This window comes from Paramagnetospirillum caucaseum, assembly GCF_000342045.1.
GTDB classification, from domain to species: domain Bacteria; phylum Pseudomonadota; class Alphaproteobacteria; order Rhodospirillales; family Magnetospirillaceae; genus Phaeospirillum; species Phaeospirillum caucaseum.
This window is the reverse complement of record NZ_AONQ01000011.1, coordinates 1-56,971: the sequence shown is the minus strand read 5'-3', so window position 1 is coordinate 56,971 and position 56,971 is coordinate 1. Positions and strand designations below refer to the sequence as shown.

The window sequence follows — 56,971 nt, the reverse complement described above, 5'->3', positions numbered from 1 at the left end:
GCCACCTCGTCGGCCAGCCGGATGCCACCGGCCTCGGCGCGGGTGGTGACCAGACGCAGGCAGGAATCCGCCATGTCGTGCGGGCAGACCTGCTCGATGCACAGGGTGAAGGCGCCGATCTCGATGCGCGAGATGTCGAGGATGTCGTTGATCATGGCCAGCAGGTGCTGCCCGGCCGAGTGGATGTCCTGGCCGTAGACGCGGTAGCGCTCGCCCACCGGCCCGAACATCTCGCGCGAGATGATTTCCGAGAAGCCCAGGATGGCGTTGAGCGGGGTGCGCAACTCGTGGCTCATGGCGGCCAGGAAGTCGGTCTTGGTCCGGTTGGCCGCCTGGGCCAGGGCGGTGGCCTCGCGCAGCCGCTGTTCCGCGTGGTGGCGATGGGTGACGTCGTGGGCGATGACCATCACCCGGGGAATGCCCTCCTGGTCGACGGGATAGGGGGTCATGGTGGTCTCGAACCAGCGGCCGTCGCGCTCGTCCTCGAAATAGACGGCGTGGCCCTCGAACACCGCCTGCTGGGCGTGGGCGAAACGGCGTTCGGCCACCTGGGGCGGCATGGTGGAGAAGATGTTGGAGCCGATCATCTGGTCCTTGCAGGCCCCCAGGCCGCGCGCCGCCTCCTCGTTGAGGTCGACGATGGTGCCGTCCAGGCTGATCAGCAGCACCAGCAACCCCGGGGCGTCCAGCATGGCCCGCGCCATGGTCGCCGCCTCGCGCAGCGATTCCTCGGCCTTGGCCCGCGCCGTGATGTCGGTGAAGGTGCTGATGAAGCCGCGCCCGGGGATAGGGTTGCCGCGCACCTCGATCACCGTGCCGTCAGGCCGGGTGCGGTCGAAGGCGTGCGACTCCATCTTGCGGGCCATCTCGACCCGCTGCCGGGCCAGTTCGGCGGGGTCGCCGGGACCGTATTCGCCGCGCTGGGCGTTGTAGAGCATGAATTCGTGGAAGTTGATGCCCTTGATGTTGAAGCTGCCGGGAATCTGGGTCAGCTCGAAGAAGATCCGGTTGGCCACCACCAGGTCGAGGTTGTTGTCGAACAGGCAGACGCCTTGGGGCATGTGCTGGACGGTGGCTTCGAGGAATTCGCCGTAGGCGCGGTGGCGCTCCTCGCTTTCGCGCAGGGCCTGGGTGCGGCGTTCGACCATCTGGTCGAGACGGTCGTTGGAATCACGCAGGTTCTCGGCCACCTGGCGGTTGACGGTGACGTCGCTGTAGGTGGCGACGAAGCCGCCGCCGGGCAGCGGATTGCCGATGATTTCCAGGACGGTGCCGTTGGGGCGGGTGCGCTCCAGGCGATGGGACCTGAATTCCAGCGCCGAGGCCACCCGGCGGTCGACCGTGGCTTCGACGTCGCACGCGCCGTACTCGCCGCGCCGGGCGTTGAAGCGGATGATGTCGGCAAAGCCCAGGCCGTGGTGGAGAAAGTCTTCCGGAAAATCGTGCAGGTCGGTGAATTGCCGGTTCCACAGCAGCAGACGCAGGTCGGCGGAAAACACCGAGATGCCCTGATCGAGGTGATCGAGCACACCCTGCATCATCGTCATGTCGATGGCATGACCGGACGGAGCGCCCTTTCGGCCCTCACCCATCATTCAATCGCCTCCCGGGGGGATTATCTTTTTTGGGGAAATGATAATCGATTTCCGCCCCCGAACCAGCCTTTCCGTACTTTCCCGGGAATGTTCAGCCGCCGTTCCAGGCGGTGACCCGGTTGCGGCCGGCCCGCTTGCCGTCGTAAAGGGCGGTATCGGCGCGGTCGAGGGATTCCTCCACCGACAGGTCGGCGGACAATTCCGCCAGGCCGAAGGTGGCGGTGACCGGAACCGGCTGGCCGCCGGCGGTGGCAAGGTCGAGGGCCGCGATGGCGGCCCGCATGCGCTCCAGCACCTGGAGGCCCGCCTCCTGGCTGGCGGCGGGCAGACAGACCAGGAATTCCTCGCCGCCATAGCGGTAGAGCACGTCGTAGGGCCGCACGGTGTGGCGCAGGCATTCCGCCACCGCCCGCAGCACCCGGTCGCCCACCGAATGGCCGAAGGTGTCGTTGACCCGCTTGAACAGGTCGATGTCCACCAGGCCGATGCAGCAGGGCTGGCCCAGCCGGATGGAGCGGTCGCGTTCACCGATCAGGTGGCTCATCATGGTCTGGCGGTTGCCCAGGCCGGTCAGGGCGTCCACCGTGGCCAGGGTACGCCAGGCATCGCGCTCCAGCCCCTGGGCGGTGGTGCTGAAGGCGAGGACCAGGGCCATCATCGCCTCGTAATCCGAGGTGGTGACGGTGTGCCCCCCGGCCGCCCGCCCGGTGATCTGTTCGGCCTTGAAGTGGATGTCGCGGTGAAGCTGGCCCAGTTCGGCGAAGCTGGGATAGGTGGCCATCACCGACTGGCCGGCGCCGTCGAACCAGTCGGTGAAGCGGCAATGATCCGCCGCCGGGCCGGGGCGGGCCTGGTCGTCCCAGTTGAGGACCGAACTGTACCAGGCCTGCAGCCAGTCCACATGGCTGGACAGCGCATGCTGGTAGGCGGCCAGGCTGGCGAAGACCCGCTCGGTCTGGACGTGGGGATGGGCGGAATCGTCGGGTTCAAGACTCATGACGGGCGCCCTTTCAGACCTTTTTCAGGACGTCGTCCACCGCCCGGGGGGCGGCGAAGCGGGTTCCCTGTCCCAGGGTGAAGCCCAGTTCCAGCAGGATGCCGGTGGTTTGCCTGCTCTCGATGCCCTCGACGATGACCTCGATGCCCAGCCGGCCGCACAATTCCCGCAGCCCCTCCAGCACGCCGCGCTGGCGGGGCGAGGATTCGACGCCCTCCACCAGGCTGCCGTCGATCTTCAGGATGTCGATGGGCAGGCGGTAGAGGAAGGCCAGCGGCGAGAAGCCGGTGCCGAAATCGTCGAGCGCGATGCGGATGCCGCAATCGCGCAACTCGGCCAGCATGGAATCGGCGTCCGAGGTCTCGTCGATCAGCATGGTCTCGGTGATCTCGACGCAGACCCGGCGCGGCGGCAGGCGGTGCTGGGCCAGCATGCGCTTCAGGGTGTCGACCAGGGTGCGGTCGCGCAGGTGCCAGGCCGAGACGTTGATGGCTACGAAGGGGGCGTCCTCGTCCTGCCCGAATCCGGCGCAGATGTTCAGCGCCCGGTCGGCCATGGTCAGGTCGATGCGGCGGATCAGGCCGGTGCGCCGGGCCAGCGGCAGGAAGTCGCAGGGCGTCATCAGCCCGAATTTCGCCGAGCGCCAGCGCGCCAGGGATTCGTAGCCCCGCACGGCGCCGGTCCTCAGATCGACGATGGGCTGAAGGAACGGTTCGATCTCGCCCCGGATGATGCCTTCGGCGATGTCGCGCTCGCGCAGCACCTCCTCGAAGCCGGGTCCGAAATCCGAGCTTTGCAGGGCGGCCATCACCTCGGAATCACCCATGGCCCGCGTCTGCCGCAGCCGGCCGACCAGCTTGCGCATCAGTTCGGCGAAGAAGGGGTCGGAGCGGGCAATGGATTGCTGGATCTTCTCGGCCCGCACCATCACCAGCCGCGCCGGCGTTTCGGCGGTGGCGGTGGCCGAGCGCGGCTCGCCGTCGATGACGCCCATTTCGCCGAACACCTCGCCCGGTCCCAGCAGGGCCAGGCGGCGGGACTCGCCTTCGAGCGCGTGCCGGATGCCGATGGTGCCGGCCTCGATCAGATACGCCACGTCGGCGGCATCCCCCTGGCGAAAGATCACTTCGCCCGCCGCAACATCCCTGGTCAGCATGCCCTCGTCCGCTCCGCGAAACGTCAGATATATGAATAGAGAGTGAACCACGCCCGATGGCCGGGGAGCAAGGATAAGGTGAATTACGGATCAGGCCGGGGGCGGGGGCAGGGCGATGCGCACCGGAAGTCCTTCCTGCCCTTCCTGCAGCGCCGCCCGCGACAGCAGGGTGCTGACGGCGTCCATGGCGGTGTCCACCGACCAGCGGATCTGGACTTCGCCCGTCTGGTTGCCGTGGGCCACCGCTTCGGGAAGGATACTCTTCTGCAGGAAGGCGGCGAAGCCGGCCAAGGCCCGGGCGGTCAGTTCCAGGCGATTCCCCGCCACCTCGAACTCCGCCCCTTGCTCCACCGTGCCGGCGATGCGGCGCAGCACCGCCATCATCTCCGCCGTCCGCGCGTCCTGGGCGGCGGCCTCGGTCTTGGCGGCGACGAAGCGGAGCATGGCGGAAAAGAAGGCATATGAAGACATGGCTATGACTTTCGGTGCATTATTATAGGTCGATAGGGTGTGCTTGACTTTGAACTGTCATTGTTCGGCAGCAAAGCGTCACAGACTGGTGTTTGTTCGTTCCTGAACTTCGCGGGACTATGGTCCGGTACCTCCGTGGGGGCGAACATGGTTGCGAGCTACAGTATCGGACATCCGGATCTGGACGGCGACCATGATCGCATGGTCGCCGCGTGGCGTGAACTGGAAGCCAGCCGCACGTTGGAGGCGGCCAAGGCGGCGGCGTCCCGCCTGATGGCCGAGGCCAGCGGGCACTTCGCCCGCGAGGAGCAGTTCATGGCCCAGTGCGGCTATCCCGATCTGGCCCGGCACAAGGCGTTGCATATGGAAATGGCCGCAGCGCTCCGTCATGTACTGTTGTTGCCGCTGTTGGGCAAGGGCGGGCATGAGGACTTCGTCCTGGCCATGCGCAGCCTGATGATCAAATGGGTGATGGCCCATATCCTGGGCGAGGATTCCAAGCTGGCGCCCTATGTTCGGGCCCAGGCGGGTTCGACCCGCCGCGCCGCGACCGGCCGGCGCTGAGGCCGGCATTTTCTCAGACTTGATCTGCGTCAATGCCCGCTGCCGCCGGGCATGCGTTCCTGGAGGCGACCCCGAGGAGGACCGCCTTGCGCTTCGTCCACGCCGCCCTGTCCAACCTTCGCATCGGCAGCCGCCCCATGGCCCGGCTGCTGGCGGTGGCGTTGGTGGCGGCCGGCTTCGTCTTCCAGGGTCTGATTCCCGGTCTTGATCTGGCGTTCAGGGGGGAAACCCTGCTGGTGACGCTGGCCGCGCGGACCGGCATCTGCCACGCATCGCCTGCGGGCGGAACCGAGCGTACGGCGGTTCCCTCCCCCATGGGCGAGCCGGGGCAGTCGGAAAGCCACGGATGCTGCCTGGTGTGCCAGGCCGCGTCGCCGGCGAAAGGGGCATTGCCGTCCCCAACCTTCAAAGTACCCACCGCAGGTACGGCAGGGCTTCGCATCGCCGCGACCGCTTCGTCACACATGGACGGGCAGGCATCCCACCACCACTTCGCCCGTGGGCCCCCCGTCGCGGCGGCTTGACGTCGCCCTTCGCCTCCCTCGATATATCCGACCTTCACCTTCCGCCGTCCCCGGAGCTGGGGATGGTAACGCCCGATTACTGCCCGGAGTTTCCCTGATGAAGTCTTTCGCCGTTGCCGCCGCCCTGTTGCTGGGCCTGTCCGCCGCCGGCGGTGCCGCCGCCGCCGATATCGAGGTGGCCAATCCCTTCATGCGCGCCGCCCCCATGGCCGGCGGAACCGGCGCCGCCTTCATGACCATCAACAACCACGGCGGCGCCGACCGCCTGCTGTCGGCCGAGGCCGGCATTTCCAAGAGCGTCGAACTGCACACCCATGTGAAGGACGGCGACATCTACCGCATGCGCAAGGTGGAATCCCTGGCGGTGCCCGAGCACGGCTCGGTGGCCCTGAAGCCGGGCGGCGACCACATCATGTTCATCGGTCTCAACGCCCCGGTGAAGGAAGGCGCCACCGTGCCGGTAACCCTGGTCTTCGAGAAGGCTGGCAAGGTGCAGGTGCAGGTGCCGGTCCAGGCGCCCGGCGCCATGGCTCCCGGTGGCATGGCTCCCGGCGGCGCCATGCCCGGCGGCATGATGCACCACGGCGCCAAGCCCTGAACTCCGCTTAGGGCGCCGTTCCCATCCTGACCGGGGGCGGCGCCATGTCCGGCGTCGGGCGGGTTCCCGCCGCCAGGGTGTCCAGCAGGCGGGCGGCGGGGACGCCGTCCCACTCGGCCGCGCCGATGAAGCGGGCGACTTCGCGGCCCTGCGCGTCGATCAGCAGGGTGACCGGCAGGGCGGGGGCGTCCAGCTTTTCCGCCGCCACGCGGTTCTCGTCGGTGCGGATGTCCAGATTCTTGATGCCCAGGCGGGCGAAGGTGTTGGCCACCGCCACCTTGCCGCTGCGGTCCAGCGACAGGGCGACCAGGGCGACGCCCTGGGCGTCGAGGGCGGGCTTCAGCCGGTCCAGCGCCGGCAGTTCGGCGACGCAGGGCATGCACCAACTGGCCCACAGATTGAGCAGAACCGGCTTGCCCTTCAGGGTGTCCAGCCCGGCGGGCCTGGATTCGGCGTCGCGGATATCGATGGCGGCCACCGGCCGGGGCTGGTCGTGAATGACCAGGCCGCGCTGCCCCCTGGGGGCGGCCAGGGCGGGGCGGGCGGCCAGGGCGCCCCCAAGGGACAGCGAGGCCAGGATGAAGGCGCGGCGCTTCATGCCTATTCTCCCGCCTTGACCGGAGCGAGGTAGGAACGCACCCGGTCGGCCACCCGGTCGGGGGCGGACATGTGCGGCATCTTGGCCAGGAAATTGCCCTCGCGGTCCATGATGTAGATGGAGGCGGAGTGGTCCACGGCATAGGCCCTGGAATCGTCGCCCTCGGGCTTCTGGCGCTCGTAGCGGACCTTGAAGTTGCGGGCGGCGGCGGCCACCTGCTCGGGCGTTCCCGACAGGCCGGTGATGTCGGGGAAGGCGTTGAGGTATTCCTTCAGGTGGGCCGGAGTGTCGCGCTCGGGATCCACCGAGATGAACAGCGTCGCCACCTTGGTCCGGTCGGCGCCCAGATGGTCCAGCACCACCGACAGGGTGTTGAGCACGGTGGGGCAGATGTCGGGACAGAAGGTGTAGCCGAAGGTGACCAGGCGGATTCTGCCCCGGTACATCTCGTCGGTGACGGTCCGCCCGTTCATGTCGGTGAGCAGGAAACGGCCGGAAACCCGGGCTTCCTCGCTGGCCTTGGCGGCCGGTACCACCGCCATGCAGATGAGAAGAGTGAGCAACAGCCGCCGCATGTCCGTCGATTCCTTATCCTTGTGACGCTCCTTGATGCCGCTCATCACGGCATTTGGGAAGCGCGATCATAGCCCGGCGGCCATGCCGGGTGCGCGCGGAATTTACACGGGGTTTCTTGACGAAAGTTAAGGCTTTTGCGCCCCCCCGGTCCCATCGTCTTCGGCGAAGGTTGGGTAACATTCGTTTAGTTTCAACAATTCAAAAGGTGGGGAAGATGACGAGAAGCCGCAAATTGGCGACTCTGCTCGCTACTGTCAGCTTTGGCGCCCTTGTGGCCAGTGCCGCCACCGCGGCCGAGTCGCTGCAGGACGTGATGAAGCGCCGTGGCCTGACGGAAAATGACATGCTTGCCGCCGCGAAGACCTATCATCCGACCGGCAAGCTCGATGAATTCATGGTGTTCAGCTCGGGCGGCCAGAGCGGTCAGGTGATCGTCTACGGCGTGCCTTCGATGCGCATCCTGAAGTACATCGGCGTGTTCACCCCCGAGCCCTGGCAGGGCTATGGCTACGACGACGAATCCAAGGCCGTGCTGAAGCAGGGCTCCGAGGTCCAGGGCCGCACCGTGCTGTGGGGCGACACCCACCACCCGGCGCTGTCCGAGACCAACGGCGAGAGCGACGGCCAGTGGCTGTTCATCAACGACAAGAACACGCCGCGCATCGCGGTCATCGACCTGCGTGACTTCGAGACCAAGCAGATCGTCCAGAACCCGATCGTGCAGTCCGAGCACGGCGGCGCCTTCGTCAGCCCGAACACCGACTACGTGATCGAGCCGGCCCAGTACGGCGCCCCGCTGGGCGGTGAATTCGCTCCGCTGGAGCAGTTCAACGAGAAGTATCGCGGCGCGACCACCTTCTGGAAGTTCAACCGCGAGCATGGCCGCATCGAGCCCGAGAACTCGTTCTCCCTCGAACTGCCGCCCTACAGCCAGGATCTCTCCGACTTCGGCAAGGGCCCGTCGGACGGCTGGGCTTTCGTGAACTCCTTCTGCACCGAGCGCTATGTCGGCGGTATCGAGCGCGGCCGTCCGCCCTTCGAAGCGGGCTGCTCGGCCAAGGACCACGACTACCTGCACGTGATCAACTGGAAGAAGGCCGCCGAGCTGGTCAAGGCCGGCAAGGCCAAGAAGATCAACGGCCACAACGTGCTGTCCATCGACACCGCCGTCAAGGAAGGCATCCTGGTGCTCGTTCCCGAGCCCAAGAGCCCCCACGGCGCCGACGTCACCCCGGACGGCAAGTACGTGACCGTCTCGGGCAAGCTGGACAGCCACACCACCGTCTACGACATCGCCAAGATCGAAGCGGCTATTGCCGCCAAGACTTTCGCGGGCAAGGACGAGTACGGCATTCCGATCATCGCCCTGGAAACCGTCGCCCACAAGCAGGTGGCACTGGGCCTCGGCCCGCTGCACACCCAGTACGATTCCAAGCCCTGCGTCGCGTACACCTCGCTGTACGTGGATTCCATGGTTGCCAAGTGGGACTATTGTGAAGGCAAGGTGCTGGACAAGATTTCCGTCCACTACAACATCGGCCACCTGATGGCCATGGAAGGCGATACCGCCAAGCCGAAGGGCAAGTACCTGATCGCCCTGAACAAGCTGGCTATCGACCGCTTCGCCCAGGTCGGCCCGCTGCATCCGCAGAACCATCAGCTGATCGATATCTCGGGCGACAAGATGCAGCTGCTGTACGATATGCCGCTGCCGCTGGGCGAGCCCCACTACGCGGTGGCCATCGCCACCGAAAAGCTGAAGACCAACGTCCGCTATCCGTTCGGCACCGATTCCCGCACCGAGAAGAAGTCGCCGTTCGCGGTTCGCCCCGGCCAGGAGCGCATCGAGAAGAAGCCGGGCAAGGTCGAAGTGTTCGGCACCGTGATCCGCTCGCACATCACGCCGGAAATCATCGAGGCGAACGAGGGTGACGAAATCACCGTCCACCTGACCAACCTCGAGCGTGCCCAGGACGAGACCCATGGTTTCGCCATCTCCAAGCACAACGGCAACCTGTCCATCGAGCCGGGCAAGACCGCCTCGCTGACCGTCAAGGCCAACAAGGCCGGCGTGTACCCGTACTACTGCACCGAGTTCTGCTCGGCGCTGCACCTTGAGATGGAAGGCTACCTGCTGGTTCAGCCCGCCAACTACAAGGCGACGGGTGCCAAGGCCAAGGAAGGCCAGGTCTACGGCCAGAAGGACTACGACACCCGCGTGAAGGCCAACAACGACACCCAGGCCGTCATCAACAGTGTCGTCGGCTACATCACCAGCGTGAACTTCAAGGACTTCCCGCAGGTCGTGGCCATGGTCGAGGACGCCACCGAGCAGCTGGGCTATGCCGAGCAGAACAAGAAGAAGTCTGAAGAGTTCGCCGCCAAGGGCGACTTCAACAGCGCCTTCCTGTGGGCCGAGCAGTGGTTCCAGTATCAGGTGAAGGCCGCCGACATCGGTCTGCGTGCCAAGACCTTCCTGGAGCAGAACGGCGCCAAGAAGGTGGAAGCCGCCAAGTAAGCGGTTCCGTTACGGCCGGGGCGGGTCCGCCCGCCCCGGATGCCGCATGAAGATCAGGCGGGGTGGGCTTGCCCGCTCCGCCTGTTTTTATTGAAATGAGGGGCCGGCGTGACCGACGTCACTCAGGCGTCTCGAAAAATCCGATGCTTAACCAAAGTCATGGGGATGATCGCGTCCCACGCGTAGTTTTCGCGCAAATTCGAGGGCAGGCATGGCCCCGTCCTCGGTCGTACCGAGCCTGGAGAGGATCCGACATGTTCAAGACCATCAAGCGGCAGCTTCCCGTCATGGCCCTGGCCGCCGCCTTCGGCGCCGTTTCCTTAGGGTCCGCGCTGGCCGCCGATGGCAAGGCGCTCTATGCCGACAAGGGCTGCGCCGCCTGCCACGGCGAGGATGCCAAGACCCCGCTGCAGGAAGGCTTCCCCAAGCTGGCCGGCCAGAACTCCGACTACATGCTGAACCAGATGAAGGACATCAAGTCCGGCGCCCGCACCAACGGCCAGAGCGTCGATTCCATGAAGCCCATCGTGGAAGACCTGGCCGAGGCCGACATGAAGGCCATCTCCGACTATCTGGCCAGCCTGAAGGAGGCTCCGGCCGCCGTCGCCGCCCCGGCCGCGCCCCATCCGGGCAAGACCCTGTTCCTGACCAAGACCTGCGTCGCCTGCCACGGCAAGGAAGGCAAGAAGCCGCTGCCCGGCTATCCCGCCATCGCCGGCCAGGACAAGGCCTATATCCTGGCCCAGACCAAGGACATCAAGACCGGCGCCCGCACCAACGGCAAGGCCAACGCCATGCAGCCTGTGATGCACTTGGTCAATGACGACGAAATCGCCCAGATTGCGGATTACTTGTCCACAGTCAAGTGAGGCCGGGCCGGGCCGCGCTAGTGTGCGGCCCAGTTCGCTAGACCCTGGAGATAGAACTATGTTGAAGCTTAAGCACAGCCTGGCCGCCATGGCCGCTGTTTCCGCCCTTCTCATCGGTGGCGCGGCTATCGCTGCCGGCGGTGCTGTTCCGACCAAGGGCAAGTCCCTGGGCGAGGAAGGCTATCAGTGGCATGCCGGCGGCGGCGAGGAGGACGAGGCCCTCAAGCTGAAGCCCGACCTGAAGAACGGCCGCGAGGTCTATGAAGTGTGCTCCGCCTGCCATCAGATGGAGGGCTGGGGCCTGACCGACGGCACCTTCCCGCAGCTGGCCGGCCAGCACCCCAAGGTCACCATCAAGCAGCTGGCCGACATCCGCGCGCTGAACCGTGACAACCCCACCATGTACCCCTTCGCCCTGCCGTCGCAGATCGGTGGCCCGCAGGCCATCGCCGACGTGGCCGCCTACATGGCCGCCCTGCCCATGAACCCCGAGCCCGGCGTCGGTGACGGCAAGGATCTGGCGCACGGCAAGAAGCTGTACGAAGAGAACTGCACCCGCTGCCACGGCGCCGACGGCGCCGGCGAGAACGACAAGTTCTATCCCCGCATCCACGGCCAGCACTACTCCTACCTGCTGCGCCAGTACCAGTGGATCAAGGAAGGCAAGCGCCGCAACGCCAACCCGGACATGATGAAGCAGATCCAGACCTTCTCCGACCGCGACACCAAGGCGGTGCTGGACTACACCTCGCGCCTGAAGCCCCCGGCCAAGATGATTGCGCCCAAGGGCTGGAAAAATCCTGACTTCCAGTAGATTTTTCTGATATAAGGTGGACACTGGGCGGCGTCCGGATTTCGGTCCGGGGCGCCGCCCTCCCTCCGATCCACCTGACCAGCCAACGGGGTTGAATTCCATGGCCAACAACAACAGCAAGAGCAAGCCGGCGCTCGTGCGAATCCTGACCGTGATCGGCATGCTTCTGATCGGCGGTGCGTATTTCTCGCCCATCTGGTGGGTGGCGCTGAAGGCCCCCAACTATCCGGCCGAGACCTTCCCCGACGGCATCCGCATCCACTTCCACATGAACGGCGTGTTCAACGGCTGCACCAGCCAGGACAAGCCCAAGGATTCCAAGGCAGCCAAGAGCGCTGCCTGGGGCGACGAGGAAGGTGGCCTCGACTGCGTCGAGGAAATGAACGTCATCAACCACTTCATCGGCATGGAGCCCATCGAGGTGGGCGCCAAGTACGAGATCAAGGCGGCTCCCTACCTGTTCTCCCTGGTCGGCGTGATGCTGCTGGCCTTCCTGTTCTATGCCGGACCGTTCTGGTGGGTGCTGCCGCTCTCGGGCATCGTCATTCCGGTGGCCTTCGTCATCGATTATTCCGCCTGGCTGTGGTGGTTCGGCCACAATCTGCGGTCCTGGGCGGCCTTCTCGGTCAAGCCCTTCATGCCCACCGTGTTCGGCGAGGGCAAGGTGGCGCAGTTCGGCACCTTCTCCTATCCCCATTACGGCTTCGGCCTGCTGGTGGCGGCGTCGTTGTGCCTGATGGTGGCGCTGCTGCTGCAGCGCAAGGCGCTCAAGTCGGAATAGTCCCGTTCGCAACCCGACAAGGAGCGGAGACGAGGTCCATGGTCGCGTGGTTCAAGACCTATTCCAAGTCTAGACTGACGTCCCTGGCCGTCGTCTTCGCCGCCGGGCTGTCCACCGCCTCGGCGGCGCCCCAGGGGCGGAACGAGGAGCCGCTGCTGGACTCCTCCCTGATCCAGGCGCTGATCGATATCGCCCAGCCCGGCCAGGTGATCACCCCGCCGCCCGGGCGCTACAAGTCCCATCTGGTGGTCAGCAAGCCGGTCATCTTCGACGGCAAGAACCAGGTGACCCTGGACGGCGAGGGCACCGGTTCCGTGCTGTGGATCAAGACCAGCGGCGCCACGGTGCGCAATTTCCACATCACCAATTCGGGTCCCAGCCACGCCCAGCAGGATGCCGGCATTCAGGTGCGCGGCGACGACAACGTGGTCGAGGACATCCGGATGGACAACGTGCTGTTCGGGTTCAGCCTCGAACAGTCCCAGCGCAATACCGTCCGCAACAACAAGGTCCAGGGCAAGAAGATCAGCCTGGGCCGGCGCGGCGACGGCATCAAGCTGTGGTACTCGCACCATAACCTGGTCGAGAACAACGAGTTTACCAGCGGGCGCGACATCGTCTTCTGGTATTCCAACCACAACCGCTATGTGGGCAACCGCCAGAGCGGCGGGCGGTACGGCCTGCACCTCATGCAGGCCCAGTACAACATCGCGGAAAGCAACTACTTCTTCGACAATTCCACCGGCATCTCCATGATGTACGACACCGGCGACGAATTGCGGAACAACGTCATCGCCAAGGCGGTGGGGGCCCAGGGCGTCTGCGTCTCGCTGAAGGAAAGCAGCGACGTGGTGATCGAGAACAACGATATTCTCTATTGCTCCCAGGGCATCTCCATCGACGTCGCCCCCTACGAGCCCGATACCCGGAACCATATCCGCGGCAACCGCATTGCCTACAACGACATCGGCGTGGCCTTCCTCAACGACTGGAAGGACAACGAGCTGACCGGCAACCTGTTCACCGGCAACATCACCGAGGTGGCGGTCTATGGCGGCGGCAGCGCCAAGCGCAACCTGTGGGACGGCAACCGCTGGGAGGATTACCAGGGCTTCGACCGCGACGGCAACGGCGTCGGCGACAAGCCGCACCGCCTGTACACCTATGCCGGCCGGGTGTGGATGGACGTGCCCAACACCCGTTTCTTCAAAGGCACGCCGCTGCTCGAGGTGCTGGACTTCCTCGACCGTCTGGCGCCGTTTTCCGAGCCGGTGATGATGCTGGAGGACAAGCATCCGCTGGTGGCTTCCGACGCCAAGGTCCGGGCCGGATCGACCCTCGACGCCACCGAGGACCTGGGCCGCAACGCCGACCGGCCCAAGCCGGCGGGCGAGACGCCGGTGGCTCATGAAAAGGGGTCCGGGCCGGGAGGCGCCGCCAGCGGCCGTCGCGGCTCGCTCGAACCCCAGCGCGGCCCCATCGGGAGCAAGAACGATGAGTGAAGAGGACGCGGCCCCCAAGCCGCCACCGGTACCCCACGCCAACAACAAGACGCGGCGCATGGTGATGCGGTCCATCGCCATGGGCGGCGCGGTGGTCGGCGCCTCGCTGTTCGGATTCTTTCCGGTGCTGCGCAAGTGGACGCCCCGGCTGCGGCCGCCGGGCGCCATCGCCGAGGCCGATTTCCTGGCCGCCTGCATCAAGTGCGGCCAGTGCGTGCAGGTCTGCCCGGTGCGCGCCATCTATCTCGGCGACCTGGACGAGGGTTTCGGGGTGGGGGTGCCCTACATTCCCGCCCGCGACCAGGCCTGCGACTTCTCGTGCGACGCGGTGCAGTGCGTCCTGGCTTGCCCGACCGGGGCGCTCTCCCACACGGTCAGCAAGAAGGAGGAGGTCCGCATGGGCCTCGCCCGCCTGGACCGTCCCAATGCCTGCTTGGCGCGCAAGGGCGAGGGCTACAAGGGAGCGGCGCGGCCCGCCCCATTCAAGGGCGTCCACCGCTATCCCGAGATCGACCGCTGGAAGCCGGTCAAGCTGGCCGAGTACAAGTACGATCTGGAGCTTTGCGACCTGTGCGTCCGCGAATGTCCGGTGCCCAACGCCATCAGCCTGGAGCCCATGAGCAAGGACCCCGCCGACAAGTGCAAGACCCCGGTGGTGCATCAGGCCTGCGTCGGCTGCGGCATGTGCGAGATGATCTGCCCGACGGAGCCGGCCTCCATCGTCATCGACATCCGGCGCAAGTGGGGAGACGCGTGATGAAGCTCCTCACCTCGCTGAAGATCATGCTGGGCGCCGCGCCCCAGCGCCCGGCCAGCTACACCCCCGAGGCCCTGGCCATGCAGGAGGCCAAGCGGCAGGTCAAGGGCCCCGAACGGGCCCGCCAGATCCGGGAAGCCCACGCCGAGAAGCATTCCAACAAGTGGCGCAATATCCGCTGGGCGACGCTGATCACGGTCAACATGATCTTCGTGCTGTCGTTCGGCTTCGACGTGCAACTGGTCGAAGGCTCGCTGACCGCGTCGCGGGTCATCGGCTTCCACTTCGCCGACCTCAATTCGGCCATCCAGGTGATGCTGGCCTACAAGGTGATCCTCATCAACCTGGTGATCGGCACCGGCACGGTGCTGTTCCTGTGGTGGCTGCTGGGCGGGCGCACCTTCTGTTCCTGGACCTGCCCCTACCACCTGCTGGCCGAGATCGCCGAGAAGGTCCATCTGGCCCTGGCCAAGCGCAAGATGGTGGTGGACTATCCCCTGCACCGCGGATCGCGCAGCGTGCTCTACGTGGTGTTCGCCCTGCTGGCGGTGGTCAGCGGCTATACGGTGTTCGAGTCCATCTCGCCCACCGGCATCGTCAGCCGCGCCCTGATCTACGGGCCGGGGCTGGCCATGGTCTGGGTGCTGGGCCTCCTGGCCTACGAGATCATCTTCATCCGCCGTATGTGGTGCCGCTACATCTGCCCCATCGGGCTGACCTATGGCTTCGTCGGCGCGGTGTCGCCGCTCCGGGTGACCTACAACATGGAGAATTGCCTGAACGAGGGCGATTGCCGCAAGGTCTGCCTGGTCCCCCACGTGCTGGAATGCACCAAGAAGACCTATGCCGAGGACGTCAACGTCGCCATCGGTGCCGATTGTACCCGTTGCGGCCTGTGTATCGACGCCTGCCCCACCGGCTCGCTGAAATTCGAGGTCAAGGGACTGAACAAGCTGTTGTAGTTTGAAGCCGCCCCCGGAGTTGGGCCGGGGATGGCGAGGGCAAGAGGACATGCAGCGGGAATGATCGTTTTCGAGAACGTCTCCAAGACCTTCAAGCGTCATCGGGTGCTGGACGGCGTCAGCCTGTCCATCGACAAGGGCGAGCGGATCGCCCTGGTGGGCTCCAACGGCGCGGGCAAGACCACCCTGATCCGCTGTCTGCTGGGCGAGTACCTGCACGAGGGCAAGGTCACCGTCAACGGCGTGCCGCCGCGCGGCAACCGCAAGACCGTGCTGTCCCATGTGGGCTTCGTGCCGCAGATTCCGCCGCCGCTGAAGATGCCGGTGGGCGAGTTGGTCAACTTCTCCGCCGCCGTCTGCGGCTCGGACCCCGAGCGCATCATCACCATGGTGCGCGAACTGGGCCTGGACTGGGACATGGTGCGCTCGCGTCCCTTCGTGAAGCTGTCGGGCGGCATGAAGCAGAAGATGCTGATCGGCATCGCGCTCGGCCGCGATTCCGACCTGCTGATCATGGACGAGCCGGCCGCCAACCTGGACCCCGAGGCACGGCACATCTTCTTCCACCTGCTGCACGAGCGTAAGGACAACGCCGTCATGCTGATCACCAGCCACCGCCTGGACGAGGTGGCGGCCCTGGTCAACCGCGTGGTGGAGATGGACCAGGGCAAGGTGGCGCTGGACGACCGGGTGGCCGACGACGTGGAAATGACGGCGCGCCTCGACTGCGTGGTGCGCCTGACCCGGGCCGAGCCCGCCTTCGCGCGCGCCATGGGCGACTGGCATTTCAGCGCCGAGGAGGGCGGCCAGGCCTGGCGCGGCGTGGTCAACGGCCCCGACCGCCTGCGCTTCCTGGGCGTGCTGGCCCGCTATGCCGGTCTGGTGGCCGGCATCGAGATGAAATAGGAGCCGCTGCCATGTGCGAGCATCACGGCCAGCATCATAAAATGAACCGCCGCCGCTTTCTGGCCCTGGTGCCGGGCATGGTGGTCGCGGTATCGGCCTGCGGCCAGCAGACCACCGGCCCCGTCGAGATCAAGTGGGGCCGCGAGACCTGCGAATATTGCGGCATGATCATCGACGACCCCCATTTCGCCGCCCAGGTGCGGGGCAAGGACGGCAAGGTCCGCAAGTTCGACGACCTGGGCGACGCGGTGCTGTGGATGGCCAAGCAGGGCTGGGCCGACGACGGGACGGTGGAATTCTGGGTGGGCGGCGTCGAAAGCGGCAAGTGGCTCGACGGCCGCAAGGCCTTCTACATCGACGGCCAGCACACCCCCATGGCCCACGGCTACGGCGCCGTGGACGCGGGCCGGGCCGGGGCCGCCGATTATGCCGCCATGAAGAACGCCGTGCTGGCCCGCGGCTCCACCAGCCGCTGCGAGCCCTCGGAGACTCCCTCGAACCCCACGACGCGAGACGGCTGATGAACGCGCTCTATCTCACCGCCCGGCTGGACATCGCGGAATCGCTGCGGTCCCGCTGGTTCATGTTCTATTCCATCGTGTTCGGCGGCATCGTGATGCTGCTGTTCATGTTCGGCCTGACCGAATCCCGCATCCTGGGTTTCACCGGCCTGTCGCGCCTGCTGGTCACCTATATCCAGCTGTGCGTCGCCATCCTGCCGGTGTTCATCCTGATCACCACGGTCCGCTCGGTGGCCGGCGACCGCGACGCCGGCGTGTTCGAGTACATGCTGTCCCTGCCGGTGCCGCTCTACGCCTGGTTCTGGGGCAAGATGATCGGCCGCTTCGTGGTGGTGTTCCTCCCGGTATTCGGCGCCATGGCCCTGGCGGCGGTCTATGCCATGGTGCGCGGCATCGGGGTGGATTGGAGCCTGTTCGTGCTCTACACCGCCCTGCTGGTGGCGCTGGCCTGGGCCTTTCTGGGGATCGGCATGCTGATCTCCACCCTGGCCAGGACCCCCGACGTGGCCCAGACCGGGGCCTTCCTCACCTGGCTGGTGCTGCTGCTGTTCCTCGACCTGATCCTGCTGGGCCTGATGATCCGCGAAAGGCTGCCGCTGGAACTGATCGTCGGCATCGCGGTGGCCAATCCGCTGCAGAGCTTCCGTACCGCCGCCATCCTGCTGTTCGATCCGCAGATGGTGGTGCTGGGGCCAAGCTCCTACGTCATCCTCGACGCCCTGGGCCGCAGCGGCTATCTTACATTCGCACTTGCTTATCCAGTGGCGCTGGGCACCCTCAGCGCCGGGATCGGCTATTTCCTGTTCAGGCGGGGTGACCTTCCTTGACCACGTCGTTGTCGGGTACGTTCGGTTTCCAGTCGGTCAGCCCCGAGGAGCGCGAGACGCGCATCCGCGCGGTGTTCAACGCCGTGGCGCCGCGCTACGACCTGATGAACGACGTGATGAGCTTCGGCATCCACCGCCTGTGGAAACGGGAGATGGTCAAGGTCGCCCGTCCCGGCGCCGGGCAGTTGATCGTCGATCTGGCCGGCGGCACCGGCGACGTGGCCCGGCTGCTGGCCGCTCCCGACCGCCGGGTGATCGTCTGCGACCCCTCGCCCGAGATGATGGCGGTGGGGGAGAGGCGGTGCCGGGGGCTGGGCATCCAGTTCCTGGAGGGCAAGGCCGAGGCCATGCCGTTCGAGACCGGTTCGGTGGACACCCTGACCATCGCCTTCGGCCTGCGCAACGCCACCAGCCCGGAAGCGGCTCTGGCCGAGATCTTCCGGGTCCTGAAGCCGGGCGGCTGGTTCGTCTGCCTGGAATTCTCCCGGCCCTGGGCGCTGATCCGCCCGTTCTACGACGCCTATTCCTTCCATGTGATTCCGCGCCTGGGCGCCTGGATCGCCCGCGAGCCGGCGGCCTATGCCTATCTGGTGGAATCCATCCGCCGCTTTCCCGATCAGCGCGAGATGGCCGGGCTGATGACGGCGGCCGGTTTCGGGCGTGTCGGCTGGCGCAACCTGTCGGCGGGCATCGCCTGCCTGCATTCCGGCGTGAAGCCCGCGTCATGAAGCTCGATTCCGGCCAGCCCGAAAAGCCGTCGCTGGTCATCGATGGGCAGCATTCCAGCCGCGCCGACCAGCCGCCGGACGGCTGGCGGCTGTGGCTGCTGGCCATCCGGCCCAAGACGCTGACCATTTCCGTGGCCCCGGTGATGACCGGCAGCGCCCTGGCGTTCGCCGATACCGGCGGCCTCGATCCGCGCCCCTTCGCCGCCTCGCTGCTCGGCGCCCTGGCCATCCAGGCCGGCACCAATCTCTACAACGACGTGGGCGACGCGCTGCGGGGCGGCGACCAGCCGCTGCGCCAGGGGCCGCCGCGCGTCACCGCGCTCGGCTGGGCGACGCCCGAGCGGGTCAAGCGCGCCGCCCTGGCCTGCTTCGCCCTGGCCGCCCTGGTCGGTCTCTATCTCGTCTGGCTGGGCGGCTGGCCCATCGCCGTTCTGGGGCTGGCCTCGCTGCTGGCCGGCTGGGCCTATTCCGGCGGCCCGCGACCCATCGCCTATACCCCCACCGGCGAAGCCTTCGTCATCGCCTTCTTCGGCATCGGTGCGGTGGGCGGGACCTATTACCTGCAGACCCTGTCCCTGACCGGTCAGTCGATCATGGCCGGTCTCGCCATGGGGGCGGTAGCGGCGGCGGTGCTGCTGGCCAACAATTACCGCGACATGGAGCCCGACCGTCTGGCCGGGCGCCGCACCCTGGCCATCCGCATGGGGGTCGAGGCGTCCAAGGCGGCCTACGGCCTGCTGCTGCTGCTGCCCATCGCCGTGCTGGCCTCGCCGCTGGGGCCGAAGGGCGGCTGGCTGTGCCTGGGGGCGCTGCCCCTGGCCCTGTGGCTGATTCTGCGTTTCGCCACCCGGGCCAGGGGGGCGGCCTTCAATGCCATCCTGGCCTCGACGGCGCGCTTCCAGCTGGTGCTGGCGGCGCTGGTGTCCCTGGGGGTGATGCTGTGATCACCCAGGCCGCCCTGCCGCTGGCGCTCGCCTTCATCATGTTCGCCATGGGCCTGACCATGGACGGGCGCGACTTCAAGACGGTGTTCGGCCATCCCCGGGCCATGGCGGTGGGGCTGGCGGCCAAGCTGGTCCTGCTGCCCGCCCTGGGACTGGCCCTGGTGCTGGCCTGGAAGCCCGAGCCCGATTTCGCGGTGGGCATGATCCTGCTGGCCGCCTGCCCGGCGGGGGTGACCTCGGCCCTGCTGACCCATCACGCCGGCGGGCGCATCGCCCTGGCCGCCACCATCACCGCGCTGACCTCGCTGGCCGCCACGCTGACGGTACCGCTGCTGGTCAATGTCGGCCTCGCCCTGTTCGCCGGCTATGACCGGTCGGTGGAGATTCCGGTGGCCAAGATGACGCTGGGCATCTTCCTGGTGGATACGGTGCCGCTGGCCCTGGGGCTGGGCATCCAGCGGCTGTGGCCGCGGGCGGCCGCGCGCCTGGGCCGGGTCGCCCGGCCGGTGGCCACCCTGCTGTTCGCCCTGATCGTGGTCGGCGCCTTCGTCAGCCAGCGCCAGGCGCTGATCGACCATGTGCACGACGTGGTGCCCGCCGCCCTGGCCCTCAATCTGGCGGCCATGACCGGCGCCTGGATGCTGGGCGCCCTTGCCCGGCTGGAACTGGCCGACCGCATCGCCGTGGTGATGGAGAACGGGTTGCAGAACGGGGCGCTGGGCATCTTCGTGGCGGTGACGCTGCTGGGCAACCCTGCCATGATGGTGCCCAGCATCGTCTACGCCTTCGTCATGAACCTCACCGCTTTGGCCTTCATCTGGGCGGTGAAGCGGCGGCGGGTGGTCACCGGTTAGGGTCCACCACCACCCGGCCCTTGACGTCCCCCTTGAGGATCCTGGCGCCCATCTCGGGCAGATCCACCAGACGGATTTCGGTGGTGAGCTGATCGAGCTTGTCCAGCGGCAGCAGTTCGGCCAGGCGCTTCCAGGCGACCATGCGCTTGGGCTTGGGACACATCACCGAATCGATGCCCAGGATGCTGGCGCCGCGCAGCAGGAAGGGCAGCACGGTCAGGCTGAACTCGATGCCGCCGGCATTGCCGCACGACGCCACGGCGCCGCGCATGCGCAAGCTGGCGACGGTGTTGGCCAGCGTGGCCCCGCCGACGGAATCCACCGCCGCCGCCCAACGCTCGGACAGCAGCGGCTTGGCCGGCGGCGCGCCGACCTCGGCGCGGTCGACGATGGAGGCGGCGCCCAGCGAGCGCAGATACTCGCCCAGGCTTTCCCGTCCCGTCGAGGCGGCCACGCGATAGCCGAGCCTGGAGAGAAGCAGCACGGCGACGCTGCCCAGACCGCCGGCGGCGCCGGTGACCAGCACCTCGCCCTCGTCGGTGGTCCGCAGCCCGTGATCCTCCAGCGCCATCACCGCCAGCATGGCGGTGAAGCCGGCGGTGCCCACCGCCATGGCCTGCCGGGTAGTCAGCCCGGCGGGCAGGGGAACCAGCCACTCGGCCTTGACGCGGGCCTTGGCGCCATAGCCGCCCCAATGGGTCTCGCCCACCCGCCAGCCGGTGAGGATCACCTTGTCGCCGGGCTTGAACTCGGGCGAGGACGAGGCTTCGACGGTGCCGGCGAAATCCACGCCGGGAATGTGCGGGTACTTGCGCACCAGCCGGCCCAATCCGTTGAGGATCATGCCGTCCTTGTAGTTGAGGGTGCTGTAGTCGACCTTGACCAGCACCTCGCCCTCGGGGAGGTCGGATTCGGCCAGCCTGCGGATGGAGGCGGTTACCTTGCCGTCGGTTTCGTCAAGCATCAGGGCGGGAAAGTCGCTCACCATGGCCTCCTGGACGGATAAAAATCTGCCGGCCAGTGTAGCAGGCGCCGCGCCATCCCGCACCGTGCCGCGTCGACTGCGGAAAACCACTATATACAAAGGTTAAGATTGAAGGCTAGGTTCCCTATCCCAATGGTCCCTTTCGGGGAAGGTGAGTCATGTCGCTGAGCAATATGAAGATCGGCAGCCGTCTGTATGTGGCTTTTGCCTTGATTCTCCTTCTGATCGGCGGCCTGGGCTGGCGGTCCCTGGGCGTCATCGACGGCGTCGCCGATCTGACCACCAAGATGTACGACCATCCCTATACGGTGACCATGAACCTGCTGGAGGCCAAGAGCGACCTCATCGCCATGCATCGCAGCATGAAGGATGTCGCCCTGTCCCAGGACGCCGCCCAGATGGACGCGGCCATCGTGGCGGTCAACGGCTCGGAAAAGGAAGTCCTGGAGCATCTGGATATCGCGGCGCCGCGTTTCCTGGGCGATAAGGCCAGGATGACGGCGTTGCGCAAGGCCGTCGAGGATTGGCGGCCCATCCGCGAGCGGGTGTTCGTCCACATGCGGGCCGGGCAAAAGCCCGAGGCCGCCGCCATCACCAGGACCGAGGGCGCCGCCCAGGTCAAGCTGATCGCCGAATTGTTCGAGGAGATTGTCGTATTCTCCAAGACCAAGGCGCAGGCCCTGTCGGACACCGCCAAGGCCGAACACCAGTCGGCGAGGACCACCATGATGGTTTCCATCGCGGTGCTGACCGTGCTGCTGGGCGGCATCGCCCTGCTGATCACCCGGAGCATCACCGGGCCGCTGGGCGGCTTGCGCGCCGTGATGGAACGCATGGCCGGTGGCGATTACGGCATCGAGGTTCCCGCCCGCCAGCGGGCCGACGAGGTCGGCGACATGGCCCGCACCGTCGAGGTGTTCAAGGAGAACGGTCTGGCGGTCAAGCGCCTGGAGGCCGAGCAGGCGGCGGCCAAGACCAAGGCCGAGGCCGAGCGCCGCTCCGCCATGAACACCCTGGCCAGCGAGTTCGAGGGCCACGTCAAGGCGGTGGTCGATCACGTGGCCGGGGCGGCCACCAAGATGAGCAGCACCGCGTCCTCCATGTCGGCGGCGGCGGAGCAGGCGTCGCGCCAGGCGGGCGCGGCGGCCGACGCGGCCGAGCACGCCTCGTCCAATGTCCAGACGGTGGCCTCGGCCGCCGAGGAGCTGTCGGCCTCCATCGCCGAGATCGCCCGCCAGGTGGACACCTCGTCCACCACCACCAACCACGCGGTCTCCAAGGCCGAGCAGACCGGCGCCATCGTCCAGAGCCTGGCCTCGGCGGCCAGCCGGATCGGCGACGTGGTCAGCCTGATCAACGACATCGCCGCCCAGACCAACCTGCTGGCGCTCAACGCCACCATCGAGGCGGCGCGGGCCGGCGACGCCGGCAAGGGCTTCGCCGTGGTGGCCAACGAGGTCAAGAACCTCGCCAACCAGACCGCCAAGGCCACCGAGGAGATCTCCAACCAGATCGGCGAGGTGCAAGGCGCGACGGGGCAGGCGGTGGACGCCATCCGGGACATCCTGTCGACCATCAGCGAATTGTCGCAGGTCACCTCGTCCATCGCCTCGGCGGTGCAGGAGCAGCAGGCCGCCACCGCCGAGATCGCCCGCAACGTCGAGCAGGCCGCCCAGGGCACCGAGGCGGTGGCCCAGAACATCGCCGGCGTTAATGCCGCCGCCCGTCAGGCCGGCGACACTTCCGAGGAGGTCCTGGTGGAATCCCGGGAACTCTCGTCGCAGTCCGACGCGCTGGGCCGCGAGGTCAAGGGATTCATCGACAAGATTCGCGCCAGCTGAGGTTTCATTGCGTCCCCCGCCGGGTTACCTTGCGGTGATCCGGCCGGGAGATTGCCATGAGTGAAGTCACAGCCCCGCAGCGCCCCTTCGCCCATTCCGGCGGTACGGGGGGCATGATCAGGCTGGCCCTGGTCAATCTGCTGCTGTCGATCCTGACCCTGTCGCTCTACCGGTTCTGGGGCAAGACCCGGGTACGCCGCCTGCTGTGGGGCGGCACCACCGCCTGGAGCGATCCGGTGGAATACACCGGCACCGGCAAGGAGCTGTTCACCGGCTTCCTGATCGTCCTGTTCCTCATCTACCTGCCGCTGGCCGCCGGTTTCGGCTGGGCCCAGGTGCTGGTCACCACCGGCAATCCCCTGGGCGGGCTGGCGATCTCGCTGCTCTACCTGCTGACCGTGCTGCTGGTGGCGGTGGGGCTGTACCGGGCGCGGCGCTACCAGATGTCGCGCACCCGCTGGCGCGGCATCCGGGGTGGCCAGACCGGCTCGGGGTGGGGTTACGCCCTGCGTTCCCTGGCGGTGTGGCTCGCCGTGCCGCTCAGCCTGGGCTGGGCCTGGCCGTGGGGCGAGATGTGGCTGGCCCGCTACCGCTTCGGCAACACCACCTTCGGCGATCGCCCTCTGCGGTGCGACGCCACCGCCTCGGGCCTTTATGGCCGCTTTGCCCTGGTGTGGATCAGCGGGCTGGTCTTCACGGCGGCGGCGGTGATCCTGGTCGGCGCCATGGAGATGGCGGTCGAGCAGGAGGAATACGGCGAGGCGGTCGCCGGAATGGTGTTCACCCTGCTTCTGCTCTTGGTGGCCGCCGTGACCCTGGTCCTGCCCTGGGCGTGGTACCGGGCCGGCTTCTACCGCAATCTCGCCGCCGGAATCGAGTTCGAGGGCAGCCGGTTCTCGGCCGATACCGGGGCGTGGCGGCTGATGCGGCTGGTGGCCGGCAATCTGCTGCTGACCCTGTTCAGCCTGGGGATACTGCGTCCCTGGGCGTCGTTGCGCACCTTCCGCTATGCCTGCGCGGTCATCGGGGTGGAGGGCGAGCCCGACTTCGCCGCCGTCCACCGTTCGGACGATTCGGGACCCAAGACCGGCGAGGGGCTGGCGGCGGTGTTCGATGGGGCTGGCGAGTTTTGAACGGTCTCGAGGCCGACCGCCCCGGACGTTTCAGCGACGGACGCAGCGCCGCGGCGCGCAAGGTGGTGGTGCGCGTCCTGGCCACCGGCCTGGAAATCCGCGGGTCGGACGGCTTCCTCATCGCGGTGTGGAAGGCCGGGGATCTGCTGGCCGACGGCGACTGGCCGGAAAAGCGCGGCGTGCGCCTGCGCTGCGCCTCGGAACCCGATGCCCGGCTGGCGGTCGAGGATGCCTATGTGATCCGCGAGGTGTTGCCGCAACCGGCCAAGCCGCCGAGCCGCCGCCGCCTTGCCCTGGTCCTGGGCTGCCTGCTGGGGGCGGGGATGCTGGCCGGGCTGATGCTGGCCCTGGCGCCGGTGTCCAAGCTGCTCGCCCATCTGGTTCCCGCCGGGCTGGAACGCCAGTGGGGGGAGTCCATCGCCGGCGGTCTGGCCGGCCAGATGAAGGCGTGCGACGGGCGCGACGGGATGCGGGTGCTCGATGCCCTGGCCCGGCGGCTGGCCGAGCCTTTGCCCGCCGACCGGCGCCATGTGAACATCCACGTCCTGCAGTCGCGCGACGTCAACGCCCTGGCCCTGCCGGGGGGCGAGATCATCCTGTTTTCCGGCCTGATCGCCAAGGCGGAGGGACCGGACGAACTGGCCGGGGTGCTGGCCCACGAACTCACCCATATCGGCGAGCGGCACGTCACCGCCGCCATGATCCGGGCGCTGGGGGTCGGCGTGTTGGCCACCATGATCACCGGCGACGCCTCGGGCCTGGTGGCCGGCGGGGTGGGCGCCGTCCTGGCCGGCACCTATTCCCGCGAGGACGAGAGCGCCGCCGATTCGGGCGCCCTGGCCCTGCTGGAGATGGCGGGAATCGGTTCGGACGGGCTCGCCCGCTTCTTCCGCCGGCTGGAGACCATGGAGGGGCGGCCGGGGCAGGTGCTGGCCTGGCTGGGCACCCACCCCGAAGCGGGGCGCCGCGCCGCGGCGGTCGAGGCGCGGCGCGGCGCGGCGCCCCGTCTGCCCGCCCTGTCCGAGGCCGATTGGCTGGCGGTGAAGCGGGTCTGTTCCAAACCGAAACCCTGATCCCCATGTAACCTCCCATGGCTGGACGGCGAACCCGTCATCATGAGACTGGTGGAGTGAGGAACATGCTGATCAGGTCCGCAGGCTTGCCGCGCGAGTCCGAGGTGACCGACAAGGCGTTGTGGCTGGACCGGCGGCGCTTCCTGGCCCTGGGGGCGGCGGGCGCCCTGGCGTTGTCGGGGGCGGGAGCCGGGGCGGCGCTGCCCGCGGTCAAGGGGCCGTTCTCCACCGACGAGCCGCCGACGCCCAGGAAGGACGTCACCACCTACAACAACTTCTACGAACTGGGGGTGGACAAGGCCGACCCGGCCCAGCTGGCGCCCAGCTATTTCGGCAAGCCCAAGCCGTGGAGCGTCGCCATCGAGGGCGAATGCGCCCGGCCCGGCACCCTGGGCTACGAGGACCTGATCAATCCCCACAAGCTGGAGGAGCGCATCTATCGCCTGCGCTGTGTCGAGGCGTGGTCCATGGTGATCCCCTGGGTGGGCGTTCCCCTGGCCGAGGTGCTGAAGCGCTTCGAGCCCAATTCGCGGGCCAAATACGTGGAGTTCACCACCCTGCACGACCCCGAGCGCCTGCCCGGCCAGCGGGGGCGGGTGATCGACTGGCCCTATGTGGAGGGCCTGCGCATGGACGAGGCCATGCATCCGCTGACCTTGCTGGCGGTGGGCCTCTACGGCGAGGAACTGCTGCCCCAGAACGGCGCGCCCATCCGTCTGGTGGTGCCGTGGAAGTACGGCTTCAAGTCCATCAAGTCCATCGTCCGCATCCGTTTCAGCGAAACGCCGTCCCGCACCGCCTGGATGAAGGCGGCGCCCCGGGAATACGGTTTCTACGCCAACGTCAATCCGGCGGTGGATCATCCGCGCTGGAGCCAGGCCAGCGAGCGGCGCATCGGCGAGTTCCTGCGGCGCAAGACGCAGCCCTTCAACGGCTACGCCGAGCAGGTGGCCTCGCTCTATGCCGGCATGGATCTGGCGGTGAACTACTGATGGACAAGCTGCTGCGGCAGGCCTGGGTCAAGCCGCTGCTGTTCGCCGCCTGCCTGATTCCGCTGGGCCTGCTGGTCTTCCGGGCGGCGACCGGCGGGCTGGGGGCCAATCCCATCGAGGCGACCAACCGCTTTCTCGGCGACTGGGCGCTGCGCTTCCTGCTGATCGCCCTGGCGGTGACGCCGCTCCGGCAGCTGACCGGCTGGAACGCTCCGGCCCGCTGGCGGCGCATGCTCGGCCTGTTCGCCTTTGCCTATGTGGTGCTGCATTTCAGCTCCTATGTGGGGCTCGACCAGTTCTTCGACTGGGGCGCCATTGGGCGCGAGATCGTCAAGCGCCGCTATATCACGCTGGGCATGTTGGCGGTGTTGCTGCTGATCCCCCTGGCCGTCACCTCCACCGATGCCATGATACGCCGCCTGGGGGGGCGGCGGTGGCGGGCGCTGCACCGGCTGGTCTACGTCATCGCCCCGCTGGGCGTCACCCATCACTGGATGATGGTCAAGAAGGACATCACCGAACCGGCCATCCATGCCGCCATTCTGGCCGTGCTGCTCGGCTGGCGGGTGGCGGCATGGGCGCGGCTGCGGCATAATGGGGCGCCAGACAACCGCAAGGCCGCCGCATGCTCCGCGCCGCACTCATCCTCGCCATCCTCCTGAGCCCGGCCGCCACCCTGGCGGCCAAGCCCAAGAAGTGCTTCTCCCAGGCCGAGATCAAGGCGGAGCAGGAGGTGCGCCAGGGCATCTTCCTGCGCGAGGCCGCCAATCGCTGCAACGAGCGGCTGCTGCCCGGCGCCCGCGACCGCTGGCAGAAGATCGAGGGCGCCAACGGCGCCAAGTTCCGCTCCTCGGTGGGCAAACGCCAGAAGGCCTGGTCGCGGGAGTTTCCCGACGACTGGAAGTACCAGATCAACTATGCCGACGGCAGACTGGTCACCTATGCCCGCAACATCTCGCTGACCGAGGGGTTCTGCGCCAATATCGACGACCTGCTGCAGACCATCGAGAAGCGCGGCTTCGCCGCCTTCAGCAAGCTGTCCAAGGTGGTGCGCAATCAGGTGACCGACGACTACAAGGTCTGCCAGTAGGCCGCCGGGCGTCCGGCTTTTCCGCTTATTTCCGCCGTTATGCGATCTGCCCGCGCCCGGGCGGGACGATGAGTCGCGTCCGGATTGGAATTGTTATTGTTCGGGGTATTCCAAAAACGTATACGCGCAATCGTATTTTGTGACTCCTCAGTGACAATGAAAGTGTGATAGCTGGCACTCTTGTTTGAGGGTTTGTCCGATAATACGCTTTATACGTGATTGTGCTTATAGTGTTATTGCTGATCTCATCTGTCATAAAGTGCCAAGCTTATTTGTTTATCTCTATTGTCTACTCTGGCGGTTTGTGTCGTCAGGCATGACTTATTGTTGCATGTTTGTAAATGTCATTTAAACGCCCCTGACCATCCTTGTGGCCTTGCCCATCCGATCGTGTCAGCCGAACCAACGAGGAAACCATGCTGATAAGATTGGGTATCGCCACGCGTCTTCTGGCCGGATTTGCCGTCCTGATCGTTCTGATCGCCGGGCTGGCCACCTTCGCCGCCCTGTCGGCCAGCAATATCGCCGAGACCGTCACCACCAGCCGGCGGGCCGCCGACAACGCGCTCAAGCTGGAAACCATCCAGCGTCACATCTACGAAGCCCGCTTCAATATGTGGGTGTATTTCGCCACCGACGACCTCAACCGTTATCAGCGCGCCAATGTCATCGTCACCGAACTGATCAAGGAGGTGGAGAGTCTGGCCGCCACCACCACCATCGTTCCCGAGCGTCTGGCCCAGGTGAAGGAACTGGCCGAACAGGTCGCCGCCTACAAGGTCCGGGTGGAGAAGATCAGCGAGATGAAGGCCCGCAAGGCGCCGTTCGATGATCCGGAAAATGTGGAACTGCGGGTCAGCGCCGCCAAGATCAGCGCCGCCATCGACAAGATCGGCGAGTCCCTGTCCCAGGGCTATCGCGGCACCGCCGAGGAGAAGGCCGCCGAGGCGCAGGACCGCATCGGGGCGTTCGGCACCCTGTCGGCGATCATCGGGGCGATCGCCGTGGTGGTCGGGCTGATCTTCGCGGTGACCATCGGCCGCGGCATCACCAATCCGCTGGGCGCCCTGGTGGAGGCGGTCCGCCGTCTGGCCGGCGGCGACACGGCGCTCACGGTGCCGGGGGCCGAGCGGTTGGACGAGTTCGGGCCGCTGGCCAAGGCCCTGGACGGCTGGCGGGTCGGCATGATCGACGCCGCCACCCGCAAGGCCGAGGAACAGCATCTGCTGGCCGAGCGCGAGGCCCGCCAGCGTGCCATCGAAACCGCCACCCAGCGTTTCGACGAATCCATCGAGGCCACCCTGGCCCGGGTCAAGATGGCGGTGGAGCAGTTGCACGGCTCGGCCGACACCCTGTCGGCCAACGCCGAGCAGACCCAGCGCCAGAGCGGCGCCGTCTCGGCGGCCACCGACGAGGCCACCGCCAACGTGGGAACGGTGGCCTCGGCCAGCGCCCAGCTGTCCAGTTCCATTCATGAAATCTCGCGGCAGGTCCGCCAGTCGTCGGATATCGCCAAGGCCGCCGAGGCCGAGGCGGTCGAGGCCACCCGCAAGATCTCCGGCCTGGTGGAGGCCGCCCAGCGGATCGGCCACGTGGTCAACCTGATCAGCGACATCGCCAGCCAGACCAACCTGCTGGCCTTGAACGCCACCATTGAATCGGCCCGGGCCGGCGAGGCGGGCAAGGGTTTCGCCGTGGTCGCCCACGAGGTCAAGAACCTGGCCGGCCAGACCGCCAAGGCCACCGACGAGATCACCCAGCAGATCGCCACGGTGCAGACCGAGACCCAGTCGGCGGTGGAGGCCATCGCCGGCATTTCCGGCACCATCTCGCGCATCAACGAACTGGCCACCATCATCGCCGGCGCGGTGGAGGAGCAGGGCGCCGCAACGGCGGAAATCGCCCGCAACGTCGATCAGGCCAACGAGGGCACCCGCGAAGTGGCCAGCAACATCTCGGGCGTCGCCCTGGCCGCCTCGGAAACCGGGCGGATGGCCCAGGCGGTATTCCTCTCGGCCAATGGCCTGCTGGATGAAAGCACGGCCATGGAGCGCGAAGTCCGGGAATTCCTGGCCAACGTCCGCGCCGCCTGAGCAAACGAAAACGCCCCGGCCGCAAGGCCGGGGCGTTTCAAAACCGGTGCCGGACGGGCTTAGTTCTGCGAACCGCCGCCGGTCGAGGCCAGATACATCACCAGGCTGGTGAAGACGGCGGTCAGAGCCAGGCCCAGATAGACCGAGAAGCCCAGCGGGCTGTGGGCCGGGCTGGGGTCGGCGACGCCGCCGAAAACGGCGCTGAGCACGGGAACGGCCAGATACAGAGCGATGACCAGCACGCCGGCCACGGTGAGACCCAGAACCTTCGGAAGGACGCCCATAACACGCTCCATGATTTGCGGTGACGGCCCCCGACGGGCCGCACGAATTGTCTAATCGGCCCGCAACGAGCCGATCCCCTCGACGGGAAGTACTACCAGATTTAGGGGCTTTGCGGAAGCTCCAATGAGACTATTTAAAAACTGGAGTGGGAAAACGCCCCCTGTGAAATCGCCCTTTGTCTTTCCGGCCAAAGGCGGTGACACTTGCTCTCTCGACTGGCAGGAGGGGGCTGCATGCCCGAAGCGGCAAGACTGATCCGGCCCGGCGACGCCGATGCCATCGCCCGGGGACGCCATGGCGACCCCTTCGCCGTACTGGGGCCGCATGAGGTCAAGGGCGGCACGGTGATCCGCACCTTCCAGCCCCAGGCGGAAAGCGTCTTCGTGCTGGCGGCGGGGGGCGAGACCGAGATGCGGCGCGTCCATCCCGACGGGCTGTTCGCCGTCAAGTTGAAGGGGGCTTCCGCCTACCGGCTGCGGGTCTTGCGTCATGACGGCGGGGTGGAGGAGGTCGACGACCCCTACCGCTTCCCGCCGGTGCTGGGCGATCTCGACCTGCATCTTCTGCGCGAGGGCACCCATCTGCGGACCTTCGAGAAGCTGGGCGCCCAGGTTCGCGCCGTGGACGGGGTGGCCGGCGTGGATTTCGCCGTGTGGGCGCCCAATGCGGCCCGCGTCTCGGTGGTGGGCGACTTCAACGGCTGGGACGGGCGGCGCCACCCCATGCGCCTGCGCCACGAGGCCGGGATATGGGAGATCTTCATCCCCGGATTGGGGCAGGGCGCCATCTACAAGTACGAGGTCGTCGCCGCCGACGGGCGGCTGCTGCCCTTGAAAGCCGACCCTTACGGCCATTTCGCCGAGCTGCCGCCCAAGACCGCCTCGGTGGTGTGGGAACTGGGGCCGCGCGACTGGCAGGACGGTGCCTGGATGGCGGCGCAAGGATCGCGCAACGACCGCCATGCCCCGGTCAGCATCTACGAGGTGCATCTGGGCTCGTGGAAGCGGGTGCCGGAAGATGGCAACCGCTCGCTTTCCTACCTGGAACTGGCCGACCAGCTGGGCGATTACGTTGCCGATCTGGGCTTCACCCATGTGGAATTCCTGCCCGTGCACGAGCATCCGTTCGGTGGCTCGTGGGGCTATCAGCCGGTGGGGCTGTTCGCGCCGACCTCGCGCTACGGCACCCCCGACGAGTTCCGCACCCTGGTGGAGCGGTTGCACGGCAAGGGCATCGGGGTGATCATCGACTGGGTGGCCGGGCACTTCCCCAACGATCCGCACGGCCTGCACCATTTCGACGGCACCCATCTCTACGAGCACGAGGACCCGCGCCTGGGGGTGCATAAGGACTGGAACACCCAGATCTACAATTACGGCCGTACCGAGGTGGTCAACTACCTTTACGCCAACGCCCTGCATTGGCTGGAGCAGTACCATGTGGATGGCCTTAGGGTGGATGCGGTGGCCTCCATGCTCTATCTCGACTACTCGCGCGAGCCGGGCGAGTGGATCGCCAACCGCCACGGCGGCAACGAGAACCTGGAGGCCATCGAGTTCCTTCGCCGCATGAACCAGGTGGTCTATGCCGAGCATCCCGGCGCCATGACCATCGCCGAGGAATCCACCGCCTGGCCCATGGTGTCGCGCCCGGTGCACCTGGGCGGGCTGGGCTTTGGCTACAAGTGGAACATGGGCTGGATGCACGACACGCTCCGCTACTTCTCCAAGGACCCCATCCACCGCCGCTATCACCACGACAGCCTGACTTTCGCCCAGCTCTATGCCTATCACGAGAATTTCGTGCTGCCGCTGTCCCACGACGAGGTGGTGCACGGCAAGGGCTCCATCTTCGGCCGCATGCCCGGCGATTCCTGGCAGCGCTTCGCAAACCTGAGGGCCTATTACGGCTTCATGTGGACCCAGCCGGGCAAGAAGCTGCTGTTCATGGGCTCGGAATTCGCCCAGGAGCGCGAGTGGAACGAGGATGCCAGCCTGGACTGGCACCTGCTGGACGACGGCCGCCACGAGGGCGTGCGGCGCCTGATCCGCGACTTGAACCGCCTGTACCGCACCGAGCCGGCGCTGCACCAGTTGGACAACGAACAGGCCGGCTTCGCCTGGATCGACTGCAACGACCGCGACAACTCGGTGCTGACCTGGCGGCGTTTGGGCTTCGACCCCAGCGATTTCGTGGTGGTGGCCGGCAACTACACCCCCATGGTGCGCGAGTCCTACCGGGTGGGGGTGCCCGAGCCTGGCTGGTACCGCGAACTGCTCAACACCGATTCCGAATGGTATGGCGGGGCCAACATCCACAATGGCGGCGGCGTCCAGGCGGAAGAGGTGCCCTGGCACGGTCATTCCTGGTCCATCCGGCTGCGCCTGCCGCCGTTATCCACCTGCGTGTTCAAGCGGGAGCGGTGAGCCCACTCCGCGCTTTACCGGATGACGATCTGGGAATACCTTTTAAGGTAATTGTTTCCTGGGAACGGCCTGCCATGGACATCGTCAAGGACATCCAGCCAGTCACAACTTTCCGCAACCGCTCGGCCGAGTTCCTGAACCATATCCGCGAGACGGGGCGTCCCCTGGTCCTGACGGTCAACGGCAAGGCGGCGGCGGTGTTGCAGGATGCCGAGGCGTATCAGCGTCTGCTCGACATCGCCGCTTCCGCCAATGCGGGCGAAGGGATACGCCAGGGCCGCGACGACGTGGCGAGCGGCCGGGCCGTTCCGGCGGCCGAGGCCTTCGCCATGCTGCGGGCCGAGCATGACATTCCGCGTTGAGGTGACGGAGCGGGCCATCGGCGATCTCCGCCATCTCTACGGGGCCATCGCCGCGCGACACGTTCCGGTGGTGGCACGATGGTTCAACGGGCTTGAGGCCAAGGTCGCCACTCTCGCCCATCATCACGGGCGAGGGCTGCCGGTGCCGGAGGATGCCAACTTGCGGCAATTGCTTTACGGGCGTCGGCCACATGTTTATCGGATCATCTATGGCATCGATGAAGGCCGCCGTATCGTGCATGTCCTCCACATTCGCCACGGTGCCCGTGCCGCCATGACCGGGGAAGACTGAATGACGTCGCGTCGCCGCATCCTGCCCGGCCAGCCCTATCCCCTGGGGGCGACCTGGGACGGCAACGGCGTCAACTTCGCCCTGTTCTCGGCCCATGCCGAGAAGGTGGAACTGTGCCTGTTCGACCGGCGCGGCCTGCGTGAGGTGGAACGCATTTCCCTGCCCGAATACACCGACGAGGTCTGGCACGGCTATCTGCCCGATTGCCGGCCGGGTCAGCTTTACGGCTATCGCGTCCACGGCCCCTACGATCCCAACGAGGGGCACCGCTTCAATCCGCATAAGCTGCTGCTCGACCCCTATGCCAAGGCGCTGGCGGGGGGCTTCGAATGGTCGGATACCCATTTCGGCTTCAAGCCGGGCACGCCCAAGCTGGACCTGATCGCCGACCGGCGCGACAACGCCCGCTTCATGCCCAAATGCCGGGTGCTGGACACCGCCTTCACCTGGGGCAACGACCGCCGCCCGAACGTGCCGTGGCCCGAGACCATCGTCTACGAGGCCCATGTGCGGGGCCAGACCATCAAGCATCCCGGCGTGGTCAACGGCATGCGCGGCACCTTCCTGGGCCTGACCCAGCCCGGCGTTATCGACCATCTGCGGCGCCTGGGGGTGACCACCCTGCAATTGCTGCCCATCCACGCTATGATCGACGAGAAGCATCTGGCCGACCGGGGCCTGCGCAATTACTGGGGCTACAATTCCATCGGCTTCTTCGCCGCCGATCCGCGCTACTACTCGGCCAGCCCGCACGGCGACTTCAAGACCATGGTGTCGCGCCTGCACGACGTGGGCATCGAGGTGATCCTCGACGTGGTCTACAACCACACCGCCGAGGGCAACCATCTGGGGCCGACCCTGTCGTTCCGGGGCATCGACAACCTCAGCTACTACCGCCTGGGACCCGACGGCAAGCGCTGGTACGAGAACTATTCCGGCTGCGGCAACACGCTCAACCTCGCCCATCCCCGCGTGCTGCAGATGGTGATGGACAGCCTGCGCTACTGGGCGGACGAGATGCATGTGGACGGCTTCCGCTTCGATCTGGCCGCCTCGCTGGTGCGCGGCAAGGGCGGCTTCGACCATTCCTCGGCCTTTCTCGACGCGGTGCGCCAGGACCCCGGTTTGAGCCGGTTGAAGATGATCGCCGAGCCCTGGGACTTAGGGGGCGACGGCTATCGGGTCGGGCGCTTTCCGCCCGGCTGGTCCGAGTGGAACGGCCGCTACCGCGACACGGTGCGCCGTTTCTGGACCGGCGAGGGCGGGGTGATCGGCGACTTGGCCTCGCGCCTGACCGGCTCCTTCGACATCTTCGGCTGGGGCGGGCGGCGGCCGTGGGCCAGCCTGAATTTCGTCACCTGCCACGACGGCTTCACCCTCAAGGATCTGGTCAGCTACGAGCGCAAGCACAACGAGGCCAACCTGGAAGGCAACAAGGACGGCACCGACGCCAATTACGCCTGGAATTGCGGCCACGAGGGGCCGTCGCCCTATCCCGAGGTGCGGGAATTGCGGGCGCGGCAAAGCCGCAACCTGCTGGCCACCCTGCTGCTGTCCCAGGGCGTGCCCATGCTGCTGGCCGGCGACGAGATGGGCCGCAGCCAGCGGGGCAACAACAACGCCTATTGCCAGGACAACGAAATCGGCTGGGTGGACTGGTCGGAGGTGGACGAGGATCTGCTGGCCTTCGTCCAGAGCCTGATCGCCTTGCGCAAGGCCCATCCGGTGTTCCGCCGCCCGCGCTTCTTCGAGGGCAGGCGCCTGCCCGGCTCACCGCTGAAGGATATCGTGTGGATCACGCCCGAGGGCCGCGAGATGGGTCACGGCGACTGGACCACGCCGTTTGCCCGCTCGCTGGGCTTCGTGCTGGGCGGCGAGTCGTGCGCCGTGGACAACCTGACCGGCCGCGAGGAGATGGACGACACCTTCCTGGTGTTGCTCAATGCCTATCACGAGGCGGTGCCCTATGTGCTGCCGCCGCCCAGCCTGGGGCGGTCGTGGGAGCTGGTGCTCGATACCTTTGACCCCGCCGGGCGGCAGGCCGGCACCCATTGGGCGGCGGGCATCACCTATCCGCTGGGGCAGCGATCGCTGGCGGTGCTGCGCCGTTCGGGCGCCCTGCGCGGCGTGCCGCGCGATGAATCTAGTGGCCCAAGCGGCGTGCCGCGCGATGAATCTAGTGGCCCAAGCGGCGTGCCGCGGGACGGGAACAAAGAAGGGGACAAGGAATGAGCGGAAGCGACGCGCTGGACCGTTTGGCGCGCCTGGCGGGGATCGAGGACGGCTGGTGGGACTTCTTCGGCGCGTGGCGGGTGGTGCCGGCCGAGACCAAGCGGGTCTTCCTGGCCGCCATGGGCCTGCCCGCCGGCAGCGACGAGCAGGTGCGGGCCAGTCTCAAGGACCTGGAGACCCGGCCCTGGCGTCGGGCGCTGGAGCCGGTGCTGATGGCCGAGGAACATTCGGCCCCGCCCTCCATCGCCGTCACCCTGCCGGCCGAGGCCGACGACATCGGGCATTCCTGGGTGCTGGAGGAGGAACTGGGCATCCGCCACGCGGGGAGCTTCCGTCCCGTCGAGTTGCGCTGGGGCGAGGAATACCTGCTGGACGACCGGCTGGTCCATCGCCGCTGGCTGGACCTGCCGGCCCTGCCGCCCTGCGGCTATCACCGCCTGATCCTGTCGGGCCCGGCCGGCGTCCTGGCCGAGATGGCGCTGATCGTCACTCCGCCCCGCGCCCATGTGCCCGAGGCGGTGGAGCGGGAGACGGGGGCCTGGGGCGTCGCCACCCAGATCTATTCCCTGCGCTCCGAGCGCGACTGGGGCGTCGGCAATTACGGCAACTTGGCCGAACTGGCCGAGGGCGCCGCCCGGCTGGGCGCCGCCTGCGTCGGGGTCAATCCGCTGCACGCCCTGTTTCCCGCCGATCCCGAGCGGTTCAGCCCCTATTCGCCGTCGTCCCGGCGCTTCCTCAACATCGCCTATATCGACATCGAGGCCATGCCTGAGTTCCGCGACTGCCTGGAGGCGCGGCGCATGTTCGCGTCGCCCGGCTATCAGGCGACCCTGGCGCGGCTGCGCGGCTATTCGCTGATCGAGTACCCGGATGTCATGCGTCTGGCCCGGCCCATGCTGGAGGTGCTGTACCGCTGGTTCCGCCGCACCTCGATGGGCGACGACAACCCGCGCGGCCAGGAGTTCCGCGCCTGGCAGGCCGAGATGGGCGAGGCCGGGCGGAATTTCGCGGTGTTCGAGGCCCTGCACGACAAATTCAGCCGCGACGGCAAGGGCTATTGGCGCCAGTGGCCCGAGCAATACCGCCGCCCCGATTCCCCCGCCGTGGCCGATTTCGTCCTGGAGCACGTGGAGCAGGTGGAGTTCTTCCAGTGGCTCCAGTTCATCGCCGACCGGCAACTGGCCGGGGCGCAGGCCAGGGCCAGGGCGGCGGGGGCTTCCATCGGCCTTTACCGCGACCTGGCGGTGGGCATCGCCGGCGACGGGGCCGAGGCCTGGGCGCAGCAGGACTCGCTGGCGCTCGGCGTCTCGGTGGGGGCGCCGCCCGATCCGCTGGCCCTGAAGGGCCAGGATTGGGGGCTGGTGCCGTTCAATCCCATCACATTGCGCGAGCACTTCTACGCCCCCTTCATCGAGGTGATGGAAGCCAACATGCGCCATGCCGGGGCGCTGCGCCTGGACCATGCCATGAGTCTTGCCCGGCTCTATTGGGTGCCGCCCGGCCAGCCCGCCGACCAGGGCGCCTATGTGCGCTATCCGGCCGAGGACCTGTTCCGGCTGGTGGCGCTGGAAAGCCGGCGCAATTCCTGTCTGGTGATCGGCGAGGACCTGGGCACCGTACCCGACGGCTTCCGCGAGCGCATGGATTCCATGGGCATCTTCGCCTACCGGGTGATGGTGTTCGAGAAGGCCAAGGACGGCGCCTTCCGCGCTCCCGGCCAGTTCGACGCCAAGGCCCTGGCCATCGCCGCCACCCACGATCTGCCCAGCTTGCGCGGCTGGTGGGCGGGCAAGGACATCGACCGGCGGGAAAAGCTCGACCTCTACCCGCGCGAGGGCCAGGCCGCCGAGGAGCGTGCCGTCCGCGCCGCCGACCGTGCCGCCCTGGCCGCCGCCCTGGCGGGGCAGGGGCTGCTGCAGGCCGATTTCCCGGTGGGTCCGGCGCTCTCCGATATCCAGGCGGTGGCCCTGGCGGCGGCGGCACACGCCTATCTCGGCCGCTCGGCCGCCCGGCTGATGATGGTGCAGATGGAGGATGCACTGGGCCAGGAGGTGCAGATGAACCTGCCCGGCACCACCACCCAGCATCCCAACTGGCGTCTGCGCTACAAGGCCGACACCGCCGCCATCCTGGCCGACCGGCGGATGACGGCGACGGCGGAGGGGCTGAGGGAAGGGGGCAGGTGAGCCTTCAGCTTTCCACCGTGGCCGCGACGATGCGACGCACCAGCGGCAGGATCAGCAGGATCACCGGATAGGCCGCCGCCCACGAAATCAGCCAGGCGGTGGGCCAGACGTCGATGAATCCGGCATCGAATCCCTGCGAGCGCAGGACGCTGATGGCCGAGACCACGCAGGTCATCAGCATGGTCAGGACCAGCGGCTGAACCAGTCCGGCGTAGTGCCGGGGAAGCTTTCTCAAACGCATTTTGCGGTACGGTCCATTGAACATATAAGCGGGGCGGAGCTTATTCGGTCGCCGCGCGGCGCGTCAATCGGACTGTCTGGCGCTTGAAGACCCGCCGCGTACGACAAAATTCATAATGAATGGGCTGGCGACCGGTATGACCGGCCTTGCCCGCGCCCCTGTTTCATGGCGGAATGACAATGGATGGAACTGGCGGGAAGACCGGCATGAAAAAGGCAAAGCCTCCGGTAGTGCGGCTGCTGGGCGACGATGTGGACAGCATCAAGGAAGCCATCGGCAGCCATCTGCTCTACACGGTGGGCAAGGAGCCGATCAACGCCACGGCGCGCGACTGGTTCATGGCCGCCGCCCATGCGGTGCGCGACCGGGTGACCGAGCACTGGATGCCGACCCTGAACCGCTATTACCGCGAGGATTCCAAGCGGGTCTACTACCTGTCCATGGAGTTCCTGATCGGCCGCACCCTGGTCAACAGCCTGATCAACCTGGGGCTCTACGACACGGTGCGCCAAGCCATCGCCGAGTTGGGCCAGGATTTCGAGGAACTGGCCGCCTGGGAGGTGGAGGCGGCGCTGGGTAACGGCGGCCTGGGCCGTCTGGCCGCCTGCCTGCTGGATTCCATGGCCACCATTGGGGTGGCGGGTTTCGGCTACGGCATCCGCTATGATTACGGCATGTTCACCCAGCACGTGGACAACGGCTGGCAGGTGGAAAGTCCGGAGAACTGGCTGCGCTACGGCAACCCTTGGGAATTTCCTCGTCCCGGCGTGATCTTCCCCGTCCGCTTCGGTGGCCGGGTCATCCATTTCCGCGACGTCCTGGGCCATACCCGGTCGCAGTGGGTGGATGCCGAGGAAGTGATGGCCATGGCCTTCGACGTACCGGTGCCCGGCTATGGCGGCAAGGTGGTCAACAATTTGCGCCTGTGGTCGGCCAAGTCGACCCGCGAGTTCGACCTGAAATACTTCAACGCCGGCAATTACATCGAGGCGGTGCGCGACAAGAACGAATCCGAGACCCTGTCCAAAGTGCTCTATCCCTCGGACATGACCGACCGCGGCAAGGAACTGCGCTTCAAGCAGGAATACTTCTTCGTCGCCGCCTCCATCCAGGACATCCTGGCCCGCTTCCGCAAAAGCCATTCCGACTGGACCATGCTGCCCGAGAAGGTGGCCATCCAGCTCAACGACACCCACCCCGCTCTGGTGGTGGCCGAACTGATGCGGGTGCTGGTGGACGAACACCAGATCGAATGGTCCAAGGCCTGGGAACTGGTGCGGGGCTGCTGCGCCTATACCAACCACACCCTGCTGCCCGAGGCGCTGGAGACCTGGTCCACCGAACTGTTCGAGCGGGTGCTGCCCCGCCACCTGGAGATCGTCTACGCCCTCAACCACGAATTCCTGCAGAGCGTGCGCTACCGCCATCCCGGCGATTCCGAATTGCTGCGCCGCGTCTCGCTGATCGCCGAAGGGGACGAACGCCGGGTGCGCATGGGCCATCTGGCGGTGATCGGCAGCCACAAGGTCAACGGCGTCGCCGCCATCCATACCGGCCTGATGAAGAGCACCATCTTCTCGGATTTCGAGCACCTGTCGCCCGGCAAGATCACCAACAAGACCAATGGCGTGACCCCCCGGCGCTGGCTGCTGGCCGCCAATCCGGCCTTGTCGGCGCTGATCACCGCCAGGATCGGCGACGGCTGGATCACCGATCTCGACCAGTTGCGCAAGCTGGAGCCCCTGGCCGACGACCCGGCGTTCCGTACCGCCTTCGCCGCCGTCAAGCGTGGCAACAAGGAACGCCTGGCCGCCATGCTGTCCCAGCGCCTCGGCGTCGAGGTGGACGTGGATTCCCTGTTCGACGTCCAGGTCAAGCGCATCCACGAATACAAGCGCCAGTTGCTCAACGTGCTGCACGTCATCACCCGCTATGGCCGCATCCGCTCCAACCCGCTCTTGAACCCGGTGCCGCGCACCGTGATCATCGGCGGCAAGGCGGCGCCGGGCTATCACGTCGCCAAGCTGATCATCAAGCTGGTCAACGACGTGGCCGAGGTGATCAACAACGACCCCCTGGTGGGCGGCAAGCTGAAGCTGGTCTTCGTGCCCAATTACAACGTGTCGACCGCCGAGTTGGTCATGCCGGCCGCCGACCTGTCCCAGCAAATCTCCACCGCCGGCACCGAAGCCTCGGGCACCGGCAACATGAAGATGAGCATGAACGGGGCGCTGACCATCGGCACCTGGGACGGCGCCAACGTGGAAATCTGCGAGGAAGTGGGCGAGGAGAACATGTTCCTGTTCGGCCTCTCGGCCCAGGAGGTGGCGCGGCGCCGGGTGGACGGCTACGACGCGGTGGCGGCGGTGAAGGCCGATCCCGACCTGAGCTGGGCGCTGGAGATGATCGCCGGCGGCTTCTTCTCGTCCGACCAGCCCGACCGTTTCCACCAACTGGTGGACATCCTGACCGGTGGCGGCGACCATTACCTGCTGTCGGCGGATTTCCCGCTCTACATGGCGGCGCAGGAGCGGGTGGACCAGACCTACCGCGACCCGGAGGAGTGGACGCGCAAGGCCATCCTCAACGTGGCGCGCATGGGCAAGTTCTCATCCGACCGCACGGTGGCCGAGTATGCCAGGGAGATCTGGGGCGCGCTGTAGCGGCCGTTCCGCTTGTGGTATCATCCCGAGCGCAGGCGAGGGATCTCATCCTGGAACGATGTTTCCGATTCGGCACCGATGATCCAGGCGGAGATCCCTCCTCCCGTTGGTCGTCGGCATGACAGGCCTCAGTCGTATCAGCGGATGGACCAGAAGGAATTATCGGGCTGCGGCTGGGCGGCGACCAGATCGCGGACCCGTTCCATGATCGCGGTGTTGGCGGCCTGTTCCGTAGGCGGCGGCGCGGCGGGGGCCGCTGCTGCGGTGGGAACCCTGGCCGGCTTGGCGGCCTGGGGCTTGGGCGCCTTGTCCTTGGGATGGGTGTAGTCCACCGCCTTGAGTGGCGAGACGTCCAGCGAGGTGGCGGGCTTGGCGCGGCTGAGGTTGTCCACCTCCAGGCGGCCCATGGCGGCCAGCAGTTCGTAGGACGCCTGGTACATATCGTAATAGGCGCCGGTATAGTTGATCCGCGCGTCGTTGATGCGGGTTTCCTCGTCCAGCACCTCGGTGACGGTGGCCTTTCCGGCCTCGCGCTTCTTCATGGTCGCCTCCCAGACCTCCTCGGCCAGGACGGCGGCGTTTTCCAGCAGATCGAGGCGCTGGCGGGCGGTCTGCAGCTTGTGCCAGGCGGTACGGGCCTGCTCGGCGATCTTGCGGCTGGCGTGGAAGCGGCTGTCCTTGCTGGCCCCGTGGTCCCACGAGGCCTGGGCTACGGCGGCGTCGGTCTTGAAGCCGGAGAACAGTTCCCAACTGGCCACGAGCATCAGCGACCAGTCGCGGCGCACGCCGATGGTGGCGTTCTTGCCGTGCTCGTAATTGGCCTTGCCCACCAGGTCGAGGGTCGGCCAGTAGCCGGCCTCGGCGATGTTGCGCTTGTCGTTGGACAGTTCGATGGCGCTGGTGGCGGATTCCAGGGACGGGTTGTCCTTTTCCGCGGCATCCAGCGACTGGTCGATGGTCTCGGGAATCAGGTCGAGGGGCAGCGGCGGGTCGGAAAGGGACGCCACGTCGGGGGCATGGCCGTACACCTGGGAAAACTTGGCGACGGCGGCGTGGAACTGGCCCTCGTAATTGACGCGGCGTTCCTTGGCCAGTTGCAGGCGCTGCTTGGCCTGCAGCACGTCCGAGGCGATGCCCGATCCCTTCTGGACGCGCTCGTCCTCCAGGTTCTGCTGCTCGGCGACCTTGCGCTCGTTCTCGCGCGACAGGGCCACCAGCTTGGTGGTGCGCATGACGTCGAGATAGGCGATGGCGCCTTCCAGCAAGGTGGCCTGGCGGATGCTGCGCAGGTCCGATTCGGAAATACGCCGGCTGGTCTTGGCCGATTCCACCGTGGAATCGGTAGCGAAGCCGTCGAAAATCTTCTGGGTGACGGTCAGGCTGCTGGTGTTGCGCTTGTCCAGGAACGGCTTGCCCTGGGTGGCGCGGCGGTCGGGACTGTCGACGTATTCGTGACCCTGGTCCCCGCCCACCTTGACGGTCGGCAGATAGCCGGCCCGGGCGCTGCGGATACCCTCGGCGGCGGAGTTGACGCCCTTCATCTTGGCCTGGATCTGGGGATGGGTGGCGACCAGGTCGCGCATTTCCTCCTCCAGGGAGCCGGCCGTGGCCGTGGCCGGGGTCCAGCAGGTGGCCAGGACAGTGCCGAGCATGGCCCAACGCTTGAGCTTGTGCGCCCTAATGACGGAATACCCCAACATCTGCACGCGGCTGGCCCCCAATCTATGGGTCTGATATACACCGGATTATCTATTTTGTGAATCGGCTAAAGCGCTATCGGGCGGCAATTTCAGGTGGGTGGCATGGCGGGCTTGGATGTGGAGGACGAGCGGTTTCTGGCGCGTCTGGCCGAGCGGATGCCCGGCGATCCGGAGATCATGGCCCGTCTGGCGGCTTTGCTGGTGCGTCAGGGGGCGTTGGACAAGGCCCTGGCCGCCGCCCGGCGGGCGGTGGAACTGGCCCCGGGCCTGGCCGAGGCCCATGCCGCCCTCGGTCTGGCGCTGGCCCGGACCCAGAAGACGGCCGAGGCGAGGGCCTGCCTGGAACGGGCGGTGCAGCTCGATCCCGGCCTGGGGACGGCCTGGATGCATCTGGGCGAGGTGCTGGCCCTGATCCCGGATCAGGCCAAGGCGGCGGTGGACGCCCTGCGCCGGGCCTGCGGCCTGCTGCCGCGCGATCCCCGTCCCCTCAACGCCCTGGCCGGGGTGCTGATGGCGCACAAGCGTTACGAGGACGCCATCGGGGCCTATCGCTCGGCGACGGTGCTGGCGGCCGAGCCCAATCCGGCCGACATGCTGAACAACATGGGGGTGGCGCTGGAACGCCTGGAGCGGCGCGAGGAGGCGGTGGCGCTGATCCGCTCCGCCTCGCTGGTCCGCCCCGACGCGCCGGCCATTCAGGACAATCTCGGCAATGCCCTGCTCGGCACCGCCCGGGCCGAGGAGGCCGAGGCCTGCCACCGCCGCGCCCTGGCGCTGGGCGCCAAGGGGGCCGAGACCTGGAGCAACCTGGGCAATTCCCTGCATCGCCAGGGCCGCCTGGACGAGGCCGACGCCGCCTATCGCCGCGCCATCCAGATCAATCCCAATGGCGCCAAGTTCCATACCAACCTGGCGCTCAACCTGCTGCTGTCCGGCCGCATGGAGGAGGGGTGGCACGAATACGAATGGCGCTGGCGGGACCATCCCAACCTGCCGCCCTATCTGGTCGACCGCGTCTGGGCGGGCGAGGCGCTGCCGCCTGATTTGCCGGCCGGCGGCACCTTGCTGCTGCAGGCGGAACAGGGCTATGGCGACACGCTGCAATTCGTCCGCTATGCCCCGCTGCTCAAGGCGCGCGGCGTCAACCGGGTGGTGCTGGCCTGCCAGCCCGAACTGATCCGCCTGATGGAGACCGTGCCCGGACTGGACGCGGTGGTGGGGGAGGCCGGGCCGCTGCCGGCCTTTGACAAGGCGCTGACCCTGCTGTCGCTGCCGCGCCTGCTGGCCGATCTTCCCGCGCCGGAGGGCATTCCCTACCTTTCGGTGCCCAAGGGGGTGAAGGTGCGGCTGCCCGGCGCTCCCGCCGGGACGCTGAAGGTCGGCCTCGCCTGGGCCGGGCGCCCCACCCACGGCGACGACTGGAACCGCTCGATCCCCGCCTGGATGCTCGATCCCCTTCTCGACGTCCCGGGGGTGGCGTTCTACTCCCTGCAGCGCGGCGCGGTGGCCCCCCGGCTGGGCCGGCCGCCGGCCGAGCGGCTGGTGGACGCCGCTGACCTCTGCGCCGATTTCTGCGACACCGCCGCCATGCTGTGGGATCTGGACCTGATCGTTTCGGTGGATACGGCGGTGGTCCATCTGGCCGGCGCCCTGGGCAAGCCGGTCTGGCTGCTGCTGCCGCCGGTGCCCGATTTCCGCTGGCGCATGGAGGGCGAGACCTCCGAGTGGTATCCCGCTTTCCGCCTGTTCCGCCGGAAGTTCCGGTCGGGCTGGGAGACGCCCATCGCCCGTATCGCCGAGATGCTGCGCGCCAGGGCGGCCGGTCCGGCATCCCCCTGATTCCGCCGCCCCCGCCGCCGCGCAACAATCCCGACGGGACCGCGCCTGTCGGTGTGTCAATGCACATAACGCGTAAAATGCTTGCTGTATACAATCTCAGCATGCAATCTATTGCCATGCGTCCATTGCGTTGAGTTTGCTTGCTGCGCATAACTCGCAATAGATGTGATTCGATCAGGATCGGATGCGAATGGCATGACCCGGGTGCGCAGGCCCAAGGACCCTACGGAATTATCGGCGGCGGAATGGGTCCGCCAGCAATTGATCGAGGACATCGTCGCCGGCCGGCTGCGGCCGGGCGAGAAGTTGTGCGAGGTCAAGATCGCTTCGCGGCTGGGGTGTTCCCGCACCCCGGTGCGCGAGGCGTTCCGTCATCTGGGCGCCTTGGGGCTGGCCAATTTCGAGAAGAACCGCGGCGGCAACGTGGTACGGCTGGAACGCGCCATGATGCTGGAGCTGTTCGAGGCCCTGGCGGAAGTGGCCGCTGCCTGCGCCGGCCTGGCGGCGTCGCGCGCCGAGGCCCAGCGGCGGAGCCTGGCCGAGCGGGACTGGCCGCATGCCGCCGCTCCGGCGGGAAGCGGCGGCGATGACGATCTCTTTTCCGTCCTGTTCGGAGTGTGCGGCAACCGGCTGCTGTCGGAGGCCGGTGCCACCATCCGTTGCCGCCTGCTGCCCTATTGGCGGCTGCTGGGCAAGGCGGCGGAGGAGTGGCCCGTCCATGGCGCCCCGGGCCAGGCCGAGACGGTGCGGGCCATGGCGGCCGGCGACGGCCGTGCCTCGCGCCGCGCCATGCGGGCCTTCGTGCTGATGGCCCGCGACCAGGCGGTCCGGGGCCTACCCTGCTCCGTCCTGCCCTGATTCTCGGGTACGGGTTGCACCCCATTGTGCCGTCCGGCGGCCATGACCATCTCTCCCATGGGCGATGGGTGCTGATGTAAAGGGTTCTCCGGGTGTCGCAAAGCCGGGACAAGTCGGCCGACACAGCCTTGCGCAAGAGCGAGGAGCGTTTCCGCCGGGTGGTGGAGGCCGCCCCCAACGCCATGGTGATGATCAACGCCGCCGGGGTGATCGAGATGGTCAACGCCCAGGCGGAGCGGATGTTCGGCTATTCCCGCCAGGAGATGCTGGGCCAGTCCATGGAGATCCTGGTCCCCGAGCGCTTCCGGCACGCCCACCCCGGCCTGCGCGCCACCTTCACCGCCGATCCCAAGTCGCGGCCCATGGGCGAGGGGCGCGACCTCAACGCAAGGCGCAAGGACGGCAGCGAGTTTCCGGTGGAGATAGGCCTCAATCCCATGGATACCGAGGACGGGCCCATGGTCCTGTCGGCCATCGTCGACATCTCCGACCGCAAGCACAAGGAGGAGAAGATCCGGGCGGCGCTGCGCGAGAAGGAGATCCTGCTGGGCGAGGTCCACCACCGGGTCAAGAACAACCTGCAGATCGTTGACAGCCTGCTGGACCTGCAATTGTCCAAGCTGGACGATCCCGTGGTCGCCGGCATGCTGCGCGACAGCCAGAGCCGCATCCGTTCCATGGTGCTGATCCACCAGACCCTGTACCAGTCCAAGGACTTCGCCCGGGTCGATTTCGCCGCCTTCCTGGATTCGCTGGTTCCCAATCTGGTGGCCTCGTACGGGCTGGATTCCAACCGTATCTCCCTGACCCTCCAGGTCAAGGACATCCAGTTGCCGCTCAGCACCGCCATACCCTGCGGTCTGATCGTCAACGAACTGGTCACCAACGTGTTCAAGCACGCCTTTCCCGGCGGGCGGCGCGGCGAGATCCGGGTGGTCCTGGCCAATGACGGCGACGATCAGGTCGCCCTCAGCGTTTCCGACGACGGAATCGGCCTGCCGCCCGGCCTGGACGTGGAGAACGCCACCACCCTGGGGCTGCAGTTGGTCTGCCTGCTGGCCGAGCAACTGGGGGGACATATCGAAATCGAGCGGAGCGGGCCGACCCGCTTCAGCCTGCATTTCCCGCTGCAACGGTGACGGAAAGGAGCCCGGGCATGCCCGCGACACGGATCATGGTGGTCGAGGACGAACGGATCGTCGCCCTTCATCTGCGGCACCAGCTGTTGAAGCTGGGCTACGAGGTGGTGTTCATCGCCTCGACCGGGGATCAGGTCCTGCGCCGCATCGAAAGCCTGCGGCCCGATGTCGTTCTGATGGACATCCATATCGAGGGCGACCTGGACGGCATCGACACGGTGGCGCGGCTGCCGCCCGAACTCCACATTCCGGTGATCTACCTGACCGCTTATTCCGAGGAGCCCATCCTGGCGCGGGCGCGGGCCACCAAGCCGTTCGGCTTCCTGCTCAAGCCGTTTTCCGAGCGCGAGCTGCACGCCACCATCCAGATGGCCCTGGAGCGCCGTACCGTCGAGGTGGCGCTGCGCGACAGCGAGGAGCACCTGACCCTGGCGCTGCAGGCCGCCGGCATGGGGGCCTGGGAGGTGGACGCCCAGTCGCGCCGGATCATCCGCGCCGGGCATATCGAACAGGTCTTCGGGTGCGGCGGGACCGGGGGGGACGCCAGCTGGGAACGCTTTCTCGAGCATGTGGTCGAGGACGACCGGGCGCTTCTCCTGCGGGCCTACGAGCACCTGACCGGCGGCGACGCCGCCCTGCAGGTGGAGTTCCGGGGAATCCACGCCGACGGCAGCGTGCGCTGGCTGCGCGCCCAGGGCAAATCCATCCCGCCCCGGGCCGAGCATCCGCAGCGCATCATCGGCGTGCTGCAGGACGTCAGCGACCACAAGGCCGCCGAGGACCGCCGCCGCCAGGCGCTGACCGTGTTCGAGGCGACCCGCGACGGCCTGCTGATTCTCGATCCCGATCTCAGGATCGTCACGGTCAATCCCGGCTATTGCGCCATCACCGGCCATGACGAGACCGAGCTGCTGGGCCGCCGCCCGCACATGCTCGACGACGGGATGCAGCCGGCGGACCTGCGCGACGAGATCATGGCGGCGCTGGGCGAGGGCGGGCGCTGGCGCGGCGAAATCCAGGGCATGCATCGCGGCGGCGAGGCCTTGCCGCTGCTGATGAACATCGCCGCCGTGCGCAGCGAACACGACAGCGTCGTGCATTACGTGGCCGCCTTCACCGATCTGACCGCCATCCGCGCCGCCGAACAGCGGTTGCAGCACCTGGCCCATTACGATCCGCTGACCGACCTGCCCAACCGGTTGCTGGCGGCGGACCGGCTCGACCACGCCATGGAGCGCTGCCGCCGCGACCGCCGCGCCCTGGCCGTGCTGTTCGTGGACCTCGACTTCTTCAAGCGCATCAACGACACCCTGGGGCACAGCGTCGGCGACACCGTGCTGAAGACCGTGGCACAGCGCATGCGCGGCGCGGTGCGGGCCGAGGACACCGTGGCGCGGCTGGGCGGCGACGAGTTCATGGTGATCCTGGAGCAGGCCGAGAATCCCGACGACATCGCCGCCATCGCCATGAAGATCCGCGCCGCGGTGACTCAGCCCATCATGGTGGGTGGCCGCGAGCTGGCCACCTCGGCCAGCATCGGCATCAGCCTGTTTCCCGACGACGGCCAGACGCGCGAAAGCCTGATCCAGGCCGCCGACACCGCCATGTACGCCGCCAAGGAAACCGGGCGGAACGGCTACGCCTTCTACACGCGGGAAATGACCGAGCGGGTGATCCTGGCGGCCTCGTCCGACCGCGAGGTGCGCCGCGCCCTGGCCGAGGACGAACTGGTGCTATTCTACCAGCCGCAGATTTCCATGGAAACCGGCCGGCTGGAGGGGATGGAGGCGCTGATCCGCTGGCGGCATCCCGTCCGGGGCCTGCTCGGCCCCGCCGAGATCATCCCGGCCGCCGAGCGGGGCGGCTTCATCATCGATATCGGCGACTGGGTGGTGGCGGAGGCCTGCCGCCAGATCCGCCGCTGGCGGGAATGCGGCCTGCCGCCCATCCGGGTGGCGGTCAACGTCTCGGCCCAGCAGATGCGCAACGGCCGCCTGCTGCGGGCGGTGGAGGGCGCCCTGGCCGAGACCGGCATCTCGCCCGACAGCCTGGAAATCGAGATCACCGAAAGCATGCTGCAGAACGAGGAGGAGTGCATCGCCACCCTGCACGCCCTGAAGGGATTGGGTGTCACCCTGGCCATCGACGATTTCGGCACCGGCTATTCCTGCCTCAGCTCGCTGAAAAGCCTGCCCATCCAGCGGCTGAAGATCGACCGCGCCTTCATCCAGGGGATTCCCGGCGACCTCAACGACATGGCCATCGCCGAAGCGATCATCGCCATGGCCCACCGCCTGCGCCTCAGCGTGGTGGCCGAGGGGGTGGAGACCGAGGCCCACATGGAGTTTCTCCGCGCCCTGGGCTGCGAGGGGGTGCAGGGCTTCTTCCACGCGCGGCCCATGCCGGCCTCGGACGTGCCGGACTTCGTGGCGGGCGGGATCACTGACAGCCGCGCCCCACGTCGTCGGTGATGCGGGCCAGGGCGTCGAAGCGCCCCGCCAGGAGAGCGTGCAGCCGGGCGTGGCTGGCGGCGGCCAGCGCCCGCTCGATGGGCTTGCGGCCCCGCTCGCCCAGGATGCGGTAGGCGCTGTCCATTTCCCGCCAGGCCCCGTCCTCGGCCAGGGATATCCAGGCCTCGGTCACTCCCACGCCCTGGTTGAGGGCGCCGGCGTCCGGGGGCTGGGGCGGCGTCGCCGATCTGGCGCGCGTCGCCAGGTCCAGGTCGTGGCGGGCGGGGTGCAGCCGGGCCAGTTCCGCCTGCCGCGTGCCGCCTTCGGGCGGCGGCGCGGTCTCGACGGTGGCGGTGGCAGCCTTGAGGATCTTGCCGGCCAGGGCGATGGCGGTTTCCGTCCGCTTCCGATGGGCGGCGTGCAAGGCGGCGGCACGGCGGCACGGGTCCTGCCGCTCGGCCTCGTCCGGATCGTGGGCGGCGGCCAGATAGGCGCGGTACCAGGTGGCGGCTTCCAGGGGGCGGGCGAGGCCTTCCCGGGCGCGGGCCAACCCCAGCAGGGGCGGCAGGGCGTCGGGCAGGGCGGCGCGCGCCTCGGCGAAGCGGGCGGCGGCCTCGCTCCAGTTCTTGCGGCCCAGCGCCGTCTCCCCCGCCGCCATGGCGGCTTCCATCCGTTCCTCGCCGGGCAGCGGCGGCACCTGGGACCGGCCCTCCGCCGGCGCCATCAGGACCAGGAGGACGGCAAGGGTCCTAGCGGCCGGGAACGGTGGCATGCTGGCGGCTTCCTTCCATGTAGCGGATGGCGTTGAGAATGTCGGGATTGGGCCGGTCCCGGTATTGCTCGGCCAGCACCTCGACGGCGCCTTCCAGCGAACCGTCGCGCGATATCTCGGTTCCTCTCTTGATCCACTCGTTGCGCCGCGCCATCCACTGGTCGCGGTATTGCGCGGCGCGCTGCATGCCGCCGTATTGCGGATCGCCCTTGGCCGCCTCGAGCTTGATGCGCAGATTCTGGGAGGGGTCGATGTCGGGCGAAACGGAGCTGCGGCCGCCGCGTCCCACGTAGGAGCGGGCCATTCCCCCCAGATAGCTCAACTCCTCCTGGGTGGCCGGCGGATCGCCGTCGGGATAGTGCTTGAGGCTGTTGGTGCCGAGGACGAACTGGGCATCCACCGGATTGCCGCGAGCCCGGTTCAGGGCCTCCTCGACGGTCCGCGCCACATGGGGCGTGGGCGGCACCGCCGAAATCATGGGCGGCGGCGGCTCCTTGTATTTCGGGCTGGTGGGGAGGGGCCGGTCGGGAACCGTCACCGGGCCGGATTCCGGCTCGGGCGGCGGCGGCCGGGGCGTGGCCGCCACCTGCGGCGGCGGCGATTGGCGGGGCGGAACGGGAAGGCCCTTCAGATGGTCCGGCCGGTTGTCCACCGGTTCGCCCATATCCGGGGCCACGCCGGTTCCGTCGAAATCGGCCTTGTAGCCGCTCAGCATGTCGTCGACCTTGTGCTGGAAGTCGGCTTCCGCCTGGGCCCGCTGGCGGTCGCGCTCCTCGCGGGCCTTGCGCTCGCGCTCGGCCGCCTGGAAGGCCCGCACCCGGTCGAGCCCGCTTTGGATGCGGGCCCGGTCGCCGGCTTCGTCGGCCATGGCGAGGGCATTTTGCAGCCGCCGTTCGGATTCGTCGGCATCGCCCCGGTTCCAGGCGTCTTCCGCCGCCTTTTCATTGCGTTGCATCTCGGCCAGGCGCTGGGGATCGCGGGACGGGGGCGGGAATGCCGGGGTGCCGTAGCCGGAACCGCCCCCGCCGGACGGCGGCGTGGCGCGGGGCGCCGGCGCGGGCGGCGGGGCGCAGCATGACGGGCAGATGCTGCACTTGTTGTCCTTGGGCTTCCAGGCCAGGGCGCCGTCCGGCGCGGCGGCGATCATCGCCAGGGCGACCAGCCAGCCGGTCCGCCGGATGTTCATCTCCCGCCTCCCCTGACGATCTGGGCGTTCTGGTCGCGGCCGTAATGGCGGCGGGCAAAGTAGGTCAGCGTCTCCTTGAGGTAGCGTTCCAGCTCGTCCAGGCCGACGCGGCCGTCCTTGTCGGAATCGGCCTCGCCCGCCATGGCCTTCAGGTAGTACTTGGTGAACAGGCCGGAGGATTCGTCGGCCTCCCAGGATGCCATCTGGTTGGCGGCGCCCGCCGCGATGACGGTGAGGTTGGCGGGCACCGGCGGGGCCTTGACCTCGAAGAACACCGGCGAGGCCTTGCCCAGCACCGAGCCGGCCGGGCTGATGCCGGAGAAGCAGGCTTCCAGCACGACGGTGACGCTGTCGGCGGGCAGCTTGCCCAGGTTGTCGTAGAGCTGCTTCAGGGGATAGCCGTTGAGCTCGATCCTGGCCGCGTCGGAATCCGTGGGGATCAGATAGGGCGAGCCGCCCTGGCTGGCCGGGGCGCCGTGGCCGGAATAATAGACGTAGACCCGGGACTTGCCCGGCTTGACCCAGTCGAACAGCTGGCCGCGATGGTCCTTGTCGGAGCCGAACACCCTGGTCATCTGGCTGCCGGTGGCGTCCTTGAGAAAGATGACGTTGCCCTCCCTGATGCCGAGCGCCTGGGTGGCGTAGAGCCTGGCCCCTTCCGCGTCGGCGTGGGCGGGGCGGACATTGGGGATGTCGCGGCCCTGGCGGGCGTAGTCGGCGTTGCCGATGATCACCGCCACGTCGTCGGGCCGCTCGGCGCCCCGGGGGAAGCGGCCGACCGCCGGCTGGACGGCGAAGCGCGGCGCGGCGGCGACCGGGGGAGGCGGCGCGGCGGCGACCGGGGGAGGCGGAGCCGGTTGCGCCATCGGAGCCTTTTGTCCCGACCGGGCGGCCACCGCCGGGGCGGCGCCGTGCAGGGCCGCCGCGATCTGGCCCGCGGCCGGTCCGTTCAACTCGCGCAGCCAGTCGTCGGCCAGGGCGCTGATCGCCCGCGAGGCGGGAACCCCCAGGCCGCGATTGGGGTCGAACATCATCAGCTCCATCTCGTGGCGCTTCGACTGGATGTCGGAACGCCAGACGTCGCGGCCCTGGCTGTCGGTGGCGCGCAGATCGCCCCGGACCTGCACATAGGTGTCAGGCGAGACCAGGCATCCCAGCTTGTAGCCCACCTGCGACATTTCCGCCTGGAACACCAGGGGATAGGCGCCGGCGGCCTGGGCCAGGCTGCCCACCTCGACCACGCTGGCGAACATGGCCGACAGGCGTTCCTTGACGGCGCGGGCGAAGGTGCCGCCGTAATCGGCGTCGATGCTGAACCCGCCGGTCAGGCAGCCGGTGGGCAGCAGGTTGGGAACCCGCAGCGACCGGGTCTCGCCGGGAAACACCAGGGCGACCGAGGCCTGATGGCGCTGTCCCGCCACCACGGTGGACGGCACCACCTCCATGGTGGGAGCGATGGCGCAGGCCCCCAGCAGCAGCGGCGCGAGGAGCATCAGGCGATGCAGGAGCGTGGGGCTCATGGATGGCCTCCCTTGTTCGTTCAGCGTGGCGGCTCGGCCACGGTCAGGATCATGTCGCGGGCGGAGATGGCGCCGCCCCGGTCGGCGATGGCCAGACGGATGCGATGGCTGCCGGTGGGCAGCTCTGCCCCCTCCACCGCCAGGGTCTGTCCCACCACGTAGTCCCGCAGGCGGTCGGTGATGTCGATGGTGATGAAGCCGCGCAGCGTCACCGTCAGGCTGGCCATGTCCGGGGCCAGGCCGCTGCGGCCGGGCTCGAACTGCACCAGGATGCTTACCGGGCTTCGCACCGCCGCATCCAGGCTGGGCGTCTTGACGCGGATGACCGGGCCATCGCCCTCCTCGGCGGCCATGGGCGTCCGCCCCTGGGGCGGCGGCTGGCCCAGACGGGCGGATTCCCCGGGCGTCACCAGCCAGAACCGTCCGTCCGCCCAGGCCTCGTCAACCGTGCTCAGCAGCATCAGGACGGCCAGGGCGGCGCGCTTCATCTCCCGCCTCCCCTGACGATCTGGGCGTTCTGGTCGCGGCCGTAATGGCGGCGGGCAAAGTAGGTCAGCGTCTCCTTGAGATAGCGGTCCAGCTCGTCCAGGCCGACGCGGCCGTCCTTGTCGGAATCGGCCTCGCCCGCCATGGCCTTCAGGTAGTACTTGGTGAACAGGCCGGAGGATTCGTCGGCCTCCCAGGATGCCATCTGGTTGGCGGCGCCGGCCGCGATGACGGTGAGGTTGGCGGGCACCGGCGGGGCCTTGACCTCGAAGAACACCGGCGAGGCCTTGCCCAGCACCGAGCCGGCCGGGCTGATGCCGGAGAAGCAGGCTTCCAGCACGACGGTGACGCTGTCGGCGGGCAGCTTGCCCAGGTTGTCGTAGAGCTGCTTCAGGGGATAGCCGTTGAGCTCGATCCTGGCCGCGTCGGAATCCGTGGGGATCAGATAGGGCGAGCCGCCCTGGCTGGCCGGGGCGCCGTGACCGGAATAATAGACGTAGACCCGGGACTTGCCCGGCTTGACCCAGTCGAACAGCTGGCCGCGATGGTCCTTGTCGGAGCCGAACACCCTGGTCATCTGGCTGCCGGTGGCGTCCTTGAGGAAGATGACGTTGCCCTCCCTGATGCCGAGCGCCTGGGTGGCGTAGAGCCTGGCCCCTTCCGCGTCGGCGTGGGCGGGGCGCACGTCGGGGATGTCGCGGCCCTGGCGGGTGTAGTCGGCGTTGCCGATGATCACCGCCACGTCGTCGGGCCGTTCGGCGCCCCGGGGGAAGCGGCCGACCGCCGGCTGGACGGCGAAGCGCGGCGGTGGCGGAGCGGCGGCGACCGGGGGAGGCGGAGCGGCGGCCGCCGCCACGGCCACGGGCGCCGGCGGGGTGGCCAGCAGCAGGGCCAGTTCCAGCTTGGCCTGACGCATGGAATCCTGGAGGTTGAGCGCCACCGGCCGCAGGCGGGATATCACCGGCCCTCGGGCCGAGGCCACCGCCGCGCCGGTGCGGGCGTCGAGGACGGCAACGGAGGGTTCCACCGCCCCGTCCCAGCGGAACGAGGCGCGGACCACATAGGTCTCGCTGCCGTCGCGGACGGGGATGACCTGCCGGAACAGGTTGGCGAGATCGGCCAGGGCGCGCCGCTCCATGGGGACGAAGAAGCCCTGGGCGGCCAGACCTTCGTTGCCGGGGGCGGAAACCCCGGCCGATTCCACCACCGCCACGGCGTCGATCACCCGGGGCGGCGGGGTGGGGGCGTAGTCGCTCCACGACCACTCGTAGTCCGAGGGCGCCGCCCCGGCGGGGGCGGCGGCGAGCGTGGCCATGATCAGGCGCGCGGCGAGTGCTTTCCGCATGGCCGCTTCCCTCCTCCTACTTGCGGGCGGCCTGGATTTCCTGTTCCAGATCCTGGAAGGCCTTCGAGGCCCGCAGCTTGGATTCCATCACCTTGTCCTGCTTGACCCGGTCCATCAGGATGCGGTTGGCGTTGCCGATGGGGTATTGCAGCAGCACATAGGCGCGGTAGACCGAGCCCTGGGGCACCAGCTTGCTCTGGGTGCGGGAATAGCCGGCCAGGCTGGTCTCGGTGATCAGATTCGAGGTGATACGCTCGCTCTCGCTGGTGATCACCGGGTCCTCGCCGCTGCCGCTCTCGCTGATGAATTCCTTCATCTTGGAAGACAGGCTGCCCTTCAGGGTGTCGGCCAGACCGCGCTTGGCGCTTAAGGTCGCCTTGTCCATGGCCATCTGCATGTCGGCCGAGGTGGCGGTACCCGGGGCATAGAGGCTGTTGCCGTCCATGGGCGGCGCGGTGAACCACGCGGGCGCTTCCTCCACCGAGGCCTGGACGTTGGCCACCCTTGCCTCCTGCCGCCTTTGCTCGGCGGCGGCGGTGGCGGCGGGAGTGCCGGGCGCCGGGTTGGTGGCGCAGCCGGCCAGCAGGCCGGCGGCCAGGGCGATCGGGGCGAATCGGTAGAGCATGGGCGTCATCCCTTCTGTTCCAGCGCCGTCAGGGCGCCTTGGCCTTCTGTTCCAGCGCCGCCAGGGCGCCTTGAATGGTGTCGATCTCGCGGGACAGGTCGAGGCCCGGCCCGGAAAGCTCCTTCAGGTCGGCGAGCGCCTTGCCCGCCTGTCCGTAATGTCCGGTCTTGAGATAGGCGAGGCCGGCGCCGTAGAAGGCATCCGCCGCCGCCACGCGGTCGCCCTGGTCCAGCAGGATGACCCCGGAATTGTAATAGGCGAAGCCGTTGGCCGCGTCGGCGCGGATTGCCATGGCGTAGGCGGCCAGGGCGCGGTCGGCGCGGCCCCGCAGGCTGTTGACGTAGGCTAGGCCGTTGAGATAGGTGGCGTTGTCGCCGTCCAGCGCCACGGCGCGGATGATGTCGGCCTCGGCGCGGCTCGGGTCGTTCTGCTTGATGCGCATGCGGCCCATGGCGAAATGGGCGGGGGCGAAGGACGCGTCGCGGGCCGCCGCCTGTTCGGCGCGGGCCAGGGCGCTGGCGTAGTCGCCGGCCTCGGCCAGATATTCGGCATGGCGCAGGAAGTCCTCGGGCCGGGCGTCCGGCACCGCCACCAGGGCGTCGAGCAGGGGGGCACGGGCCATGTCGCCGAAGCGGCGCTGTTCCAGCGCCTGGATCAGGCGGGCGCGGCGCTCGTCGGCGGCCAGGGGGGCCAGTTCCTCCAGGAAGGCGTCCAGCCCGGCCTTGCGCGGCGGCTCGGGCGACAGCGGCAGGGCGCGCACCGGCGCCGGCGGCTCGGTGGGGTCGTCGAGGGCGACGATGCCGGGATCGGGAATGGTCGAGGCCAGCCGCCGCGCCAGATCGTCGGTGGCGCGCAGGATCTGCTCGTCGTCCATGTTGCGGGCCGCCTCGAAGATGCCCATGGCGATGCCGATGGGCGAGATCGGCAGGCCGCCGGCATGCAGCGAGGCCACATGGGTTCCTTCCCACAGCACCTCGCCGCCCGCCGCCCGTACCATGCGCAGTTCGGCGCCCACCGCCACCCGCGAGTAGACGCCCAGAAACTGCCGGCCCGATTCGGTGACCTTGCCGCCGATCAGCGCCTCGCAGTCCAACGCCCGGCCGATCTCGGCGGCATCGCCGCGCCGGGCGGGGTCGAGGCGTTCCAGGACGAAATCGACGCGGGCCGGCTTGACGTCGCGGCGGCCATGGGGGGCGAGATGGGCGTAGACGGCGCGGCGCACCGCCTCGATGCGGGCCGGCTCCAGGGCGGCATCGCCGTCGGGGCCCGACAGGGGCAGCACGGCGACGCAGGACGGCGGCCGGGCGGCCAGGGATTGGTGGACGCGGAACGATACGGCGTTGAGCGCCAGGGGAGGAGCCTCCTCCTCCTGGCTCCGGTCCACGTAGACCGGGCTGGTGCAGGCGGCGAGCAGCAGCGCGACGGCTGTCATCCCAAGGCAAAGCCGAGGGATCTCGTTCTGATCCGCTCGTGCCGATTCTACTCTGCCGGTCCAGGAGGAGATCCCTCCTTCCGCTGGTCGTCGGGATGACAAACGGGGGCGGGACATCAGCGTTCCCTCTTGAGGATGCTGTAGGCCTTGCGCACGATGCGGGCCTCGCTGCGCGGCAGTTCCAGCAGGCGGGCCTTGAAGTCGTCCAGGCTGTAGCTCTCGCGGAACTCCAGGGGCTTCCTGGTGGCCACCACCATCAGGTATTCGTCCACCATGCGGCGGTTGCCGCCCAGGGTCTCCGGGAAGCCGGTCCGCATGACGTAGCGCTTGCGGCCGGCGTCCGAGGGAATGGTGGTGGCGCGGTCGATGCGGCTGATGGGATCGTAGGGATTGGGCAGAAGGCGCGACACCTGGGAATCGCCCTTTTCGTAGGGCAGCCACTGGAATACCGCCACGCCCATGGGCTGGTTGGGCGTCAACGTGATCTCCAGCGGCTCGCCGTCGCGGTAGACGGCGGCGTTGAGCTTCACCCCGACGTCGAAGGAGGGGTCGGGGTGGCCGGGCGGCACCACCACGTCGGCCTCCAGTTCCACCACGCATTTGCGCACCGTGTCGATCACCGTCAGGGTCTCAACCCGGCGGTTGCGCACCGCCCGCACGTCGCCGTCGACCATGCTCCAGATGGCGGAGTTGTGGGTGCACTCGGCCTGCTCGCCCTGCTCGGAACAGCGCATCAGCTCCTCCGACGACAGGCGTTCGCCGGTGACCTGGCGGACCGCGTCCTCCTTGGCCTTGTCCTCGGCCAGGCGGCAGGCCTCGGCCTCCGGCTGTTCCGGCGGGAACAGGCGCTCGGCCCTCGCCGCCACCCAATCGGCGCGGGCGGCGGCCGGGGCCAGGAGAATGACCAGGATGAGCGCCCACATTCCCATGCGGTGACCTCGTTCGCCTACTTGGTGGATGCGATCAGCACGACGCGGGGCAGCATGGACTGGTAGAGGTCCTCCAGCGACATTTCGCCGCCGGCCGCCTTGCCGCCGCCGCTCCTGCCGAGGAAGCGCAGCACGCGGCTGGACTTGATGGCGAAGTTGACATCCTCGGCGGTGATGCCGGAGCGGCTGCGCAGTTCGGCGGTGTCCAGCTTGGCCACGGCGATGCCGATCAGCCGGCCGGTCCGGTCGAAGACCGGCCCGCCGGAATTGCCCTGGTTCAGCTTGGTGGTCATCTGGAACGAGGTGGGTTCGCCGCCGATTCCACCCATCTTGGAGACGATGCCTTCGGCCAGGGCCGGCTGCTCGTCGCCCAGCACGGTGATCAGCGGAAAGCCCATGACGATGGCCGAGCGGCCGGGCGAGGCCTCGCTGATTCCCGAGATGGGCATGGCCTCGCCCTCGGGGAAGGGCTCGGACAGTTCCAGCAGGGCCAGGTCGTCCTCGGCCGAGACCTTGATGATCCGGGCGCGGCGCACATGGCCGGTGCCGTTGCGGATGGCGGTGTCGCGGACGCCTTCGATCACATGACGGTTGGTGATCACCTGGCGGCCGCCCTCGAGCACGATGCCGCTGCCGAACAGGATCTGGGTGCCGGGCCTGAAGGGCAGGGGGTCGGGATTGGCCAGGGCCTGGAAGGTGCGCGGCCGGGGCGCGGCGGGCGCCGGCGGTGGGCC

At 67.8% G+C, this 56,971-nt stretch carries 52 protein-coding genes (1 of these 52 cut by a window edge); 33 read left to right on the top strand and 19 right to left on the bottom strand.

Going from position 1 to position 56,971, the window contains the following annotated elements; translation table 11 throughout:
• From H261_RS05825 to H261_RS05810, 4 genes are all read right to left on the bottom strand, one after another.
• A protein-coding gene (locus H261_RS05825; protein WP_008615403.1) for a PAS-domain containing protein crosses the window boundary here: on the bottom strand, positions 1 to 1,595 show its 5' portion. The gene continues 376 nt to the left of window position 1, outside the view; only the first 1,595 of its 1,971 coding nucleotides appear in the window; the start codon lies at positions 1,593 to 1,595; the stop codon falls past the left edge of the window.
• Positions 1,596 to 1,686: 91 nt separating this feature from the next.
• Positions 1,687 to 2,592 carry a diguanylate cyclase gene (locus H261_RS05820; RefSeq protein WP_008615400.1) on the bottom strand — a complete coding sequence of 302 codons (906 nt, stop codon included), beginning with the start codon at positions 2,590 to 2,592 and terminating at the stop codon, positions 1,687 to 1,689.
• Between the two features lie 13 nt (positions 2,593 to 2,605).
• Positions 2,606 to 3,748 carry an EAL domain-containing protein gene (locus H261_RS05815; protein WP_008615398.1) on the bottom strand — a complete coding sequence of 381 codons (1,143 nt, stop codon included), beginning with the start codon at positions 3,746 to 3,748 and terminating at the stop codon, positions 2,606 to 2,608.
• Positions 3,749 to 3,838: 90 nt separating this feature from the next.
• Positions 3,839 to 4,219, bottom strand: coding sequence for a hypothetical protein (locus H261_RS05810; RefSeq protein WP_008615391.1), 381 nt, complete (start codon positions 4,217 to 4,219; stop codon positions 3,839 to 3,841).
• 147 nt (positions 4,220 to 4,366) lie between these two features.
• Here H261_RS05810 and H261_RS05805 point away from each other — a divergent pair, with 147 nt between their 5' ends.
• From H261_RS05805 to H261_RS05795, 3 genes are all read left to right on the top strand, one after another.
• Entirely contained in the window at positions 4,367 to 4,783 is a 417-nt protein-coding gene (locus H261_RS05805; protein WP_008615389.1) for a bacteriohemerythrin, read from the top strand.
• Positions 4,784 to 4,869: 86 nt separating this feature from the next.
• Positions 4,870 to 5,307: a hypothetical protein gene (locus H261_RS05800; RefSeq protein ID WP_235062875.1), complete on the top strand. Its 438-nt coding sequence runs from the start codon at positions 4,870 to 4,872 to the stop codon at positions 5,305 to 5,307.
• Between the two features lie 97 nt (positions 5,308 to 5,404).
• A complete protein-coding gene (locus tag H261_RS05795) occupies positions 5,405 to 5,905 on the top strand; it encodes a copper chaperone PCu(A)C (protein WP_008615387.1) in 501 nt (166 codons plus the stop codon).
• Between the two features lie 7 nt (positions 5,906 to 5,912).
• Here H261_RS05795 and H261_RS05790 read toward each other — a convergent pair whose 3' ends face one another.
• Positions 5,913 to 6,503: a TlpA disulfide reductase family protein gene (locus H261_RS05790; protein WP_008615386.1), complete on the bottom strand. Its 591-nt coding sequence runs from the start codon at positions 6,501 to 6,503 to the stop codon at positions 5,913 to 5,915.
• A 2-nt stretch (positions 6,504 to 6,505) separates the two neighbouring features.
• Positions 6,506 to 7,123: an SCO family protein gene (locus H261_RS05785; protein ID WP_008615385.1), complete on the bottom strand. Its 618-nt coding sequence runs from the start codon at positions 7,121 to 7,123 to the stop codon at positions 6,506 to 6,508.
• A gap of 299 nt (positions 7,124 to 7,422) precedes the next feature.
• Between H261_RS05785 and nosZ the strand changes: the two genes are divergently transcribed.
• The 13 genes from nosZ to H261_RS05720 all read left to right on the top strand — a co-directional run bounded on the left by nosZ (position 7,423) and on the right by H261_RS05720 (position 20,062).
• Positions 7,423 to 9,597: a Sec-dependent nitrous-oxide reductase gene (gene nosZ / locus H261_RS05780; protein WP_235062874.1), complete on the top strand. Its 2,175-nt coding sequence runs from the start codon at positions 7,423 to 7,425 to the stop codon at positions 9,595 to 9,597.
• A gap of 254 nt (positions 9,598 to 9,851) precedes the next feature.
• Complete coding sequence (locus H261_RS23245; RefSeq protein ID WP_008615383.1) at positions 9,852 to 10,466, top strand: c-type cytochrome; 615 nt, start codon at positions 9,852 to 9,854, stop codon at positions 10,464 to 10,466.
• 58 nt (positions 10,467 to 10,524) lie between these two features.
• A complete protein-coding gene (locus tag H261_RS05770; RefSeq protein ID WP_008615381.1) occupies positions 10,525 to 11,280 on the top strand; it encodes a c-type cytochrome in 756 nt (251 codons plus the stop codon).
• A gap of 100 nt (positions 11,281 to 11,380) precedes the next feature.
• Complete coding sequence (locus H261_RS05765) at positions 11,381 to 12,061, top strand: hypothetical protein (protein WP_008615380.1); 681 nt, start codon at positions 11,381 to 11,383, stop codon at positions 12,059 to 12,061.
• A 38-nt stretch (positions 12,062 to 12,099) separates the two neighbouring features.
• Positions 12,100 to 13,563 carry a nitrous oxide reductase family maturation protein NosD gene (gene nosD, locus H261_RS05760; RefSeq protein ID WP_008615379.1) on the top strand — a complete coding sequence of 488 codons (1,464 nt, stop codon included), beginning with the start codon at positions 12,100 to 12,102 and terminating at the stop codon, positions 13,561 to 13,563.
• Positions 13,556 to 14,320, top strand: coding sequence for a 4Fe-4S dicluster domain-containing protein (locus H261_RS05755; protein ID WP_008615378.1), 765 nt, complete (start codon positions 13,556 to 13,558; stop codon positions 14,318 to 14,320). The genes nosD and H261_RS05755 overlap by 8 nt, the downstream gene beginning before the upstream one ends.
• The gene (locus H261_RS05750; RefSeq protein ID WP_008615377.1) at positions 14,320 to 15,282 is read left to right on the top strand and encodes a NapH/MauN family ferredoxin-type protein; all 963 of its coding nucleotides are present in this window, start codon (positions 14,320 to 14,322) and stop codon (positions 15,280 to 15,282) included. The genes H261_RS05755 and H261_RS05750 overlap by 1 nt, the downstream gene beginning before the upstream one ends.
• A 60-nt stretch (positions 15,283 to 15,342) precedes the next feature.
• On the top strand, positions 15,343 to 16,188 hold the full coding sequence (locus H261_RS05745; protein ID WP_008615376.1) for an ABC transporter ATP-binding protein: 846 nt from the start codon (positions 15,343 to 15,345) through the stop codon (positions 16,186 to 16,188).
• 11 nt (positions 16,189 to 16,199) lie between these two features.
• Positions 16,200 to 16,709: a hypothetical protein gene (locus H261_RS05740; protein ID WP_152426726.1), complete on the top strand. Its 510-nt coding sequence runs from the start codon at positions 16,200 to 16,202 to the stop codon at positions 16,707 to 16,709.
• Positions 16,709 to 17,536: an ABC transporter permease gene (locus H261_RS05735; protein ID WP_008615373.1), complete on the top strand. Its 828-nt coding sequence runs from the start codon at positions 16,709 to 16,711 to the stop codon at positions 17,534 to 17,536. Before H261_RS05740 ends, H261_RS05735 begins: the two co-directional genes overlap by 1 nt.
• Positions 17,533 to 18,264, top strand: a complete 732-nt coding sequence (locus H261_RS05730) for a class I SAM-dependent methyltransferase (RefSeq protein WP_008615372.1) — start codon at positions 17,533 to 17,535, stop codon at positions 18,262 to 18,264. Before H261_RS05735 ends, H261_RS05730 begins: the two co-directional genes overlap by 4 nt.
• The gene (gene menA / locus H261_RS25965) at positions 18,261 to 19,208 is read left to right on the top strand and encodes a 1,4-dihydroxy-2-naphthoate octaprenyltransferase (RefSeq protein WP_008615371.1); all 948 of its coding nucleotides are present in this window, start codon (positions 18,261 to 18,263) and stop codon (positions 19,206 to 19,208) included. The genes H261_RS05730 and menA overlap by 4 nt, the downstream gene beginning before the upstream one ends.
• Complete coding sequence (locus tag H261_RS05720) at positions 19,205 to 20,062, top strand: bile acid:sodium symporter family protein (protein WP_008615364.1); 858 nt, start codon at positions 19,205 to 19,207, stop codon at positions 20,060 to 20,062. Before menA ends, H261_RS05720 begins: the two co-directional genes overlap by 4 nt.
• Here H261_RS05720 and H261_RS05715 read toward each other — a convergent pair.
• Positions 20,052 to 21,050 (bottom strand): MDR family oxidoreductase, encoded by a 999-nt coding sequence (locus H261_RS05715; RefSeq protein WP_008615363.1) that lies wholly within the window; start codon positions 21,048 to 21,050, stop codon positions 20,052 to 20,054. The genes H261_RS05720 and H261_RS05715 overlap by 11 nt on opposite strands.
• 155 nt (positions 21,051 to 21,205) lie before the next feature.
• Between H261_RS05715 and H261_RS05710 the strand changes: the two genes are divergently transcribed.
• From H261_RS05710 to H261_RS05680, 7 genes are all read left to right on the top strand, one after another.
• Positions 21,206 to 22,888, top strand: coding sequence for a methyl-accepting chemotaxis protein (locus tag H261_RS05710; RefSeq protein WP_008615362.1), 1,683 nt, complete (start codon positions 21,206 to 21,208; stop codon positions 22,886 to 22,888).
• A gap of 56 nt (positions 22,889 to 22,944) precedes the next feature.
• Positions 22,945 to 24,021: a YjgN family protein gene (locus H261_RS05705; protein ID WP_040475803.1), complete on the top strand. Its 1,077-nt coding sequence runs from the start codon at positions 22,945 to 22,947 to the stop codon at positions 24,019 to 24,021.
• A complete protein-coding gene (locus H261_RS05700) occupies positions 24,018 to 25,094 on the top strand; it encodes a M48 family metallopeptidase (RefSeq protein ID WP_008615352.1) in 1,077 nt (358 codons plus the stop codon). The genes H261_RS05705 and H261_RS05700 overlap by 4 nt, the downstream gene beginning before the upstream one ends.
• A 65-nt stretch (positions 25,095 to 25,159) precedes the next feature.
• Positions 25,160 to 26,086, top strand: a complete 927-nt coding sequence (gene msrP / locus H261_RS05695; protein ID WP_008615351.1) for a protein-methionine-sulfoxide reductase catalytic subunit MsrP — start codon at positions 25,160 to 25,162, stop codon at positions 26,084 to 26,086.
• The gene (locus H261_RS05690; protein WP_008615350.1) at positions 26,086 to 26,748 is read left to right on the top strand and encodes a protein-methionine-sulfoxide reductase heme-binding subunit MsrQ; all 663 of its coding nucleotides are present in this window, start codon (positions 26,086 to 26,088) and stop codon (positions 26,746 to 26,748) included. The genes msrP and H261_RS05690 overlap by 1 nt, the downstream gene beginning before the upstream one ends.
• Entirely contained in the window at positions 26,712 to 27,176 is a 465-nt protein-coding gene (locus H261_RS05685) for a hypothetical protein (RefSeq protein ID WP_008615348.1), read from the top strand. Before H261_RS05690 ends, H261_RS05685 begins: the two co-directional genes overlap by 37 nt.
• A 416-nt stretch (positions 27,177 to 27,592) precedes the next feature.
• Positions 27,593 to 29,269 carry a methyl-accepting chemotaxis protein gene (locus H261_RS05680; RefSeq protein WP_040475802.1) on the top strand — a complete coding sequence of 559 codons (1,677 nt, stop codon included), beginning with the start codon at positions 27,593 to 27,595 and terminating at the stop codon, positions 29,267 to 29,269.
• A gap of 59 nt (positions 29,270 to 29,328) precedes the next feature.
• Here the strand turns inward: H261_RS05680 and H261_RS05675 are convergent, their stop codons facing one another.
• Positions 29,329 to 29,553 carry a hypothetical protein gene (locus tag H261_RS05675; protein WP_008615330.1) on the bottom strand — a complete coding sequence of 75 codons (225 nt, stop codon included), beginning with the start codon at positions 29,551 to 29,553 and terminating at the stop codon, positions 29,329 to 29,331.
• 234 nt (positions 29,554 to 29,787) lie between these two features.
• Between H261_RS05675 and glgB the strand changes: the two genes are divergently transcribed.
• The 5 genes from glgB to malQ all read left to right on the top strand — a co-directional run bounded on the left by glgB (position 29,788) and on the right by malQ (position 37,052).
• The gene (gene glgB / locus H261_RS05670; RefSeq protein ID WP_008615326.1) at positions 29,788 to 31,980 is read left to right on the top strand and encodes a 1,4-alpha-glucan branching protein GlgB; all 2,193 of its coding nucleotides are present in this window, start codon (positions 29,788 to 29,790) and stop codon (positions 31,978 to 31,980) included.
• Between the two features lie 74 nt (positions 31,981 to 32,054).
• The gene (locus tag H261_RS05665) at positions 32,055 to 32,342 is read left to right on the top strand and encodes a type II toxin-antitoxin system Phd/YefM family antitoxin (RefSeq protein ID WP_008615325.1); all 288 of its coding nucleotides are present in this window, start codon (positions 32,055 to 32,057) and stop codon (positions 32,340 to 32,342) included.
• The gene (locus H261_RS05660; protein WP_008615324.1) at positions 32,326 to 32,634 is read left to right on the top strand and encodes a type II toxin-antitoxin system RelE/ParE family toxin; all 309 of its coding nucleotides are present in this window, start codon (positions 32,326 to 32,328) and stop codon (positions 32,632 to 32,634) included. Before H261_RS05665 ends, H261_RS05660 begins: the two co-directional genes overlap by 17 nt.
• Positions 32,635 to 34,866, top strand: coding sequence for a glycogen debranching protein GlgX (glgX, locus tag H261_RS05655; protein WP_008615323.1), 2,232 nt, complete (start codon positions 32,635 to 32,637; stop codon positions 34,864 to 34,866).
• Positions 34,863 to 37,052, top strand: coding sequence for a 4-alpha-glucanotransferase (gene malQ, locus H261_RS05650; protein WP_008615322.1), 2,190 nt, complete (start codon positions 34,863 to 34,865; stop codon positions 37,050 to 37,052). Before glgX ends, malQ begins: the two co-directional genes overlap by 4 nt.
• A 4-nt stretch (positions 37,053 to 37,056) precedes the next feature.
• Here the strand turns inward: malQ and H261_RS05645 are convergent, their stop codons facing one another.
• Positions 37,057 to 37,293: a DUF2798 domain-containing protein gene (locus H261_RS05645; RefSeq protein WP_008615321.1), complete on the bottom strand. Its 237-nt coding sequence runs from the start codon at positions 37,291 to 37,293 to the stop codon at positions 37,057 to 37,059.
• Between the two features lie 206 nt (positions 37,294 to 37,499).
• Here H261_RS05645 and H261_RS05640 point away from each other — a divergent pair, with 206 nt between their 5' ends.
• Positions 37,500 to 39,956, top strand: a complete 2,457-nt coding sequence (locus tag H261_RS05640) for a glycogen/starch/alpha-glucan phosphorylase (protein ID WP_040475800.1) — start codon at positions 37,500 to 37,502, stop codon at positions 39,954 to 39,956.
• A gap of 137 nt (positions 39,957 to 40,093) precedes the next feature.
• Here H261_RS05640 and H261_RS05635 read toward each other — a convergent pair whose 3' ends face one another.
• A complete protein-coding gene (locus tag H261_RS05635; RefSeq protein WP_008615318.1) occupies positions 40,094 to 41,608 on the bottom strand; it encodes a TolC family outer membrane protein in 1,515 nt (504 codons plus the stop codon).
• A 150-nt stretch (positions 41,609 to 41,758) separates the two neighbouring features.
• Here H261_RS05635 and H261_RS05630 point away from each other — a divergent pair, with 150 nt between their 5' ends.
• The 4 genes from H261_RS05630 (at position 41,759) to H261_RS05615 (ending at position 47,963) form a co-directional block, all read left to right on the top strand.
• Positions 41,759 to 43,495, top strand: coding sequence for a tetratricopeptide repeat protein (locus tag H261_RS05630; RefSeq protein ID WP_008615309.1), 1,737 nt, complete (start codon positions 41,759 to 41,761; stop codon positions 43,493 to 43,495).
• Between the two features lie 195 nt (positions 43,496 to 43,690).
• A complete protein-coding gene (locus tag H261_RS05625) occupies positions 43,691 to 44,353 on the top strand; it encodes a GntR family transcriptional regulator (RefSeq protein WP_008615307.1) in 663 nt (220 codons plus the stop codon).
• A gap of 92 nt (positions 44,354 to 44,445) precedes the next feature.
• A complete protein-coding gene (locus H261_RS05620) occupies positions 44,446 to 45,492 on the top strand; it encodes a sensor histidine kinase (RefSeq protein ID WP_008615306.1) in 1,047 nt (348 codons plus the stop codon).
• A gap of 17 nt (positions 45,493 to 45,509) precedes the next feature.
• Positions 45,510 to 47,963: a two-component system response regulator gene (locus H261_RS05615; RefSeq protein WP_008615304.1), complete on the top strand. Its 2,454-nt coding sequence runs from the start codon at positions 45,510 to 45,512 to the stop codon at positions 47,961 to 47,963.
• On the opposite strand, the gene H261_RS05610 is transcribed toward H261_RS05615, so the two are convergent.
• From H261_RS05610 to H261_RS05570, 9 genes are all read right to left on the bottom strand, one after another.
• A complete protein-coding gene (locus tag H261_RS05610) occupies positions 47,932 to 48,714 on the bottom strand; it encodes a hypothetical protein (protein WP_008615303.1) in 783 nt (260 codons plus the stop codon). The genes H261_RS05615 and H261_RS05610 overlap by 32 nt on opposite strands.
• Entirely contained in the window at positions 48,692 to 49,900 is a 1,209-nt protein-coding gene (locus tag H261_RS05605; protein WP_008615301.1) for a hypothetical protein, read from the bottom strand. Before H261_RS05605 ends, H261_RS05610 begins: the two co-directional genes overlap by 23 nt.
• Positions 49,897 to 51,420, bottom strand: a complete 1,524-nt coding sequence (locus H261_RS05600; protein ID WP_008615299.1) for a caspase family protein — start codon at positions 51,418 to 51,420, stop codon at positions 49,897 to 49,899. The genes H261_RS05605 and H261_RS05600 overlap by 4 nt, the downstream gene beginning before the upstream one ends.
• Positions 51,421 to 51,440: 20 nt before the next feature.
• Entirely contained in the window at positions 51,441 to 51,908 is a 468-nt protein-coding gene (locus tag H261_RS05595) for a hypothetical protein (RefSeq protein WP_008615296.1), read from the bottom strand.
• The gene (locus H261_RS05590; RefSeq protein WP_008615294.1) at positions 51,905 to 53,251 is read right to left on the bottom strand and encodes a caspase family protein; all 1,347 of its coding nucleotides are present in this window, start codon (positions 53,249 to 53,251) and stop codon (positions 51,905 to 51,907) included. Before H261_RS05590 ends, H261_RS05595 begins: the two co-directional genes overlap by 4 nt.
• Before the next feature lie 16 nt (positions 53,252 to 53,267).
• The gene (locus H261_RS05585) at positions 53,268 to 53,876 is read right to left on the bottom strand and encodes a hypothetical protein (RefSeq protein WP_235062873.1); all 609 of its coding nucleotides are present in this window, start codon (positions 53,874 to 53,876) and stop codon (positions 53,268 to 53,270) included.
• A 28-nt stretch (positions 53,877 to 53,904) separates the two neighbouring features.
• Positions 53,905 to 55,308 (bottom strand): tetratricopeptide repeat protein, encoded by a 1,404-nt coding sequence (locus H261_RS05580; protein ID WP_008615290.1) that lies wholly within the window; start codon positions 55,306 to 55,308, stop codon positions 53,905 to 53,907.
• 116 nt (positions 55,309 to 55,424) lie between these two features.
• Positions 55,425 to 56,237 carry a DUF4384 domain-containing protein gene (locus tag H261_RS05575; protein ID WP_008615288.1) on the bottom strand — a complete coding sequence of 271 codons (813 nt, stop codon included), beginning with the start codon at positions 56,235 to 56,237 and terminating at the stop codon, positions 55,425 to 55,427.
• Positions 56,238 to 56,254: 17 nt separating this feature from the next.
• Positions 56,255 to 56,971: S1 family peptidase (locus H261_RS05570; protein ID WP_008615281.1), on the bottom strand; the 717-nt coding region annotated here is incomplete at its 5' end.

Coding starts and splice junctions, on each gene's coding strand:
- H261_RS05820 (WP_008615400.1), bottom strand. CDS start 2,592: ATGAGTCTTGAACCCGACGATTCCGCCCATCCCCACGTCCAGACCGAG.
- H261_RS05815 (WP_008615398.1), bottom strand. CDS start 3,748: ATGCTGACCAGGGATGTTGCGGCGGGCGAAGTGATCTTTCGCCAGGGG.
- H261_RS05810 (WP_008615391.1), bottom strand. CDS start 4,219: ATGTCTTCATATGCCTTCTTTTCCGCCATGCTCCGCTTCGTCGCCGCC.
- H261_RS05805 (WP_008615389.1), top strand. CDS start 4,367: ATGGTTGCGAGCTACAGTATCGGACATCCGGATCTGGACGGCGACCAT.
- H261_RS05795 (WP_008615387.1), top strand. CDS start 5,405: ATGAAGTCTTTCGCCGTTGCCGCCGCCCTGTTGCTGGGCCTGTCCGCC.
- H261_RS05790 (WP_008615386.1), bottom strand. CDS start 6,503: ATGAAGCGCCGCGCCTTCATCCTGGCCTCGCTGTCCCTTGGGGGCGCC.
- H261_RS05785 (WP_008615385.1), bottom strand. CDS start 7,123: ATGAGCGGCATCAAGGAGCGTCACAAGGATAAGGAATCGACGGACATG.
- nosZ (WP_235062874.1), top strand. CDS start 7,423: ATGCTTGCCGCCGCGAAGACCTATCATCCGACCGGCAAGCTCGATGAA.
- H261_RS23245 (WP_008615383.1), top strand. CDS start 9,852: ATGTTCAAGACCATCAAGCGGCAGCTTCCCGTCATGGCCCTGGCCGCC.
- H261_RS05770 (WP_008615381.1), top strand. CDS start 10,525: ATGTTGAAGCTTAAGCACAGCCTGGCCGCCATGGCCGCTGTTTCCGCC.
- H261_RS05765 (WP_008615380.1), top strand. CDS start 11,381: ATGGCCAACAACAACAGCAAGAGCAAGCCGGCGCTCGTGCGAATCCTG.
- nosD (WP_008615379.1), top strand. CDS start 12,100: ATGGTCGCGTGGTTCAAGACCTATTCCAAGTCTAGACTGACGTCCCTG.
- H261_RS05755 (WP_008615378.1), top strand. CDS start 13,556: ATGAGTGAAGAGGACGCGGCCCCCAAGCCGCCACCGGTACCCCACGCC.
- H261_RS05750 (WP_008615377.1), top strand. CDS start 14,320: ATGAAGCTCCTCACCTCGCTGAAGATCATGCTGGGCGCCGCGCCCCAG.
- H261_RS05745 (WP_008615376.1), top strand. CDS start 15,343: ATGATCGTTTTCGAGAACGTCTCCAAGACCTTCAAGCGTCATCGGGTG.
- H261_RS05740 (WP_152426726.1), top strand. CDS start 16,200: ATGTGCGAGCATCACGGCCAGCATCATAAAATGAACCGCCGCCGCTTT.
- H261_RS05735 (WP_008615373.1), top strand. CDS start 16,709: ATGAACGCGCTCTATCTCACCGCCCGGCTGGACATCGCGGAATCGCTG.
- menA (WP_008615371.1), top strand. CDS start 18,261: ATGAAGCTCGATTCCGGCCAGCCCGAAAAGCCGTCGCTGGTCATCGAT.
- H261_RS05715 (WP_008615363.1), bottom strand. CDS start 21,050: ATGGTGAGCGACTTTCCCGCCCTGATGCTTGACGAAACCGACGGCAAG.
- H261_RS05710 (WP_008615362.1), top strand. CDS start 21,206: ATGTCGCTGAGCAATATGAAGATCGGCAGCCGTCTGTATGTGGCTTTT.
- H261_RS05705 (WP_040475803.1), top strand. CDS start 22,945: ATGAGTGAAGTCACAGCCCCGCAGCGCCCCTTCGCCCATTCCGGCGGT.
- msrP (WP_008615351.1), top strand. CDS start 25,160: ATGCTGATCAGGTCCGCAGGCTTGCCGCGCGAGTCCGAGGTGACCGAC.
- H261_RS05690 (WP_008615350.1), top strand. CDS start 26,086: ATGGACAAGCTGCTGCGGCAGGCCTGGGTCAAGCCGCTGCTGTTCGCC.
- H261_RS05685 (WP_008615348.1), top strand. CDS start 26,712: ATGCTCCGCGCCGCACTCATCCTCGCCATCCTCCTGAGCCCGGCCGCC.
- H261_RS05680 (WP_040475802.1), top strand. CDS start 27,593: ATGCTGATAAGATTGGGTATCGCCACGCGTCTTCTGGCCGGATTTGCC.
- H261_RS05675 (WP_008615330.1), bottom strand. CDS start 29,553: ATGGGCGTCCTTCCGAAGGTTCTGGGTCTCACCGTGGCCGGCGTGCTG.
- glgB (WP_008615326.1), top strand. CDS start 29,788: ATGCCCGAAGCGGCAAGACTGATCCGGCCCGGCGACGCCGATGCCATC.
- H261_RS05665 (WP_008615325.1), top strand. CDS start 32,055: ATGGACATCGTCAAGGACATCCAGCCAGTCACAACTTTCCGCAACCGC.
- H261_RS05660 (WP_008615324.1), top strand. CDS start 32,326: ATGACATTCCGCGTTGAGGTGACGGAGCGGGCCATCGGCGATCTCCGC.
- glgX (WP_008615323.1), top strand. CDS start 32,635: ATGACGTCGCGTCGCCGCATCCTGCCCGGCCAGCCCTATCCCCTGGGG.
- malQ (WP_008615322.1), top strand. CDS start 34,863: ATGAGCGGAAGCGACGCGCTGGACCGTTTGGCGCGCCTGGCGGGGATC.
- H261_RS05645 (WP_008615321.1), bottom strand. CDS start 37,293: ATGCGTTTGAGAAAGCTTCCCCGGCACTACGCCGGACTGGTTCAGCCG.
- H261_RS05640 (WP_040475800.1), top strand. CDS start 37,500: ATGAAAAAGGCAAAGCCTCCGGTAGTGCGGCTGCTGGGCGACGATGTG.
- H261_RS05635 (WP_008615318.1), bottom strand. CDS start 41,608: ATGCTCGGCACTGTCCTGGCCACCTGCTGGACCCCGGCCACGGCCACG.
- H261_RS05630 (WP_008615309.1), top strand. CDS start 41,759: ATGGCGGGCTTGGATGTGGAGGACGAGCGGTTTCTGGCGCGTCTGGCC.
- H261_RS05625 (WP_008615307.1), top strand. CDS start 43,691: ATGACCCGGGTGCGCAGGCCCAAGGACCCTACGGAATTATCGGCGGCG.
- H261_RS05615 (WP_008615304.1), top strand. CDS start 45,510: ATGCCCGCGACACGGATCATGGTGGTCGAGGACGAACGGATCGTCGCC.
- H261_RS05610 (WP_008615303.1), bottom strand. CDS start 48,714: ATGCCACCGTTCCCGGCCGCTAGGACCCTTGCCGTCCTCCTGGTCCTG.
- H261_RS05605 (WP_008615301.1), bottom strand. CDS start 49,900: ATGAACATCCGGCGGACCGGCTGGCTGGTCGCCCTGGCGATGATCGCC.
- H261_RS05600 (WP_008615299.1), bottom strand. CDS start 51,420: ATGAGCCCCACGCTCCTGCATCGCCTGATGCTCCTCGCGCCGCTGCTG.
- H261_RS05595 (WP_008615296.1), bottom strand. CDS start 51,908: ATGAAGCGCGCCGCCCTGGCCGTCCTGATGCTGCTGAGCACGGTTGAC.
- H261_RS05590 (WP_008615294.1), bottom strand. CDS start 53,251: ATGCGGAAAGCACTCGCCGCGCGCCTGATCATGGCCACGCTCGCCGCC.
- H261_RS05585 (WP_235062873.1), bottom strand. CDS start 53,876: ATGCTCTACCGATTCGCCCCGATCGCCCTGGCCGCCGGCCTGCTGGCC.
- H261_RS05580 (WP_008615290.1), bottom strand. CDS start 55,308: ATGACAGCCGTCGCGCTGCTGCTCGCCGCCTGCACCAGCCCGGTCTAC.
- H261_RS05575 (WP_008615288.1), bottom strand. CDS start 56,237: ATGGGAATGTGGGCGCTCATCCTGGTCATTCTCCTGGCCCCGGCCGCC.